The 57671-nt window shown below is 40.4% G+C and carries 57 protein-coding genes and 1 other RNA gene (2 of these 58 only partly in view); 30 read left to right on the top strand and 28 right to left on the bottom strand.

The window, feature by feature from the left end; translation table 11 throughout:
* The 3 genes from ACQK2H_RS06205 to ACQK2H_RS06195 all read left to right on the top strand — a co-directional run.
* Positions 1-1061, top strand: partial view of an aminotransferase class V-fold PLP-dependent enzyme gene (locus tag ACQK2H_RS06205; protein ID WP_425390589.1) — the 3' portion only. 130 nt of this gene lie to the left of the window's left edge; the window shows 1061 of its 1191 coding nt (coding positions 131-1191); the start codon falls outside the window, past its left edge; the stop codon is at positions 1059-1061.
* A gap of 89 nt (positions 1062-1150) precedes the next feature.
* Positions 1151-1849 (top strand): hypothetical protein, encoded by a 699-nt coding sequence (locus ACQK2H_RS06200; RefSeq protein WP_425390588.1) that lies wholly within the window; start codon positions 1151-1153, stop codon positions 1847-1849.
* A gap of 155 nt (positions 1850-2004) precedes the next feature.
* A complete protein-coding gene (locus tag ACQK2H_RS06195) occupies positions 2005-3273 on the top strand; it encodes a hypothetical protein (protein ID WP_425390587.1) in 1269 nt (422 codons plus the stop codon).
* A 5-nt stretch (positions 3274-3278) separates the two neighbouring features.
* On the opposite strand, the gene murA is transcribed toward ACQK2H_RS06195, so the two are convergent.
* Together murA and ACQK2H_RS06185 are read right to left on the bottom strand one after the other, a co-directional pair.
* Positions 3279-4583, bottom strand: a complete 1305-nt coding sequence (gene murA, locus ACQK2H_RS06190; protein ID WP_425390586.1) for a UDP-N-acetylglucosamine 1-carboxyvinyltransferase — start codon at positions 4581-4583, stop codon at positions 3279-3281.
* Positions 4584-4684: 101 nt separating this feature from the next.
* On the bottom strand, positions 4685-5365 hold the full coding sequence (locus ACQK2H_RS06185; RefSeq protein WP_425390585.1) for a DUF4290 domain-containing protein: 681 nt from the start codon (positions 5363-5365) through the stop codon (positions 4685-4687).
* Between the two features lie 76 nt (positions 5366-5441).
* Here ACQK2H_RS06185 and ACQK2H_RS06180 point away from each other — a divergent pair, with 76 nt between their 5' ends.
* Positions 5442-6173 (top strand): hypothetical protein, encoded by a 732-nt coding sequence (locus ACQK2H_RS06180; RefSeq protein WP_425390584.1) that lies wholly within the window; start codon positions 5442-5444, stop codon positions 6171-6173.
* Here the strand turns inward: ACQK2H_RS06180 and ACQK2H_RS06175 are convergent.
* The 3 genes from ACQK2H_RS06175 to ACQK2H_RS06165 all read right to left on the bottom strand — a co-directional run bounded on the left by ACQK2H_RS06175 (position 6170) and on the right by ACQK2H_RS06165 (position 8429).
* Positions 6170-6598 carry a hypothetical protein gene (locus ACQK2H_RS06175; protein WP_425390583.1) on the bottom strand — a complete coding sequence of 143 codons (429 nt, stop codon included), beginning with the start codon at positions 6596-6598 and terminating at the stop codon, positions 6170-6172. The genes ACQK2H_RS06180 and ACQK2H_RS06175 overlap by 4 nt on opposite strands.
* Before the next feature lie 5 nt (positions 6599-6603).
* Positions 6604-7023: a RidA family protein gene (locus ACQK2H_RS06170; RefSeq protein WP_425390582.1), complete on the bottom strand. Its 420-nt coding sequence runs from the start codon at positions 7021-7023 to the stop codon at positions 6604-6606.
* Positions 7024-7139: 116 nt separating this feature from the next.
* Positions 7140-8429, bottom strand: a complete 1290-nt coding sequence (locus tag ACQK2H_RS06165; RefSeq protein WP_425390581.1) for an aminopeptidase P family protein — start codon at positions 8427-8429, stop codon at positions 7140-7142.
* 38 nt (positions 8430-8467) lie between these two features.
* On the opposite strand from ACQK2H_RS06165, the gene ACQK2H_RS06160 reads away from it, so the two are divergent.
* The 3 genes from ACQK2H_RS06160 to ACQK2H_RS06150 are packed head-to-tail and all read left to right on the top strand — an operon-like array spanning position 8468 to position 10306.
* Complete coding sequence (locus ACQK2H_RS06160) at positions 8468-9667, top strand: S8 family serine peptidase (RefSeq protein ID WP_425390580.1); 1200 nt, start codon at positions 8468-8470, stop codon at positions 9665-9667.
* A gap of 52 nt (positions 9668-9719) precedes the next feature.
* Complete coding sequence (locus tag ACQK2H_RS06155) at positions 9720-9956, top strand: DUF433 domain-containing protein (RefSeq protein ID WP_425390579.1); 237 nt, start codon at positions 9720-9722, stop codon at positions 9954-9956.
* Positions 9953-10306: a DUF5615 family PIN-like protein gene (locus ACQK2H_RS06150; protein ID WP_425390578.1), complete on the top strand. Its 354-nt coding sequence runs from the start codon at positions 9953-9955 to the stop codon at positions 10304-10306. The genes ACQK2H_RS06155 and ACQK2H_RS06150 overlap by 4 nt, the downstream gene beginning before the upstream one ends.
* A gap of 185 nt (positions 10307-10491) precedes the next feature.
* On the opposite strand, the gene ACQK2H_RS06145 is transcribed toward ACQK2H_RS06150, so the two are convergent.
* Complete coding sequence (locus ACQK2H_RS06145; protein WP_425390577.1) at positions 10492-11085, bottom strand: DUF2179 domain-containing protein; 594 nt, start codon at positions 11083-11085, stop codon at positions 10492-10494.
* Positions 11086-11217: 132 nt separating this feature from the next.
* On the opposite strand from ACQK2H_RS06145, the gene ACQK2H_RS06140 reads away from it, so the two are divergent.
* The 7 genes from ACQK2H_RS06140 (at position 11218) to ACQK2H_RS06110 (ending at position 18084) form a co-directional block, all read left to right on the top strand.
* On the top strand, positions 11218-11547 hold the full coding sequence (locus ACQK2H_RS06140; protein WP_425390576.1) for a YciI family protein: 330 nt from the start codon (positions 11218-11220) through the stop codon (positions 11545-11547).
* A 211-nt stretch (positions 11548-11758) separates the two neighbouring features.
* Positions 11759-12988 (top strand): RNA polymerase sigma factor, encoded by a 1230-nt coding sequence (locus tag ACQK2H_RS06135; protein WP_425390575.1) that lies wholly within the window; start codon positions 11759-11761, stop codon positions 12986-12988.
* A 273-nt stretch (positions 12989-13261) separates the two neighbouring features.
* Complete coding sequence (locus ACQK2H_RS06130; RefSeq protein ID WP_425390574.1) at positions 13262-13792, top strand: DUF4136 domain-containing protein; 531 nt, start codon at positions 13262-13264, stop codon at positions 13790-13792.
* A 107-nt stretch (positions 13793-13899) separates the two neighbouring features.
* Positions 13900-14364: a hypothetical protein gene (locus tag ACQK2H_RS06125; protein WP_425390573.1), complete on the top strand. Its 465-nt coding sequence runs from the start codon at positions 13900-13902 to the stop codon at positions 14362-14364.
* A gap of 27 nt (positions 14365-14391) precedes the next feature.
* Positions 14392-15630 carry a M16 family metallopeptidase gene (locus tag ACQK2H_RS06120; protein WP_425390572.1) on the top strand — a complete coding sequence of 413 codons (1239 nt, stop codon included), beginning with the start codon at positions 14392-14394 and terminating at the stop codon, positions 15628-15630.
* 16 nt (positions 15631-15646) lie between these two features.
* Positions 15647-16285 (top strand): O-methyltransferase, encoded by a 639-nt coding sequence (locus ACQK2H_RS06115; protein WP_425390571.1) that lies wholly within the window; start codon positions 15647-15649, stop codon positions 16283-16285.
* Entirely contained in the window at positions 16282-18084 is a 1803-nt protein-coding gene (locus ACQK2H_RS06110; protein WP_425390570.1) for a LysM peptidoglycan-binding domain-containing protein, read from the top strand. The genes ACQK2H_RS06115 and ACQK2H_RS06110 overlap by 4 nt, the downstream gene beginning before the upstream one ends.
* A 23-nt stretch (positions 18085-18107) precedes the next feature.
* Here the strand turns inward: ACQK2H_RS06110 and ACQK2H_RS06105 are convergent, their stop codons facing one another.
* The 6 genes from ACQK2H_RS06105 to dnaX all read right to left on the bottom strand — a co-directional run bounded on the left by ACQK2H_RS06105 (position 18108) and on the right by dnaX (position 28907).
* Positions 18108-19127 carry an OmpA family protein gene (locus tag ACQK2H_RS06105; RefSeq protein ID WP_425390569.1) on the bottom strand — a complete coding sequence of 340 codons (1020 nt, stop codon included), beginning with the start codon at positions 19125-19127 and terminating at the stop codon, positions 18108-18110.
* Between the two features lie 12 nt (positions 19128-19139).
* Positions 19140-20048, bottom strand: a complete 909-nt coding sequence (locus ACQK2H_RS06100; RefSeq protein ID WP_425390568.1) for a PorP/SprF family type IX secretion system membrane protein — start codon at positions 20046-20048, stop codon at positions 19140-19142.
* Positions 20049-20070: 22 nt separating this feature from the next.
* Positions 20071-26361, bottom strand: coding sequence for an MBG domain-containing protein (locus ACQK2H_RS06095; RefSeq protein WP_425390567.1), 6291 nt, complete (start codon positions 26359-26361; stop codon positions 20071-20073).
* 312 nt (positions 26362-26673) lie between these two features.
* Positions 26674-27135 carry a hypothetical protein gene (locus tag ACQK2H_RS06090; RefSeq protein WP_425390566.1) on the bottom strand — a complete coding sequence of 154 codons (462 nt, stop codon included), beginning with the start codon at positions 27133-27135 and terminating at the stop codon, positions 26674-26676.
* 3 nt (positions 27136-27138) lie between these two features.
* Positions 27139-27666 (bottom strand): hypothetical protein, encoded by a 528-nt coding sequence (locus ACQK2H_RS06085; protein ID WP_425390565.1) that lies wholly within the window; start codon positions 27664-27666, stop codon positions 27139-27141.
* A 125-nt stretch (positions 27667-27791) separates the two neighbouring features.
* Positions 27792-28907 (bottom strand): DNA polymerase III subunit gamma/tau, encoded by a 1116-nt coding sequence (gene dnaX / locus ACQK2H_RS06080; RefSeq protein ID WP_425390564.1) that lies wholly within the window; start codon positions 28905-28907, stop codon positions 27792-27794.
* A gap of 176 nt (positions 28908-29083) precedes the next feature.
* Between dnaX and ssrA the strand changes: the two genes are divergently transcribed.
* Both ssrA and ACQK2H_RS06070 read left to right on the top strand, forming a co-directional pair.
* Positions 29084-29462: a transfer-messenger RNA gene (ssrA, locus tag ACQK2H_RS06075) on the top strand.
* A 241-nt stretch (positions 29463-29703) separates the two neighbouring features.
* Entirely contained in the window at positions 29704-30096 is a 393-nt protein-coding gene (locus ACQK2H_RS06070) for an LAGLIDADG family homing endonuclease (RefSeq protein ID WP_425390563.1), read from the top strand.
* Between the two features lie 480 nt (positions 30097-30576).
* Here the strand turns inward: ACQK2H_RS06070 and ACQK2H_RS06065 are convergent, their stop codons facing one another.
* Positions 30577-31173 (bottom strand): hypothetical protein, encoded by a 597-nt coding sequence (locus ACQK2H_RS06065; protein WP_425390562.1) that lies wholly within the window; start codon positions 31171-31173, stop codon positions 30577-30579.
* A 58-nt stretch (positions 31174-31231) separates the two neighbouring features.
* Positions 31232-31993 carry an SDR family NAD(P)-dependent oxidoreductase gene (locus ACQK2H_RS06060; RefSeq protein WP_425390561.1) on the bottom strand — a complete coding sequence of 254 codons (762 nt, stop codon included), beginning with the start codon at positions 31991-31993 and terminating at the stop codon, positions 31232-31234.
* A 94-nt stretch (positions 31994-32087) separates the two neighbouring features.
* Here ACQK2H_RS06060 and ACQK2H_RS06055 point away from each other — a divergent pair, with 94 nt between their 5' ends.
* Positions 32088-32861, top strand: coding sequence for an AMP nucleosidase (locus ACQK2H_RS06055; protein ID WP_425390560.1), 774 nt, complete (start codon positions 32088-32090; stop codon positions 32859-32861).
* 63 nt (positions 32862-32924) lie between these two features.
* On the opposite strand, the gene ACQK2H_RS06050 is transcribed toward ACQK2H_RS06055, so the two are convergent.
* Positions 32925-33404 (bottom strand): hypothetical protein, encoded by a 480-nt coding sequence (locus ACQK2H_RS06050; RefSeq protein WP_425390559.1) that lies wholly within the window; start codon positions 33402-33404, stop codon positions 32925-32927.
* 127 nt (positions 33405-33531) lie between these two features.
* On the opposite strand from ACQK2H_RS06050, the gene ACQK2H_RS06045 reads away from it, so the two are divergent.
* Positions 33532-33933, top strand: coding sequence for a hypothetical protein (locus tag ACQK2H_RS06045; RefSeq protein WP_425390558.1), 402 nt, complete (start codon positions 33532-33534; stop codon positions 33931-33933).
* Between the two features lie 121 nt (positions 33934-34054).
* On the opposite strand, the gene ACQK2H_RS06040 is transcribed toward ACQK2H_RS06045, so the two are convergent.
* Together ACQK2H_RS06040 and ACQK2H_RS06035 are read right to left on the bottom strand one after the other, a co-directional pair.
* Entirely contained in the window at positions 34055-34921 is an 867-nt protein-coding gene (locus ACQK2H_RS06040; RefSeq protein ID WP_425390557.1) for a DUF72 domain-containing protein, read from the bottom strand.
* A gap of 29 nt (positions 34922-34950) precedes the next feature.
* On the bottom strand, positions 34951-35811 hold the full coding sequence (locus tag ACQK2H_RS06035; RefSeq protein ID WP_425390556.1) for an SDR family oxidoreductase: 861 nt from the start codon (positions 35809-35811) through the stop codon (positions 34951-34953).
* A 17-nt stretch (positions 35812-35828) separates the two neighbouring features.
* Here ACQK2H_RS06035 and ACQK2H_RS06030 point away from each other — a divergent pair, with 17 nt between their 5' ends.
* From ACQK2H_RS06030 to ACQK2H_RS06020, 3 genes are all read left to right on the top strand, one after another.
* A complete protein-coding gene (locus ACQK2H_RS06030) occupies positions 35829-36392 on the top strand; it encodes a nitroreductase family protein (protein WP_425390555.1) in 564 nt (187 codons plus the stop codon).
* A gap of 110 nt (positions 36393-36502) precedes the next feature.
* Complete coding sequence (locus ACQK2H_RS06025) at positions 36503-37831, top strand: pyridoxal phosphate-dependent decarboxylase family protein (protein ID WP_425390554.1); 1329 nt, start codon at positions 36503-36505, stop codon at positions 37829-37831.
* Positions 37832-37859: 28 nt separating this feature from the next.
* Positions 37860-38573 (top strand): DUF2490 domain-containing protein, encoded by a 714-nt coding sequence (locus ACQK2H_RS06020; RefSeq protein WP_425390553.1) that lies wholly within the window; start codon positions 37860-37862, stop codon positions 38571-38573.
* Positions 38574-38720: 147 nt separating this feature from the next.
* On the opposite strand, the gene ACQK2H_RS06015 is transcribed toward ACQK2H_RS06020, so the two are convergent.
* From ACQK2H_RS06015 to ACQK2H_RS06000, 4 genes are read right to left on the bottom strand one after another with little or no spacing between them, the layout of a single operon-like run.
* Positions 38721-39266, bottom strand: a complete 546-nt coding sequence (locus ACQK2H_RS06015) for a DUF2911 domain-containing protein (protein ID WP_425390552.1) — start codon at positions 39264-39266, stop codon at positions 38721-38723.
* A gap of 11 nt (positions 39267-39277) precedes the next feature.
* Positions 39278-39817: an HD domain-containing protein gene (locus tag ACQK2H_RS06010; RefSeq protein WP_425390551.1), complete on the bottom strand. Its 540-nt coding sequence runs from the start codon at positions 39815-39817 to the stop codon at positions 39278-39280.
* Between the two features lie 28 nt (positions 39818-39845).
* Complete coding sequence (locus ACQK2H_RS06005; protein WP_425390550.1) at positions 39846-40751, bottom strand: Brp/Blh family beta-carotene 15,15'-dioxygenase; 906 nt, start codon at positions 40749-40751, stop codon at positions 39846-39848.
* Positions 40752-40795: 44 nt separating this feature from the next.
* A complete protein-coding gene (locus tag ACQK2H_RS06000; protein ID WP_425390549.1) occupies positions 40796-41524 on the bottom strand; it encodes a bacteriorhodopsin-like in 729 nt (242 codons plus the stop codon).
* A 154-nt stretch (positions 41525-41678) separates the two neighbouring features.
* Here ACQK2H_RS06000 and ACQK2H_RS05995 point away from each other — a divergent pair, with 154 nt between their 5' ends.
* Both ACQK2H_RS05995 and nhaA read left to right on the top strand, forming a co-directional pair.
* Positions 41679-42536 (top strand): formate/nitrite transporter family protein, encoded by an 858-nt coding sequence (locus tag ACQK2H_RS05995; protein WP_425390548.1) that lies wholly within the window; start codon positions 41679-41681, stop codon positions 42534-42536.
* Positions 42533-43849: a Na+/H+ antiporter NhaA gene (gene nhaA, locus ACQK2H_RS05990; RefSeq protein WP_425390547.1), complete on the top strand. Its 1317-nt coding sequence runs from the start codon at positions 42533-42535 to the stop codon at positions 43847-43849. The genes ACQK2H_RS05995 and nhaA overlap by 4 nt, the downstream gene beginning before the upstream one ends.
* 1 nt (position 43850) lies before the next feature.
* Here the strand turns inward: nhaA and ACQK2H_RS05985 are convergent, their stop codons facing one another.
* Positions 43851-46493: an ABC transporter permease gene (locus ACQK2H_RS05985; RefSeq protein WP_425390546.1), complete on the bottom strand. Its 2643-nt coding sequence runs from the start codon at positions 46491-46493 to the stop codon at positions 43851-43853.
* Positions 46490-46825, bottom strand: a complete 336-nt coding sequence (locus ACQK2H_RS05980; RefSeq protein WP_425390545.1) for a PadR family transcriptional regulator — start codon at positions 46823-46825, stop codon at positions 46490-46492. Before ACQK2H_RS05980 ends, ACQK2H_RS05985 begins: the two co-directional genes overlap by 4 nt.
* 144 nt (positions 46826-46969) lie before the next feature.
* On the opposite strand from ACQK2H_RS05980, the gene ACQK2H_RS05975 reads away from it, so the two are divergent.
* The 4 genes from ACQK2H_RS05975 (at position 46970) to ACQK2H_RS05960 (ending at position 49994) form a co-directional block, all read left to right on the top strand.
* Positions 46970-47659, top strand: a complete 690-nt coding sequence (locus tag ACQK2H_RS05975; RefSeq protein ID WP_425390544.1) for a hypothetical protein — start codon at positions 46970-46972, stop codon at positions 47657-47659.
* A 116-nt stretch (positions 47660-47775) separates the two neighbouring features.
* Positions 47776-48189 (top strand): hypothetical protein, encoded by a 414-nt coding sequence (locus ACQK2H_RS05970; protein WP_425390543.1) that lies wholly within the window; start codon positions 47776-47778, stop codon positions 48187-48189.
* Between the two features lie 42 nt (positions 48190-48231).
* Positions 48232-49251 (top strand): sensor histidine kinase, encoded by a 1020-nt coding sequence (locus ACQK2H_RS05965; RefSeq protein ID WP_425390542.1) that lies wholly within the window; start codon positions 48232-48234, stop codon positions 49249-49251.
* The gene (locus ACQK2H_RS05960) at positions 49248-49994 is read left to right on the top strand and encodes a LytR/AlgR family response regulator transcription factor (protein WP_425390541.1); all 747 of its coding nucleotides are present in this window, start codon (positions 49248-49250) and stop codon (positions 49992-49994) included. The genes ACQK2H_RS05965 and ACQK2H_RS05960 overlap by 4 nt, the downstream gene beginning before the upstream one ends.
* On the opposite strand, the gene ACQK2H_RS05955 is transcribed toward ACQK2H_RS05960, so the two are convergent.
* Positions 49991-50392, bottom strand: coding sequence for a DUF4174 domain-containing protein (locus ACQK2H_RS05955; protein WP_425390540.1), 402 nt, complete (start codon positions 50390-50392; stop codon positions 49991-49993). The genes ACQK2H_RS05960 and ACQK2H_RS05955 overlap by 4 nt on opposite strands.
* A 129-nt stretch (positions 50393-50521) precedes the next feature.
* Positions 50522-51232, bottom strand: a complete 711-nt coding sequence (locus ACQK2H_RS05950) for a hypothetical protein (RefSeq protein WP_425390539.1) — start codon at positions 51230-51232, stop codon at positions 50522-50524.
* 188 nt (positions 51233-51420) lie between these two features.
* Between ACQK2H_RS05950 and ACQK2H_RS05945 the strand changes: the two genes are divergently transcribed.
* Positions 51421-52560: a lycopene cyclase family protein gene (locus tag ACQK2H_RS05945; RefSeq protein WP_425390538.1), complete on the top strand. Its 1140-nt coding sequence runs from the start codon at positions 51421-51423 to the stop codon at positions 52558-52560.
* 19 nt (positions 52561-52579) lie between these two features.
* Here the strand turns inward: ACQK2H_RS05945 and ACQK2H_RS05940 are convergent, their stop codons facing one another.
* On the bottom strand, positions 52580-53485 hold the full coding sequence (locus tag ACQK2H_RS05940; RefSeq protein ID WP_425390537.1) for a DUF6268 family outer membrane beta-barrel protein: 906 nt from the start codon (positions 53483-53485) through the stop codon (positions 52580-52582).
* A gap of 100 nt (positions 53486-53585) precedes the next feature.
* Between ACQK2H_RS05940 and ACQK2H_RS05935 the strand changes: the two genes are divergently transcribed.
* Complete coding sequence (locus ACQK2H_RS05935) at positions 53586-53963, top strand: SnoaL-like domain-containing protein (protein WP_425390536.1); 378 nt, start codon at positions 53586-53588, stop codon at positions 53961-53963.
* A gap of 79 nt (positions 53964-54042) precedes the next feature.
* A complete protein-coding gene (locus tag ACQK2H_RS05930; RefSeq protein WP_425390535.1) occupies positions 54043-54453 on the top strand; it encodes a DUF1801 domain-containing protein in 411 nt (136 codons plus the stop codon).
* A gap of 333 nt (positions 54454-54786) precedes the next feature.
* Here the strand turns inward: ACQK2H_RS05930 and lysS are convergent, their stop codons facing one another.
* Both lysS and ACQK2H_RS05920 read right to left on the bottom strand, forming a co-directional pair.
* Positions 54787-56505 carry a lysine--tRNA ligase gene (lysS, locus tag ACQK2H_RS05925; RefSeq protein WP_425390534.1) on the bottom strand — a complete coding sequence of 573 codons (1719 nt, stop codon included), beginning with the start codon at positions 56503-56505 and terminating at the stop codon, positions 54787-54789.
* A gap of 36 nt (positions 56506-56541) precedes the next feature.
* Positions 56542-57671 carry the 3' portion of a proline dehydrogenase family protein gene (locus ACQK2H_RS05920; protein WP_425390533.1) on the bottom strand. Its footprint extends 49 nt past the window's final position, so the window shows 1130 of its 1179 coding nt (coding positions 50-1179); its start codon lies beyond the right edge, outside the window; the stop codon is at positions 56542-56544.

The raw sequence follows: 57671 nt of genomic DNA, 5'->3' as shown, positions 1-57671 counted from the left end.
ATTTAGATCTGGAAGAAAAGGAGGGTGGATACAAAGCTGTAGAGACGATGAACCAGAAAATTGAAGATTTCTATCAGCAGGCTGCTCATTTGTTAGGTTGCAAATCTCACAACATTGCTTTTGCTAATAGCGCCACTGACGCATATGCAAAAGCGTTATCATCCGTTGATTTCAAGCCAAAGGATGTAATCCTAACCACTGATGATGACTATGCTTCCAATTACATTCAATTCATCTCATTAGCCAAACGCTACCAAATTCAGATCATCCGTACCATGAATCATGAGAATGGTGATTTGGACCTCAATGACTTTCGAGAGAAAATTGACACGTATCGTCCCAAACTCGTATCTGTCACCCATGTACCGACTAATTCCGGCCTGATTCAGGATATTAAATCAATCGGTGAGATATGCAATGAAAAAGAAGTCTTGTTTTTAGTGGATGCCTGTCAGTCCACCGGCCAAATCGCTGTGGATGTAAGGGAGATCAAATGTGACTTTTTAGCGACTACCGGGCGAAAGTTTCTTAGAGGACCCAGAGGAACCGGCCTCTTATATGTTTCCAATAAAGCGCTCAGGGATGGCCTGTTTCCGCTGATGATTGATGGAGCAGGAGCTATCTGGGACAAGGAGGCTGATTTTTCTTTAACGCCGGATGCCAAAAGATTTGAATCCTGGGAAAAACCATACGCATTGCTAGTTGGTCTTTCGGAAGCCATTCGTTATTTAAACCAAATCGGGATTGAGCAAATTGAAGCATATAATCGTGAGTTGATGCTGCGATTCAGAGATAATTTACAATCCATTCATGAAGTAAGCTTGTATGACAGAGGCAGTCAAAAAAGTAACATTCTCACTTTTAGGAAAAAGAACAAGTCAATGGAGGAAATCCAGCGAGTGCTAAATGAAAACAATGTCTTTCATAGCATCAGCAGCAAGGAATGGGGATTTATTGATTTTAGCAAAAAGAACATTGAGTGGGCGGTACGATTGTCTCCTCACTATTTCAACTCATTTGAAGAAATTGATAAAACATCGGAAATAATTGAAAAATTATAAGGTCAGCGGTCTGGTAATAAATTAAAAAAATCGTCAAATATCCTGCCTTTAGACATATCTATTTGATCTTCCATTTCGTTCAGCACGTAATGAGCCTTCGTTTCATAACAATCCTCCTTTGCTTAATATCTGTAGCAGCTCTAGGGCAATATGAAGTGCTGGAAGCTAAAAAAGTAAAGAAGCAAAATGGAGAGAAGGTAAAAAAAAGAGATTTCCTCTCTAAAACTGACACCATTTTTATTGCTGAAAAAGGTCACCTTACACTGGATGTAGAGTCAGCTATGCATATGAAGCTTGCACCAGGTATATATCATATCGGGAGTGAAAGCACTCGACACAACGAATGGTACGGCACCCATCTTGAACTCACCAAACAGCTGAAACGAAAAGGGATGATCATGTGCAAATTCAAGTACAAAACGCTTGTAGTGCCGGGAAGCGACAGACACTATGAGATTGATAGAATAGAATTGGATCAAAAAGGATTGGTGAATATACAATCAGACACCTCTGCCTTAACTATCAGTTGGGTTAATCCGGATTATACCTACAAAGGTGGATACCATTTAGTCGTCAGGGATTTTTACAACAACGGCTTCATTGATATTATCGAGATCGGAGAAGAAATTGATTCAATTACTTTCTACCCCGGTATGTATGGACATAAACACATGTACTATAACATCATTGCGGATGACTGTAGAGCAAGTTTGAGGTACAAGATTCAGGTAAACTCACCGAACGCCTATTCTCACCAGAGAACTAATTTTTTAAAGCCGGATAATTAACTCACTCGCTCAATCTTAGCGCCTAACGCGCCTAATAGATCATCGATGAACTGAGAAATCAGATGAACTTTAGGAATATTAGATAACTCTTTTTTATCATCTTCTTAAAGCATTATCATTGCAGCCGTTTGATTAAAATATTTTTGTTGCACATAATGAAACAGCTACAATTATTAGGCTTTCTTTCTATATCCTTCCTTCTCACTACATGTGATAATTCTTCAGAGCCTACTCCGGAACCTGATCCCCCAAGCATTATTTCCTTAACACCCGATTCCGGTATTGAGGGGGATACATTGACACTTCGATTATCAAAGGCTCAAAAAATCAAATACATTAAGTTTGGATTAACTGAAGTATCTGACATTACTACTGAAAATGATTCTGTTTTTCAATTTCCAGTACCATTTTTGGAAGGTGGCAGTCATGATTTGCGAATTGCATTTGACGAATCATCCGGTTTTGACTTACTATTAAAAGAAAATGCATTTAATTACAACGCCTTTACCATAACAGGGCTCTCAACCACTGAAATCGTTGTTGATCCCGGTACACGATCAAGCGATACTATTCAGATCAATGTGGAAAACGCTCCGCAATTGGATGATGCTTTTAGTATTTGGCAAAGAAGAATAGAAGACGGGGTTGACCAAGGCCTTACGGAAAACGGTTCATTTAAAATAACAGAAATTTCTGATCAAACTATTTCATTCTATTATGACGGTTACTTACCTGACCTAGGTGATGAAATAACTTACTTTCTCAAGTATCATGATTCCTATTATGAGTTAGAGGGTCTCATGATATACGGCAAGTATAAAATTTTCACCCCTAGCTATAACAACGTACCTGAAAATGAATTGCTCATCTATCAGGGGAATCAGGTTATTTCTAAAATTTCGTCAGGTGGTTTTGAGTCTTATGTATATTTAAATGGTATAAAACTCAGACAATACTATCATGATCCAATAAATAGTGAAGATGGTTATAATAGCATTAAAGCATTTGAAATTCCTCCTAATATACCAGCGGGCGATTACGAATTGGAGGTTTATGCATTAGATGGTAAAACACGTGTTTTGCCCGACAGTTCCAATATTATTACCATTTCTGATATAGAATTTTGCGCTGAAGAGTCATCGTACAATTATGATGAAGAAATCAGAGTTGATATTGTTCCTTGGCTGTATACCTATAGGTGCTACAGTTGTCCGGAAAAAGTAACTTTCGTGGATTCTTCATTGAGTTTTGAGGGTGAGATTGTAGATAAAGGTTATGAAGACTTTGATTCCTCCTACTTGATTATAAAACCACCTTCAGATATTCCAGCTGGAATATACACACTGGAGTTTACTACCGATGGTGGATATAAGTACTTACCGCTAGATGGTTGTAATGAAGGAGTAATCACGATCACAAGGTAGAATAGCTACACCCGCTCGATCTTAGCGCCTAGTGCGTTTAATCGATCATCGATGAATTGATAGCCTCTATCAATTTGGTCAATGTTGTGGATGGTGCTCACACCCTCGGCAGACATTGCTGCAATAAGTAATGAAACCCCAGCTCGAATATCCGGAGAAGTCATGGTGATTCCTCTTAATGGATATGCTCTATCCAAGCCGATGACAGTAGCTCTGTGTGGATCACAAAGAATAATCTGTGCTCCCATATCTATGAGTTTATCCACGAAGAATAAGCGGCTTTCGAACATTTTCTGATGAATCAAAACCGTCCCTTTTGCCTGTGTGGCTGTTACCAGGATTACACTTAGCAAATCAGGTGTTAACCCCGGCCAAATGGCATCTGCAATGGTCATGATGGAGCCATCAATGTAAGATTCAATTTCGTATGAATCCTGAGCAGGAATATGGATATCATCTCCCTTGAATTCCATTTTAATCCCCAGTCGCTTGAATGTATCGGGTATAATCCCTAACTCCTTGATCTGAGCATCCTTGATAGTAAGGTCAGACTTGGTCATGGCAGCCATACCTATAAATGAACCCACTTCAATCATATCAGGCAGTAATGTGTGCTCTGTTCCGTTCAGGGATTTTACCCCTTCTATTCTTAGCAAGTTTGAACCGACTCCCTCAATATTGGCACCCATCCGAATCAACATTTTGCATAATTGCTGAATGTAGGGTTCGCAAGCTGCATTGTAAATGGTTGTTAATCCTTCAGCCATAACGGCAGCCATAATGATGTTGGCGGTACCTGTTACAGAAGCCTCATCCAGAAGCATGTAGGCACCTTTGAGATTCCTTCCATCTACTGAGTAAAATGAAGTTTTAGGATCGTAATTGAATTTTGCTCCGAGGTTCTGGAAACCCACAAAGTGGGTGTCTAATCGCCTTCTCCCAATCTTATCTCCTCCGGGTTTTGGCATTTTTCCTATCCCAAAACGCGCGAGAAGCGGACCCAGGATCATAATGGAACCTCTAAGAGAAGAAGCTTTGTCTTTAAAATCTTCTGTATCTAGAAAATCAAGATTTACATTGGCGGCTTTAAAGGTGCAGGATTCACCTCCGTTCCTTGAAACCTCCACTCCCATATCCTCAAGGAGATCAATGAGTTTTAACACATCTCTGATCTGAGGAATTTTATGAATGACGACTTCCTGATCAGTCAGCAATACAGCGGAAATGATCTGAAGTGCTTCGTTTTTGGCTCCTTGAGGGATGATTTCGCCATTGAGGCGATGACCGCCTTCTACCCGAAAAGATGACATACTTTCGTGATTAGTTAATTAGTGGATTCGTGTCAACAAATAAAAGACTTGCGTACTAATTCACACAATCAACTGATCACTATTTAAAAAGTAAAATGAAATTAATTTCGTCTTCGGTTGTTTCCTCTGCCGCCTTGATTGTTGTTTCGGCGACCTTTTCCTCCCTGATTATTGCGACGACCCTTGTTGTTATTATTGCTTCGACGATTTGAATGCTTTCTGTCCGAATCAAAAAGACCAAGCTCTTTCACAGTTTCAATGTTGATATCAAGCTGATCATTGGATAACCGCTTGATGTTTTTAAGGATTTGCTCATCCTCGATGCTTTCCTTGTTCCAGGTCTGGAAAAAGCTTTTCATTAATCGACCAATGGCAACAACGGCTCCCTCTTTTTCTTTGGGGTCATCCATAGCCACTGCCTGATCGATTAGAATCTCTACACCTCTACCGTAGTGTCTGTACTTGATTTCATTTGAATAGTACTGCAACCGCTCCGGCTTTCGATCTAGCACAGAAGCATCAGGCTTGGGGAAAGGACCCTCAATGTCTAATTCAAAATTTGAAATGATGTGTAAATCATCCCATACTTTTTGATCGCTTTCATTGTCCTTACCCAGATCAGGGTTGATCAACTTCATCAATTCCACCAATGTGGCTGCCTTCTTATTGCGCTCCTCTTTATCGTCGATTGTTTTAAGGTGTGCTACAAGATTTTGAACGTTTCTGCCGTACTCCCTCAATTTCAATTGTACGCGCTGTGTATTGTATTCCAGTGTCTCCATAATTATCGTGCTTCAAAAATAGTGATTTTGATCTTCTAAAAACTAGGGATACGCTCCTTTAACTTTTTATAAGGTCATGCAGATTAAACAATTCGCCATGATGACGGTCTTTTTATTGACCAGTGCCTTGCTCTGTGCTCAAGAGTTTAACGGACAACCCACCAGGAAAAGTATCAAAAAAATTGTGCTTGACCCTGGTTACAAAACGATTTCTGTTTCGCTTACCAGTGGTGAAAAGTGGCCAATGAAACTTTCTGTACCTAGTAAAGTAAGAGCTGAAAAGGTGCCCATGGTAGTTGCACTACATTGGGGTGTGTCAGGTAATGAAAATAAGGAATTCATAAACTGCCTCATGATTCCCGGTATTGATACTTCACAATACATCATCATCTCACCACTATCTCAAAATCAATTTTGGTGGGAAAACCCAAAAGAAAAACAACTTGTACGGTTGATTGAATTAATCATGGAATACTGGCCTGTAAATAAGGTGATCATGGCTGGATATAGTGATGGAGCGACTGGAGCCGTTCACTTTGCTTCTAAACATCATGACATGATTGATGGGGCCATTGCAATGGCCGGATATTATAAACCTGCAAGCTATAAAGTTCCCACTTATGTTATTCATGGAGTCAAAGATCAACTATTTAGCTACAGTCGGGCTAGAGCAATTCTTGAGAGAAATCAACAAAATAGCGAGCAAGTAGTATTTATTTCCAGCGAGACACTATCGCATTATGAAGCATGTAATTATGTTGAGCTACTTAAGGAAGCGTTTAGATGGATAGAGCAAAACACTGATTAGAGCATTCCACCCATTACACCTCCCATAATTACAAACAATATGGCCAGGGCATAAAGTGCTAATACAATGATTGTCATTACACCCATAAAGACAAATAGCTTTTTTAGGTTCAAATAGGCAGACGAGCAGCTCTCCTGATCCATCGATTTAATGCCCTGATTCAGTCTAACTGAAAAGCGATAGAGGTACAATGACGGAAAAATGTATAACAACGCTACTGGAAAATACAGAAACCCTATACCACTCTCCCAGCCCGGATTAAACGATCCGTCCATGGATGACAGGCCCACGATCATAAAAATTGCAATTAATAGAACAAGTCCACTCATAATAAAACCAACGATACCAAGGAATTTGCCCCATCTGGCGGTTTCAAGGAGGTTAGATTTATCAGCTCCGGTTATAACTAAATTATTTTCTTCCATAATGTTTACTTAATTGTGGCAATGCATTTTAACTCAATTGCAATAGGTGTGGGAAGCGAACTGATCTCCACAGTTGTTCTACACGGCTGATTATCTTTAAAATACTCGGCGTAAATCTTATTGTACGTTTTGAAATCGTCTTTCATGTTGGTCAGAAAAACCGTCACATCTACCAGATCTTCCCAGCTCGCACCAGAAGCTTCCAAAATCAGTCGAACGTTCTTAAAAACAGAATGGCACTGCTCAGCAATATCATAGTTGACAATCTCTCCATTTTCATCCAGGTCTACACCCGGGATTTTCTTGGTTCCTCTTTCTCTTGGACCCACTCCGGATAAGAACAGTAAGTTTCCTACTTGCCTTGCATGAGGGTACAATCCTACCGGCTCTGGCGCTTTATCTGAATCAAATTTTGTACTAGTCATATGCTTTAATGTTTCAATACACCCCTGTAGTCCCCCTGCCTTTGCCGCAGGCAGGCTCAAGGGGGCAATTATCAAATAACATATCTGTCGACTAAAAAACTATTGACTGTCGACTGTTATTTATTCATTATCTCTTCAATCTCTTCCGCCTCAATTGGAATATTCCTCATCAAATTATGATGACCATCCTCGGTAATCACAATATCATCCTCAATTCGTACTCCAATGTTTTCCTCCGGGATATAAATACCCGGCTCGACGGTAAATACCATGCCCGGCTCAAACACTTTATAAATAGATGCCACATCGTGCACATCCAAACCAATGTGATGCGAGGTGCCATGCATAAAGTACTTTTTGTATGCAGGCCAGTCCGGATTTTCATTTTTGATATCGGTTTTGTCAATCAACCCTAAATCCAGCAATTCCTTCTCCATTAACTTACCTACCTCAGCATGGTACTCAGGGATTCGATTTCCGGGTTTCAATAATTCCGTAGCTGCATTTTTCACACGCAAAACCGCATCATACACTTTTCGTTGACGATCTGTGTATCTTCCATTGACAGGAATAGTCCGCGTCATATCCGAATTATAATTTCCATACTCAGCACCAACGTCCATCAGCAAAATATCTCCATCTTTCAACTCCTGATTATTATCAAGATAGTGCAGCACGCACGAGTTGCCACCTCCGCCAATGATTGGTTCATAAGCAAACCCTTTTGAGCGATTTCTCACAAATTCATGTAGATATTCTGCCTCTACCTCATACTCCATCACGCCAGGCTTAACGAACTCCAATATCCTTCGGAATCCTTTTTCAGTGATGTTGCAGGCTTGCTGCATCACATCAATTTCAAACTGAGACTTGATACACCTTAAATCCTGAAGAATCGGAAATAATCGCTCATATTCATACAATGGATACTTTTCCTTGCATTCTTTGATGAATCTGGAATTGCGAGTTTCTACCTCGCTGGCATTCCGAATGTGTTCATTGCTGTCCAGATAAATGTGATCACACTCCGCAAGGATCGTATAAAAAGTCTTTTCAAATTCAGCAGTCCACTTGATGTTTTTGATGCCGGAGGTTTGTGTTCCCTCATCCTTTGTCAGCTTATGTCCTTCCCAAACTGCTATTTCTGCATTTGTCTCCCTAAGGAAAAGAATCTCTCTCATTTTTTTATCCGGAAAATCAGGTGCGATCAACACTATGGATTCCTCCTGATCTACTCCTGTAAGCCAAAAAAGATTGCTATTCTGCATAAACTTCATGGTGCCATCTGCGTTCGTAGGCATAATGTCGTTGGCATGCACAATTGCCACTGACTGGGGCTTCATTCGTTTGGCAAGCTTTTCCCGATTCTGAATAAATAACTGATTATCAATTGGATCGTATCTCATAGATTATCTTCGTTCTGATTTATAAAATCGATTAGGCGATGAGGTGGCTAAAATTAGCATTTCTTTTTCTCTCTGCTCCGTTATTTGGACAGCAATTAGGCTTTGCCCTGGAGCAAATCAATGGACATGCGATCATTGATGCCGGGCTGTCCGGTAAGGGTGTGAAAGTGGGTATCATTGATGGCGGATTTCTGAAAGCGAATAAATCAACATCACTTGAGCATGTGTTTGAAAACAACCTAGTGGCAGGCTACAAAGATTACCTATATCCGGATGCTAAGCCTTATTCCGGCAGTGCAGGATTTGATGATGCTCACGGCACAGAAGTGTGGGAACTGGTTGCCGGACATAGTAAGGAGAAAAAAGTACAATATGGTCTGGCTACAGGTGCAACCTTTTACCTCGCTCGCACGGATCATGGCGGTTATGAAAAACGACAGGAGGAAGAATACGCCATTGAAGCGATGGAATGGATGGCGAAAGAGGGTGTGAATATTATTAATATTTCGCTGGGGTATAACTATGGGTTTTCTGATAAAAGAGAAAATTATCATCCTTACCAAATGGATGGGAAAAGTACGATTCTCACTCAAGCTGTGGATCGCATTTCCACCGAATATGGAATACTTGTGATTGTAGCTGCCGGAAATGACGGTAATCATAAATGGAAAATCATCGGCTCACCTGGAGATGCCGTAAGCGCCCTGACCGTGGGAGCGACAAAATTCAAAGTATGGGACGAAATGAAATACACTTCGAAAGGGCCGAAATGGCTTGAGTATGTAAAGCCTGAAATTGCTGCATATGCTTCATTAGGTACCTCATTTTCAGCCCCAGTGATTACAGGACTGGCTGCATGTCTGCTGGAGGCAAAACCTTCATTAGATGGTCAAGAATTAAAGGATATACTCATAGCATCCTCAAGCCTGGCGTGTCCCAACAATTATATTGGCTATGGTGTGCCTGACGCAGAGAAAGCTTTAGCACTGCTGAATGGTGACTCGCTTTCTTTTGCGTCCAGATTGATCAAAGTGGATAAAAACAGTTACACCCTGGAAATGGAAAAGCCATCCATCTATACTGCTGTTTATCATAAAGACGACTGGAGGATTCTCAAAAAAGAAATGCTCAGAAATAAAAAAGCACGAATCAAAATCAAGCGTAAGGAAGATGCTACTTCCAGCACGGTGATTTGGGAAGGGGGAAGTTTGGAAGTGGTGTGGGAGGAAAGTCATTAGAATACACAAACAACTACTAACAAATTAGCAAGACATTTTGTAACTTTCTTTCATGGATCATTCACTTTTAAATAGAATTACGGTCAATCCAGAAATATGTCATGGCAAGCCTACTATTAGGAACAAAAGATATACTGTGGATTTAATACTTGATCTTCTTTCAGCAGGATCAAGCCATCAAGAAATATTACAAGACTACCCAAGTCTTACTGAAGAGGATATTTTGGCTTGTCTAGCCTACGCCACTAAATTGACTAAATATACAAGCTACAGCAAGATTGCAATATGAAGCAAATTGTTGATGCTCAACTTCCAACAAAGCTCAGCGAAATATTGAATGGACTTGGGTTTGATTCGATGCATGTAGAATCCTTACCAAAAGGAGACGAAACTACAGACAAAGAAATCACCCAATTTGCAGATGATCAAAACCTAACGATCGTCACCAAAGATTTCGATTTCTATCATTCCTTCATGGCTTTAAAAAGACCTAAAAGTCTTTTTCTAATTACTACTGGGAATCTCAAAAACCGTCAACTTTTTGACTTGATTAGAAATAATGCTTCGATCATTAAGCAGGCTCTACAAAGAAGTAGCTTTGTCGAATTGACGAATGAAGGTATTATTGAACACGAATAATCCCAAATTACGCGATAGGCGTAATTTGCCCGAAGGGACGGACGAAGTAAACTTGTCTGTCTGTGACCGTAAGCGTCATCAGCAGACGAAAGCTCTGCTTTGTCAGGGTTATCCCGTGACGTTAAGTCAGGGTGTGACCGCAAGCGTCATCACCTGACAAAAATTTCCGGGATAATATAAAGGACTTATCTACTCCCTCTCAACCTAAACAACCTTCTCGAAAAACCCCGATCATCCACTATCTCTCCATCACCTACTTTTTTCACACCCTCCACCGTATACAGGGCTTGTGGATTATATTTTTTAATCGCTTCAATGATCACCGGCAATCGCTCACGTTTCATGACTGTGAACAGCACATTCACCGGTCCATCACCTGACTTCCCTTCCAGGCTTGTAAATCTCATTTGTTTCTCTTTGAAGAATGTAATTAGCTCATCGGCTGGTTTAGCAGTTATTACTCTGACAACTACATTTCCAATCGCTAAACGCTCTTCAATCATCATTCCCACAAAAATTCCCATGGCATAGCCACCAGCATAGGCCAAAAATGTCTGCCAACTTCCCATATTTTGGAAAATCTGACTAATTGCCAACAACCAAATAGCCGCCTCAAAAAAGCCAAGGATAGTGGCCACATACTTACGGCTATGAAGCATGAAAATAATCCGGAGGGTATTGATGGATACATCGCAGATACGGGCAAAAAAGATCAGTAAAGGAATGACCACATAATTCAATAATTCAGGGTCAATGTCAAGCACTTCTGAAAGGTTCATAAAGCAAATGTATGTCCTCCCACTAACCCCCTCCAAAGGAGAAAATGAAATTATCAATTATTCATTGTCCATTTTCAATGGTACTCCTCGTCTAAAGGGAAATATTTATCTTAACTAAAACTCTACAACACAATGAAAAAGTATTTGTACGTATTCCGGGGTGGTGATGAAGGCTATGCAGATCAGTCGCCTGAAGAAATGCAGGCCCACATGCAGCGATGGGGCGAATGGATGTCCAAAGTAAAAGCTGAAGGTTATCCACTACAATCTGAAGGAAAAGTGGTAGGTCCGGGAGGAAAAATTGTAACTGATGGGCCGTTTACAGAAGGAAAAGAAATTGTGGGCGGTTATGTCCATCTGGACGCTAAGGATATGGATCATGCGGTAGAACTTTCTAAGGACTGCCCAATTTTTGAATTTGGGGGGACTACAGAGGTGAGAGAGATTATTACCGATTTTTAAATCAACCCCCTCAATAGTGAGTGTCATCCTGAACGCAGTGAAGGATCTCCTCTTGAAAAATGAAGATCCTTCGTTTCACCTGCCTGACGGTAGGCAGGCTCAGGGTGACAGTTTTTAAAAAATCAGACCATCATCACGAACGAAGTGAAGTGATCTTAAAATTGTGATTGCTTCGCTTCGCTCGCAATGGACATTCATTTAGGTTCATCTCATGCAAACCTCTCAACTCGTCGATCACTTTTTCCGAACGGAATACGGTAAGGCAGTATCTCACCTCACCAGTAAATTTGGTGCGTCCAACCTGGAGCTGGCAGAGGATAGCGTGCAGGAGGCATTGATCAAAGCCATGCAGACCTGGCCCTACTCACAGATTCCTGATAATCCAACTGGTTGGATCTTTAAAGTGGCACGAAACAAGATGATCGATCACCTACGGAGGGATCAAAAAATAAATCATCAGGAGGTACCGGAACGTGTTGAAGAAATGAATGAAGAGCTATCCTTAGAGTCCATCAATGATGACATGGTACGTATGATGTTTGCCTGCTGCCATCCTACATTAAGTCAGGAGTATCAAATCATTTTAACACTGAAGATTCTTGGTGGTCTGTCGGTTCGTGAGATTTCCAGTTCGCTTCTGAAAAAAGAAGAAACAGTAGCTAAAGCCTATACCCGAGCTAAAAAGAAATTTAAGCAAGAAGAAATCAAACTGATTTTGCCTCCGGCACATGAGATTGAAAAAAGACTCGAGATCGTTCTCAAAATCGTTTATCTCCTTTTCAATGAAGGGTATAAGTCGGCTGAGGGTGAAAATTTGATTCGAAAGGACTTATGCGAAGACGCGATTCGATTAAATACAGTTTTACTTGAAAGTGAAATTTGCAATACTCCGTCAGCGAACGCTTTAATGGCACTGATGTTTTTCCATTCCTCCAGATTTGATGCCAGAGTCGATCAAAAAGGGAATGTTGTTTCACTGGAGGATCAGGATCGATCCAAATGGAGTCAGGAGCTAATCCAACGAGGCTTACGATTTTTGGAAGCAGCATCAGAAGATGGAGCCATGAATGAATACCTCATTCAGGCAGCTATTAGCGCAACACATTGTAGTGCGGCTAACTTTGAACAAACCGATTGGAAAAACATACTCAGTCTTTATGATTTACAACTTCAGCTTACGCCTACTCCTATTGTGGAATTGAATCGGGTGGTAGCTCTCGAAAAAGTACACGGACCATTATTAGGATTAAAGGAGGTGGAGCGTTTGGAGGCTACTCAGTTTTTTGAGGAATATTATCTTTTCTATGCCATTAAAAGTGAAATACTTCACAAAATGGGGGGTATAGAGGAAGCCAAGTTAGCTTTAGAAAAATCGATTGAGCTTTGTAAAAACAAGCGGGAGAAAAACTATCTTTACTTAAAGATGAATCGAATATCTTAATCACATGAAGAACCAACTGGTGATATCAATTTTTCATTTAGTGCTTATTCTAGGGGTTGCCTGCTACCTATTTTACCTAATGTATTCCAATTCTGTTGAGTTGGCGATAATTATTGCAATAATTTCATGCCTTATCCCCGACCTCAGCAAGACACTTAAGAAATTGGTAAAAGCGATATAACACCCTCCGGTTGACAAAATTCACATCTTGGTGTGACACCAGTCAGGCACATTAAACCTTCAATCATCGACCTTACATGAAAATTAAAGGTCATGAAAAAGGTCATTTTTCTCGCACTCGTTTTCACGTTAACATCCTGTGCAGTAACAGTCAAAACCTATCAAAAACCGAATCAGTCGTTCACTGATTTTGAGACCTGGTGCTGGCTGGAAGGCTGTGAGGTCACTTACCAGGGACCTGACTACCTGTATGATCAAAAAGTAGTCGATGAGATTGCCAACGCCATCGCTTTTAACATGTATGAAAAAGGGTATCAGCAAGGTGACGATCAGTCTGACCTGATGGTCAACTTTTTCATGGTCATTGAGGAAGATTCAGCCGAGGTTAGAGAGTTGTATGATGGTACTTACCAAGGTGAGCGTGAATGGCTAACCATGCTCTATCCTGAGTATCAAAAATTCTTAAAAGGCAGCCTGGTAATAGATGTTATTGATCGGGAAAATTCTGAGTTGGTATGGCGCTCCAATGCTGTAAAATATATGGAACTTAACCCGATTTACGATAAGAAAGAGATTTGGAACGGGGTTGCTAAGGCGATGAAGAAGCTGCCTGATAAGGAGTAATTTTTAATTAACCTCCCTTTATCCCTCCTTGCAAGGATGGGAAGCTGAAGTTCGAGCGAATAGTCTCAAGTAAACTGATTTTTTTCAATTACTTTTTATTTTTAATTATGGATACGTCAAAAAAAGAACATGAAAGAATCAATCAAATTGAAATCCATAAGGAGATCTATAAAAAACTAGATGAAGCAGCGATGGACGATGCTAAAAGGTTAGACGTAGTTTTGATTTTAGTTTCATTGGGTTTTCTCTACAACTTAACTAACTACTCTATTTCAGAAACCTACGAGGTTATGTTAATTGCTATTGCTTACTCATCCTTCATCGGAACAATAATTCTGAATATTATTTTACTTTCTAAATCCTCAATCAAATTATCAAAATCTTCCGCTCAGCATTTCGTTGCGTTTAACCATCTGCTATCTAAAAAAGATGATGAGTATTTTAAAATACAAGAGGAAATAGCTAATAGAAATAAAAAAAGAATCAACAAGTTTACATACAGGTTTCAAATCTGGCTAGTAATTCAAGGTCTTATGTCAACCACCCTTTTACATTTTGTAAGTGTGTTCTGACATTATAAGTTCTACCTTTGCACCCCCATGAGCAAGAAGGAATACGAGCTGATAGAATTGTCGAACGGCATACGGGTGATTCATAAAGAGGTGCCACAAACCAAAATCGCCCATGTGGGCATCATGTTGGATATTGGCAGCAGGGATGAAACACCAGATGAGCAAGGTCTTGCCCATTTTCTGGAGCATATGGCTTTTAAGGGCACTGCTAAAAGAAGTTCCTACCACATCATCAACCGATTGGAATCGCTAGGTGGAGAATTGAATGCCTACACCACCAAAGAGAAAATTTGCTTCTACGCCACATTGCTGGATATTCACTTAGAAAAAGCGGTAGACCTGCTGGTTGACATTACCTTCAACTCTACTTTTCCTGAGAAGCAAATCGAAAAAGAGCGCTCGGTCATTCTGGAAGAAATGAGCATGTATCGGGATACGCCTGAGGATGCCATTCAGGACGAATTTGATGAGCTGATTTTTCCTAATCACTCCCTGGGGAAAAATATTCTCGGAACCGAAGAAACCGTCAACGCTTTCCATCAGGGAGACTTTAGGTCATTTCTGGATCGAAACCTGAATACTGAAAAGATCATTTTGTCAAGCGTTGGCAATTATTCAGCAAAAAAAGTTGAAAAGCTGGCCAATAAATACCTGAAAGAAATACCTCACAAGAACCATACGCCTTCCAGAAACTGGTTTTCCGGTTATCAACCATCCAGAAAAGAAGTAAGAAAGCCAATTACCCAGGCACATTTCGCTATGGGTATGCCTTCATTGAGCATCAAAGACAAAAACCGCATTCCATTTTTCTTTTTGGTCAACCTCCTGGGAGGACCAAGCATGAGTTCCAGGTTAAATCTATCACTCAGAGAAAAGCATGGATTGGTCTATGGAGTCGATGCAAGCTATGCCCCCTACCTGGAGACCGGACAATTTGCAGTTTATTTTGCAACGGATCCAAAAAATCTCAAAAAGAGCCAGCGCATCATTTTAAAAGAAATTGAAGCCCTTAAGAAAAAGCCACTTGGCACTATGCAATTGCAGAAGGCTAAGAACCAAATCAAAGGACAAATGGCATTATCTGAAGAAAACAGGAATGCCATGATGCTGATGATGGCTAAGAGCCAGTTGGATCTGAACAAGATTCCTGACATCAACAGTGTGTTTGATAAAATAGATAACATTACTGCAAGTGATATACAGGAATTAGCCATTCAATATCTACCTACGGATCAGATGAGTGCATTGACATATCTGCCGGAATAATCCTATCTTTACATACATGGAATTTTTACCTGAAGATCTTCAGAAATATGTAGAAGATCACTCCGAACCTGAATCTGATTTGCTTCAGCAGATCAATAGGGACACTCACCTCCATGTTTTAAAGCCACGTATGCTTTCCGGTCACCTTCAAGGGCGTGTATTGTCCATGCTTTCGCACATGATTCAGCCTAAAAACATCCTGGAGATTGGTACCTACACGGGTTATGCTGCGCTATGTATGGCAGAAGGCATGCAATCCGATGGACGGCTGATAACCATTGACAATAATGAGGAGCTGGCTGTGCGAACAAAGGAGTATTTCAGTCAATCTAAATGGGCTGATCAAGTTGATTTACGTATAGGAAATGCTTCAGACATCATCCCGACATTAAAAGAAAACTGGGACCTTGTTTTCATAGATGCGGATAAAGAAAACTACTCAAATTATTTTGATCAGGTAATAGATAAGGTGAACACCGGAGGATTTATTATTGCTGATAATGTGCTATGGAGCGGCAAAGTGTTTGATCCGTCAAAAAACGATAAAGACACAGAAGCCATACGAACGTTCAATCAAAAAGTGCATACTGATTCACGTGTACAAAACGTTCTATTTCCCATCCGTGATGGTTTGATGATATTGAGAAAAATATGAAAAGAGTTTCGAGTTTCGAGTTTCGAGTTTTGAGTTGGATAACGCTCCTGTTTATCACGTTCAGCAGTGTTGCTCAAACAGTGCCAAGTGAGATGATGCTCGGTGACCTTCGTCTTACTATCAACGAGTCTACTCGCAGGCAAATTCAAAAAGATGTGGATCGACTCACTCAAAGTCAGACCTACTTCAACATTTTGGTTGATCGTATGAATCTCTACTTCCCTATCATTGAACGAGAGCATAGAGAAGCAGGCATTCCCGATGAAATCAAATTCCTTGCCATCCAGGAAAGTGCATTGATCTCAGACGCAGTTTCATCTGCCAATGCTGTTGGCTTCTGGCAATTCAAGGATTTTACCGCACGGGAAGTAGGCCTCCGTGTTGACCGTCAGGTAGATGAACGACTAAACATAGTATCTGCCTCAAGAGGCTCTGCCAAATATCTAAACAGTCACAATTACTTCTTGAAAAACTGGGTGTATTCAGTGATGGCATACAATACCGGTCGTGGTGGGGCTCAGAAGTATGTAGATAACTCCAACCTTGGAGTCCGTCGCATGACCATCAATAGCAAGACTCACTGGTATGTTAAAAAATTCATCGCCCATGTAGTAGCCTTCACCCCCGCTGTTGGACTCCCTCACTCAGAGGGGATTTGGCTGGATGAAATCACAAATGCCGGGGGCAAAAGCCTTTCCCAAATTGCAAAAGAGCAAAAAGTAGAATTGGAAGAATTGGAGAAATATAATAAGTGGCTGAAACGTGGAGACGTTCCAAAAGACAAGACCTATTCCGTACTAATCCCAAGAATGGGTACTCCACCGAAACGAGCGATAGCACAAAATTCAAACAAGCGTAGCAAAATCTCAGAGCCAGAGAAAAAAATCTACCCGTCAGAACTAAAGCCAGGAATCACAGAAGCGAACAAGTCTACCATCATACCTTTAAATGGTATCCCTTCAATCCTTGCAAGGGAAAGTGACAATGTTCATGCTCTGTCTGCACGAGCAGGTATTTCCGAAAAGCGATTCAGAAAATATAACGATATGAGCGAGGAAGATACCATCATTCCTAATGAGTTCTATTACATCAAAAAGAAGAAAGGTAGAGCAAAGATTGGCTTCCATGTGGCTAAGCGCAGTGAGTCACTCTGGGAGATATCGCAGCAGTATGGCATCCGTCTATCAAAGCTTGCAAAACGAAACCGCATGAGCGTCATCGATGAATTGAAACCAGGGCGAGTACTGTGGATGGATAAGACACGTCCTTCCAGTGAGCCTATTGCCTATCATGAGCTAAGCAAACCAACTATTACCAAGCCTGCTGCTCGCCCAACTGCCTCCACAAGAGAAGTGGAAGACGAGGTAATAACTAAAAAATCGGTAGATGAACCTATATATGAAGAGGTCATCGAGGAAGAAGTTCCAGATATAATTGTACCCGTGGTAGACACGAAGGAAGAACGATTGAATAAGGTTAAAATCCATACCATCGCAGCTGGCGAAACCCTGTGGAGCATATCGCAACTTTATGAGGTGGAGATGGATGACTTGCTCAGATGGAATCATCTTCCCGACCCGAATTCCATTAGCATTGGTCAAAACATTCAGGTGAAAGCTCCTATTGAAGAAGCATCGGCTGGAAAGAAAATCATTAATCATACCGTGGAGCCAGGCGAAACCGTTTATGGCATTTCCAGAAAGTACGGCATGACAGTCGATGAGGTAGTAGACCTCAACAGCCTAAACAGCTTTGATCTGAATGTAGGTCAGGAGTTGAAGGTCTATGATGAAGAATAATAACCACCATAGACCTTTAAAGCTTATTCATTCAACATAGAAAGCTGCCTGTGATTTTGCAGATCTGAACGCAAAACAAAATCAACTCGTCTGTTCTTCGCATGCTCAGACTCTGTACACTGTGTTGCTTGGCAAGAAACCAATTGCTCCTCTCCTAATGGAACAAGAGTTAACCTTTGTCTGGAGACATCCATGGCAACTAGCTCTGAAACGACGGATTCAATTCTGCTTTCTGAAAGTGCTTTATTGTAATCATTTCTTCCCCTGCTGTCTGTAAACCCTCGAATCTCAAGTTTCAAGTGATCATATTTTTTCATCAAAGCAGCCAGGGATGACAAATCAGTACTTTCAGATACATCTGCCTTATCGAAATCGAAGTAGATAGACTGGATCAAGTAGTCTGCAGAATCTTTTATCAACTGCGTTCGTTCAAAAAAATCTTCGTGAGATAATTCAAAGTTGTAGGTATTTAAGCCTGCCTGCACTTTAACTATTTCAAATTTTTGAATTTTACTGGTAGCAAGAAAAAGCGCTTGTTTTTCTCCTCCACCTTCGGTTTCCAAAGCAAATACCACATCATAATAGCCGTCTTTTTCTGCGTGCACATTGTACTCTTCGCCCTTCGTTAAATTATAGACCCCATCGGAATTAGCTGTTAAGACCTCACCGGTTCGATTATTCTTCAAACGTATATCACCTTTCAGCGTATTCAGTGTTTCCAAATCCAAAAGCTCAAGCTTCATTGCAACCATCAACTGGTTTTCAACTTGGTTGCTCTGATCAATTTCATCTGTGGCCACAACAAGTGCTTCCTGTTGCAAAAGTGTTTGCACTGCAGCAATCCGCTCCAGATAAACCAACGAATCCTCAGGTCTTTTCTTTAATCCCTTTTCATAAACACTCAAGGCTTTTAGGTATGAACTATCCTTTAGGTGAAAGTCACCCTTTTTCAAATAGTCTAATTTCCCAGACATGTATGGAATATCCTGGGCACTAACTAAGAATCCACCCAGCATTAGAATTATTGCAAAATATTTTTTCATCATCATAGCGGTTTAAAAAATTTGAAGATTTGAAGTGCCGTTTTTGTTCCATGGAATGCGGTAACCCAATAAAATTTCCTGGGATGCTCCGGCAAAGTCACTTAGCGTTTCATCGATCACATAGTCGTATGCAAAACCGACTCTTAGCTTGTTAGTGACATTGATTTCTGTTAAGAAGCTTATAGATTCAGGCGGTCGAACTGATATTCCAACCCATATAATTTCATTAAACAATACATTCAGGTTATAATCGATTGATAATGGTGCACCATCTACCATTTTAACCAATACATTTGGTTTCAATAGCACGTTTCTAGATGCAGATATGGCCATCCCGGCTGTGTAGAAATAATGCCTTTTCTGTGTGTACATGTCATTTCCTTCTACCTCCACTTTATTATTTAGTAACATAGGAACAGAAGCACCTACATACCATACCGGATTGTAGTAAAAAAGACCTGTACCAAAGTTTGGCATCATTGAAGTATAGTTTTGCTGAAAGGTCGGATCTAAGCCCATGGTATATACTTCAGAGTATCTGTTTTGAATGTTTTGAAAACCTCCCTGTAGTCCCATTGAAAGGTATCCGTTAATCCCAACCTGCATTCGGTAGGAAAATCCGGCCATCACACTTGTAGTATTCGTGATGGCGATTTGGTCATTCATTACCTGAAGTCCTACACCGGCATTTTTACCAGGTATCGGCGAATGAGCCGCAAAAGTTTTGGTACTTGGCGCTCCCTCAACACCTGCCCATTGCCAGCGGCTAAGAGCAGTCAGGCTCAATGCCTCATGTGTCCCAATGTACCCGGGATTGATAGACATCCCATTGAACATGTATTGTGTGAAGGATGCCTGCTGCTGCCCAAATGATAGAGCAGCGCAGGACATAAAAAAGAGTATTATTATTGAACGTTTCATTATTATGTGTTTTTTGATGTGGTTATTTTTTTATGATTACATATCCTGATTCCGATTTTCTACCTGAGTTAGGGAACTCCAGTATGTAGAAGTAAGTACCGTCAGGTAAATTATTCGAGCCTATTACTCCAGATGCATTCGATGTGCTTGCCCAAGAGCGGCTCGTGTTGTTGTACCCTTCGATGCTCCATACTTTTTTGCCATACCTGTTGTAGATGGTTACTCTATTTTCCGGATAATCCTCAATTCCGGGGATGATCCAATTATCATCGATACCATCGCCATTGGGGCTGAAACCTTGTGGAATATTCACTTCGGTATCCTTAGTGATCTTATCAGATACAGGCTCTCCTTTATTTCCTGAGACATCAGTTAGTGTTACTGTTAGTGTTATATCACCGTCTGATAGTCCACTTACATCTACACCAGAAACAGTAGTGGATGCTTCAACCATGCTTCCATATCCAGTCACCACTTTAGTCCCATTGGAAGAGCTAAATTGATACTCGTAAGATGCTCCAGCTTCTCCATTTTCTATTTTGAATGAAACTGAGGTTTCATTGAGTGTACTTATGGCGTCTGTTAGTATTTCGGTTTGATAATTAATTGGTTTTGAGAAATCTGCTTCCCAACTAAAGGATGCATTAGTATTTCCATTTCCTGCTTCATCCTGAACTTTACCCGATTCAATTTGCACTTCGACTATTCCATCAATTATTGGTGCCAGAGTCATCGTATATACTCCAAAGTCTCCACCAAAATCAACGATTTCAGCATTAGAAACGGTAAAACTTTCCGCTGAAACTGACTCGATTATTTCTGAAAAAGAAACCGTCACCTCAACATCAGATTTATTCGATACACCTGAAATATCGCTCGTAAATGTTGCCTCCGGAGAGGTTGCATCATAAAAGAATGAAAGCAAGTTGGATTGGCCACTTGGGTTTCCGGAAGCGTCCCTTACAGAACCTCTTCCAAGAATTACCTCTACCACTCCATCGTCAAAAGGTAAAAGATCAAACGTATATAAATCCGGACCCAGACGCTTCAAATTTGAAGCACGTGCATTATTTGGACGAATATCTCTTGGAGAGAAGCCGGTGATTGCTTCTGAAAACTTAGCAGTAACCTGAATAGGTGCTGTATTCGTTATGGTGCCAATTTCTACAGAAAGTACTGCTTGTGGCGCCTCTGAATCTTCAAGAGATATTAATATTGTTTCTTCTAGTGAAGTATTCAAACCATCATTTACCTGAACTGATATTGTGTAACCAGACTTTACATTTTTGTCTAGCTTAGACCGATCATTAACAGTTAGTTCGCCTGACTCACTATCCAGGCTAAAAGCGTTACTATCATCACCACTCTTAATCGTCCAACCGCTTAAAGTTGTACCTGAATCAGCATCCGTAGCGCTTATTGTTCCAACCGTAGATCCATTTTGCGCCCGATCATCTACCAAAAATGACTGACTTGAAGTTATTACCGGCGCATTGTCATTGACGTCAACCACTGTGACTTTCACCAACATGCTTACAGAATTTGCTCCATCAGAAACGCTTACTTCTACCTCATACACTGCGTTTTCGTCAGCATCCTGAAGGTTTTCAAAATCTGGTGTAGTGGCAAATGAAAGGACACCTGTTGCGGACTCAATCTCAAATAATGACTTGTCCGAACCTCCGGTTAAGGAGTAATTCAGTGCAGCACTTGTATTTTCATCCGTTGCTGTTAATGTAGCGATAGCTTCTTCATTTTCATTAATGGTAAACTCATTCGAAGAAGTGAATGCAGGAGCAAAATCCTGCTCGATCACTCCATTTGCAATACTATAATCTTCAGGTGCTAAATAGTTTCTTGCATCAGTTCCGGAAATTGAATAGGTAACCGTAATAGTTTTATCAGTACCTACATTTTTATCATCATATAGTGCTTCACCATTGACTGAAACATCATCACCAGATTCAGCATTCTGAAGCGTTCCTATTTGAACGTTTGCTACTCTGGTTCCGTCATACACTTTCAATGGATCTATTAACGGATTCGAAACGGTAAGCTGCTTTTGAGTGACGCTCAGTTCGCCTGCTTCAAAGATGATATCATAATTCAAAGAAGTTAGCCCACTTGGAGTGATCGCATATGTACCAACATCTTCTCCTGATTCTCTATTAAAGCTTAGTGTCCCACTCAATTCTGATTCATCTTCTCCATCAACAAACCCTGCAAAGCTTACTGAGTTAGTCGGGTCTTCTGAACCGTAGGTTTTGCTTTGATTCTGAGCAGTAACTGTCAGTGCTTTTTGACCGATGTTCAGTTCTCCTGCTTCAAAAGTGATCGCATAGTTAGCGGAGGTTAGCCCACTCGGAGTGATTGCATACGTGCCAACATCTTCTCCTGACTCTCTGCTGTAGCTCAGTTCGCCACTTAGATTGGAAGCATCTTCTCCGTCAACAAATCCTTCGTATGCTACTGCATTCGTAGGGTCTGCCGAACCGTAGGTTTTGCTTTGATTTTGGGCAGCAACTGTCAGTGCTTTTTGACCGATGTTCAGTTCTCCTGCTTCAAAAGTGATCGCATAGTTAGCGGAGGTTAGCCCACTCGGAGTGATCGCATACGTACCAACATCTTCTCCTGACTCTCTGCTGTAACTCAGTTCGCCACTTAGATCGGAAGCATCTTCTCCGTCAACAAAACCTTCATAAGCGACTGCATTCGTAGGGTCTGCTGAACCGTAGGTTTTGCTTTGGTTCTGAGCAGTAACTGTCAGTGCTTTCTGACCAATGCTCAACTCACCTGCTTCAAAAGAAATTGCATAGTTCGCTGAGGTCAGTCCACTCGGAGTGATCGCATACGTGCCAACATCTTCTCCTGATTCTCTGCTGTAGCTCAGTTCGCCACTTAGATCGTCAACATCTTCTCCGTCAACAAATCCTTCATAAGCTACTGCATTCGCAGGATCGGCTGAACCGTAGGTTTTGCTTTGATTCTGAGCAGTAACTGTCAGTGCTTTCTGACCAATGCTCAACTCACCTGCTTCAAAAGTGATCGCATAGTTAGCGGAGATCAGCCCACTTGGAGTGATCGCATACGTACCAACATCTTCTCCTGATTCCCTGCTGTAGCTCAGTTCGCCGCTTAGATCAGCTACATCTTCTCCGTCAACAAATCCTTCAAAGCTTACTGCATTTGTAGGGTCTGAAGAACCGTATGCTTTGTTTTGATTTTGTGCAGTAACTGTCAGTGCTTTTTGACCGATGTTCAACTCACCTGCTTCAAAAGTGATCGCATAGTTCGCTGAGGTTAGCCCACCTGGAGTGATCGCATACGTGCCAACATCTTCTCCTGACTCTCTGCTGTAGCTCAGTTCGCCACTTAGATCGGAAGCATCTTCTCCGTCAACAAAACTTTCATAAGCAACTGCATTCGCAGGATCGGCTGAACCGTATGTTTTGCTTTGATTCTGAGCAGTAATTGTCAGTGCTTTCTGACCGATGTTCAACTCACCTGCTTCAAAAGTGATCGCATAGTTCGCGGAGGTCAGTCCGCTCGGAGTGATCGCATACGTGCCAACATCTTCTCCAGATTCTCTGCTGTAGCTCAGTTCGCCACTTAGATCGGAAGCATCTTCTCCGTCAACAAAACCTTCATAAGCGACTGCATTCGTAGGATCGGCTGAACCGTATTCTTTACTTTGATTTTGTGCAGTGACTGTCAGTGCTTTCTGACCGATGTTCAACTCACCTGCTTCAAAAGTGATCGCATAGTTCGCGGAGGTCAGTCCACTTGGAGTGATTGCATACGTACCAACATCTTCTCCTGACTCTCTGCTATAGCTCAGTTCACCACTTAGATCTCCAGCATCTTCTCCGTCAATAAATCCTTCAAAGCTTACTGCATTCGTAGGATCGGCTGAACCGTAGGTTTTGCTTTGATTCTGAGCAGTAACTGTCAGTGTTTTCTGAAGGATGTTCAGTTCGCCTGTTTCAAAAGTGATCGCATAGTTCGCGGAGGTCAGTCCACTCGGAGTGATCGCATACGTGCCAACATCTTCTCCAGATTCTCTGCTGTAGCTCAGTTCGCCACTTAGATCGGAAGCATCTTCTCCGTCAACAAAACCTTCATAAGCTACTGCATTCGCAGGATCGGCTGAACCGTATTCTTTACTTTGATTTTGTGCAGTGACTGTCAGTGCTTTCTGACCAATGTTCAACTCTCCTGCTTCAAAAGTGATCGCATAGTTCGCGGAGGTTAGCCCACCCGGAGTGATCGCATACGTGCCAACATCTTCTCCTGACTCTCTGCTGTAACTCAGTTCGCCACTTACATCGGAAGCATCTTCTCCGTCAACAAAACCTTCATATGCTACTGCATTCGTAGGGTCTGCTGTACCGTAGGTTTTGCTTTGATTTTGGGCAGCAACTGTCAGTGTTTTTTTATTAACTACCAATGTTTGGTCAACCGGAGTAGCCGCATCTGTGTCATCATCGCCTGCTTGAGTGGCGTTGATTGTCGTAGTGCCTGCTTTTAATATAGTTGCCTGGTTGCCCGAAATACTAACAATCGAATTATCATCGGCTGAATAAACGACAGTCAGGCCTTGATCTGTTGTTGCATTGCCCAGACTGAAAGTATCATCTCCGTACGTTTTTTCTGGAATTGCATTAAAGGTTATTGTTTGGCTTTGCTTGCTAAGGGTAGTGAACGATTTAACGGCCCCATAGCTTGTTCCAAATTCATTGATTGCAAAGGCCTTCACATTGTAAGTAGTTTCTGCTGACAACTCACCTACCTCTTGTGAATATGCTCCAACTCCATTCCCAACATCTACTCGAATAGATCGTCCATCACCAATTACCGGATCAGGGCTGGTGCCATAAACAAATCCACGGTATGAAACTGTGCCTCCACCGTCTGAGGTAACTTCTCCATTTAATGTTGCTCCATCATTTGTAATGGACTCAGCATCCGCAGTTGTTAGTTCCGGTGCAGATGTTGATGGACCGCCTACATCACTCTGCCTTAGCAACCATATATTGTAGTCAAAAGACCCCTCGGTATCATTCATCATTATACCAATCGACCCGTCTACATCAGCAAAAACTTGAGCTTCACCATACTCCCCTTCGAAAGAAGGAAGGCATGAAGACATATCTTGTGTGTAGCTTCCTGAATTTGTGAAGTACTCTAAATAGGGAATAGTGTAAAGGCCAGGGCCATATCCAAGGTCATTGTAGGTATAGGTCAGGATGAATCCGTCATTGGTAATTATTGGCTCCCCGATGTACCCCCATGAATAGACCTGTCTTCTGATGACTTCATTAACAGCGACTGTACCATCATCATTGTAAACTTTATAGGCAATGCTTCTTGTGCTGGTACCACCACCATCTTGAACCTGATATACCAGCAAAAATTGTCCGGTAGAAAGTGTACTGACATGGGTCACTTTATCACCGTGTCCAGAAGAAGTTACTTGTCCTGTAATAAATGAGTTCTGCCCTCCAACTTGTATGGGAGTACTGGCATCATTCTCGAAGATCATTCCATAGTAATAAGAACTATAGTTTTCAATAAACACCATAAAACGGCCATTATCATTAGCCGCAACATTGTAAGCATATTGTGAAGTGCCTGTAAGCCCTGCTAGACTTGTGAGTGATATTTGATTGGCATCAACCGCCACACCAGACGAAGTAAACCTTCGCATGGCGTAATTGCCACCATCTGTTGCCCAGGTAAATAGGATGTTTCCATTGGACAGTTGTTCTGCTTTAGTGAATCTATTGAGCGAGCCTGCCAGGGTATTAATTTTCGTCGCAGCTTTTACTTCACTCCCTGATTCATCAATAATTTTAAAATAGGTGTCAGTTAGTCCTTTACTACTTGAAGATGAATACCAAATGACGACAATATTTCCATTTTCTAATCCGTGGTAGATAATTGTTTCTGAACCATCATTCGCTCTCGGTGAAACACTCGGAGCAACCATATCAGTAACTACGCCATCTGTATCTACTTTTTTGGTATAGGTAGACCAATCATTGTAATCGTAATAAGAAATTAAAAGGTCATCACCCATTTTGGATACTAAAGCGTAACCGGCATCAATAGATGGGCTATTTTCAACGGTAGTTTTGGTATCACCTATATCCTCACAGGGATCTGATTCACCACCACAAGGATCTATTTCTGAAAGAATTCCTCCCCCACTAGTTGAAGCATTAGAAATGGTTGTTATAAATAAACTTAGAAAAAGTAGAGCTAACCTTCCACTGTGAAACATTGAGCCCGGTAATTTGGTAGTCGTCTTCATTAGCGAATTTTTTGTAAAATTCACCAGCAGGAGCTCAGTATTGTTTAGTAAAAGACTGATTGTAGAAATTACGGGAATCACTTAGTTGGCGTAAGTGAATTTCAGAATGGAAAGTTTTTCAGCAGCGTCCATATAAGGAAACTGTGCACAAAATAAACTTTGTTTTTTACTTTCTTTTCCGAATGTATGCTTTCAAATCGGGTTCAGAAAACCCTAATTCAGGAATTTCTATTTTATCAGAGACTGGTTTTTCCAATAAAATTTGGGAGTTTGAAGGTGACCCGGGAGAGAAAATAAGCAAAAAATCATTCTCTAGAATAGTCTGAAAATCATTGTAAACTCCATTATTTTTAATTTTTCCTCATAAACCTCTCCACCGACTTTATATCGATAATAAACCTTTGTTGATGGCACCCAGAAATAAGGAATTTTGAATGATTCATCGACTTTATAGACAGTTGCTTTTGTATATCTATAATCCTCAGAGAGCTTATTTGATAAGTAAAAAGAATAGCCCCAATAGATAATTGCAATCACAAACGGCACAAGCCAAAAAGTCCAGCTTAAATGACTGACTGATTGTTGGACGACTGACCTATTTTCAACATCAATCAATCTATCCACTTCTTTTTCGTCTTCTTCAAACTGACTACAATCTCCTACCAAAAAATAAGGCGTTTCATCTAATTTACATGCCACACCATCGGTAGTCATCGCTCTATTGTGACAAACTCTGCAATAAGTTAGCCGTATCTTCTCAGGAGGCTTAATCATTTATCAATAATCAAAATCCAACCCCAGCCGATCTTTTAAATCCTTCAAATCCGGATTTTCCTTCACCATATAGTCAAAAATATCAGTACTGGTATAGAGTTTCTTTTCGTCTTTGATTTCAGCTATCTCAGTGCGAATGACAATATGATCGTTTTGAAGCTCTGACCGAAGAAATTGCACAACTTCGGTATCAAACTTTTCAAGGAAACTAACCTCCAACTGACTACCCAACATCAAAATCACACTATGATTCTCTCCTTTTTTTACTGATTTGCTGAGCACTAGCCTTTCAGTATCTCCAGCATCTGTTTTTTGAGTCGCAAAAGCTTTCCAAGCGGTTTGTAGATCATCATTGGAAAAATCATTTTCCTTTTTATCAATAACAGGTGAAGCCTCCTCTTCTGATACTTTCTTTTTCTTCTTACCAAAAATGCTTGGTGTTTCCTTCGGTTTATCAGAAGTAGAAGGCTTTATAATTGGGCTCGGTTTTGGTTTTGGAGCTTGAGATTCTTCCTGCGTGGCACTCGCCAAAGGTGGTTCCTCTGTTGGAGGTGGAGGTGTTTCGCGAGTAGATTGGGCGTCTTCTTTTACAGAAAGTTCACTCGCTCCGTTAGAGGGTTGATCCGAATCGCTCGGTTTCGTCTCTTCAGCTTGATTTACGCTACTTTGTGGCCTTTTTTTTTTGCCCCATTTTCAGTGGAGCTAAGAGTTAGCGCACTGGAAAGATGCGATAGTTTCATCAGGCAAAGCTCAACATGTAACCGTTGATTTTTGCTCTGTTTGAAATTAAGCTCAAACTGATTGGAAATATTTAGTGCAGAAAGCAAGAACGAAGGACTACATTTAGCTGCCTGCTCTGCATATTTCGCTTTCAAATTATCCGTTACCTCCAGAAGCTTTAGCGTCTGATTGTCTTTTGATACCAGTAGATTTCTTAGGTGCTGCTGGAATCCATTTAGAAAATTATTCCCATCAAAACCATTTCTTAATATCTCATCAAAAAGCATGAGTGCTCCCGACATGTTCTGCGAAAGAAAATCATCTACCAACTTGAAATAGTAGTCATAATCAAGAATATGCAAGTTCTTGATTGTATCCTGGTAAGTAATCTTGCCATCGGATGAAAACGTGGTGATCAGGTCAAAAATGGAGAGCGCATCTCTCAAGGCACCATCGGCCTTCTGAGCTATCAAGTGAAGTGCCTCTTTTTCAGCTTCTACTTTTTCGCTTTCAGCAATCTTTTCCAGTTGCTTCACGATATCTGTGACTTCTATCCGATTGAAATCGTATATCTGACATCTTGAAAGTATCGTTGGTATTACTTTGTGCTTTTCTGTAGTTGCCAGGATGAAGATGGCATATTCAGGTGGCTCTTCCAATGTCTTCAAAAAAGCATTGAATGCCTGAGTGGAAAGCATATGAACCTCATCAATGATGTATACTTTATACTTTCCTGTCTGAGGTGGGTACCTCACCTGATCAATCAGGTTTCGGATATCTTCTACTGAATTATTGGAGGCTGCATCTAATTCGAAGATGTTGAAGTTATTGTTGCCTTCACCTGAATCACTTTCAAAGTCATTAATGGTTTTAGCAAGGATTCTGGCGCATGTTGTTTTCCCTACTCCTCTGGGTCCACAAAACAACAAAGCCTGTCCCAGATGATTGGATTTGATGGCATTCTCCAATGTAGTGGTAATATGCTCCTGCCCCACTACCTCCTCGAAACCAAGAGGCCTGTACTTACGCGCCGATACCACAAAATTTTCCATCTGCTGGCAAGTTAATGATGTGGGGGTTTCTATTGAAAAAATCTTATAAAAAAGGATCGAACTATTTTAGTTTTTTCATTGTCTTACTCTCCCACCAAGGAATGTTACCTTTGTGTTTGTCAAGGCACTTTGGAATTTGTTCCTTGGCGCTTGTTCTTTGATATTAAATGGGGTCGACTGGAATCGACAGGAAGTGCAAAGCATATGCTAGCATGCCAGGTGGCGAGTGTACATCTGTGATAAATGCGCTCACAATTGTAATTGGCGAGTCTAACTACGCTATGGCAGCCTAATCAGAACTTAGATGTTTTGATTAATCAGGGTTGAGCCAAATAGGTTCCCCCTGCCACATCCCACCACTCTTTGTCCTTGAGAGAGGAATTTGGGGTGTCATAATAAGGAATAGTTCAGGGTAGTGTTGTGGATCCTGAATGAAATTAAGCAACTGGTATTTGCAGTAGGTTGTTGTTCACCAGCTGTAGATACGAGATAAACCAAGAACGACTAAGCATGTAGAGTGCCTATGGTTTCCTTAGCTGGACGAGGGTTTGATAATTCGGACCCACTTACCGGGGACGGTGAGTAATAAAATTGGGTGAATTGCAAGAAGCCTGTGTATGAAAAGACATATATGGTAATTTGCAGCCAAGCTTCAGGGAAGACTGAAGAAGGTTCAGAGACTAGGGACACTACGGTGAGCCCACAGCGCCCGACACCTAGAACAGGTGATGACATAGTCCAATCCCAGAAGAAATTCTGGAAGATGACTTTCAATGAGATCTGTTATATTTCACTCATGAATTGGGGATATATATCAGGATTTTTTGATGCTGATGGTTCGATTCAACTGAATAAAATTCATAAGAATCAACTACCCAGTCCCGTTATAACTTTTCATAATAATGAAAAGATAATTTTAGAACGGATTGAAAGGTTCATCAACGAAAAGCTTAGTGTAAAAGGAGCAATTGTTACAAAAAAGAAAAAAGGGTTTAAAGATCAATATGAACTTAGATACTCTTATTTCTCAAAAGTATTATTGCTTGTTGACAAGCTTGATTTTCAACATCCTAAAAAGATGAAACGAATCAAGTTTGTTCGGAATTACAAACTGTTGAGTAAACGAAACGGAAAATACTCCGAAGTAGACCTACTTAACATTGAATCTTTACTTAAGCAATGGGAATAGCGAATCCCTCCGACTCCACTAAAAACAAAAAAATGGCTGACCAATAGGTTGGCCTTTTTTGTTTTAAATGACTCGTCCTGAAATGAGACCGAAGAATGAGGTCGAATTCACGAGGGGCTGAGCGCATGCCGTGTGTGTACGAGTAATCCCGTCTCCGGGCCTCCCCTGCAACCTGGCTAGGCGCCCCCGTTCCCTCACTAAAATGATCCACTGGATCAATTCTTTACGTTCGGTCCTCTACGACTCCACTTTAAAAGCTGCCTCGTGCAGCTTTATTCTGAAAGTCTCATTTTGATCATAATACGATCCTTTTCAAATCTGAACAAACCTGACAGGGTTTAAAACCCTGTCAGGTTTACTTTCTTTCTTGCCTCTTGATGTTCCCTAGATCATAAATGTTTCGTTTAAAATGATTTGGAATAGTATCTGCTGCCTTCGGTTTTTAAAACGAATGAAGAGATTCTCAGGACGGTGTAGGGTTTAATCCCTCACAAAAAAGTAATCCAATTCATCATCCTGTAGCACCTTATTCAGAGTATTGTAAAAATGCTTGTAAATGATTCCCTGATTGGGTGAATTTGAAAGCGATTTTTCCCCGGAGCGAATCACCGATTTTAATTCATTAAGGGAAATCCAATAGAAATCTTTCTTTTCATTAAAAATGTCAAACTTTTCATTTACCGGAATTAGCGCTTGCCTGATCTCCTCACGCGGTTTATAAGGAATCTTAACAACATAGCTACGATAAACACCATTGACAGCCGTGATGTAAGCTTCGGGTCTGAAATTGAGATTGATTTCTTCTTTTTCATATACCATTCGGCATTCCTCAAAAAACTCCCTAACAGCAATTTCACGTGGAGTTTCCAGACGCTGTTCGTTATCCAGGGTTCCTACCATTTCTCTACTCCCTCCAAAATCCGTCCATCCGGGTTTATCCGCATCATAGCCTAGTAATAAGTAAACAGTGTCATTTTTCACTGTGTAAGGTAGTACACCTGCAGCCACTAGTTTATCATCCTGACTAAAGCCTGACAGGGTAAGTACTCCGAATAAAAATGCAATAATCCCTTTCATAATATTGATTTTGAATCAATGAATTTTGTTTGACCGTCACTAATCAAAGCCCTAAGGTTTACAGCGAAATCCCCCCATCTATCTTTAGTGTTTCTCCGGTAATAAAAGCTGCCTGATCTGAACATAACCAATAAATGGTATCAGCTATTTCATCCACACTGGCAAATCGACCTAAAGGTGTAGCTTTTAAAAGCCGTTCTTTGAGCTGAGGCTTTGTGGCATGTAATTGATCCAGATATTGTGTTTCAGCATATCCGGGGCAAACAGCATTTATTCTAATGTTACTTCGTCCGTATTCTAAAGCAGTAGTTTTCGTCATCCCAACTACAGCATGCTTGCTTGCAGCAAATGAAATGTTATTTGGTGCCGACTTCAATCCTGCTAATGATGCTACATTTACAATGATACCCCCTCCTTGTTCCAGCATATACGGAATGGCATATTTCATCCCGTAATAAACACCACTTTGATTTACGCCAACGACCCGGTTCCAATCATCTAAATCCGTATCAGCTGTCTTTGCCAATTTTTTGGGCCCTACACCTGCATTATTTATCAAAATGTCCAGCCGATCAAATCGGTCATAGGCTGCTCGCATCAATTGTGACATCTGTTTGGGATCAGAAACATCCGTACCAAGTGCGATGCAAGATCGAGGGCGCGCAGTGTTTAATTGATGCATTAGCGCATCCGCACCTTCTTTATCCTGATCCGAAAGAACCAGGTTCATCCCACTACGAATACTCATTAAGTGAGCTGTGGCAGCTCCTATTCCGTGTGCTGCGCCGGTAATGACACAGACTTTAGGCGGTGAATCCATTCATTCAAGTTAAAAACTTTTAATGAGTAATGGAAGTATGCAATTTGAAAGTTTCGGATCGCCTCAATACGATAAGTATGTAACTTTGCCGCCAATGAAATCAAAAGAAGAAATAGTAGACGATTGGTTACCCAGGTACACGGGTACAGAATTAGATGAATTTGGCAGGTATATCCTCCTAACGAACTTCCAGAATTATGTTGACCTTTTTGCTGAAAAGTTCAATGTAAAAGTGAAAGGCAGGAAGCGTGCAATGCAGACGGCCACCCATGATGATATCACGATTATCAATTTTGGGATGGGAAGCGCAATGGCTGCAACCGTCATGGACTTGCTTTCGGCAATTATGCCTAAAGCGGTGCTTTTTCTTGGAAAGTGCGGTGGATTGAAAAAACAGAATAAGTTAGGTGATCTGATCCTTCCAATCGCAGCAATACGAGGCGAAGGAGCTTCTGATGATTACATGCCGCAAGAAATTCCTGCACTGCCTTCTTTCCGATTGCAGCGTTCCGTTTCTCACGTCATTAAAGCTAAAGGATTCGATTACTGGACAGGTACGGTATTCACGACCAACCGCAGGGTATGGGAACATGATGAGGATTTCAAAAACTACCTGAAAGAAATTCGAGCGTCAGCCATTGACATGGAGACGGCTACACTATTCACCGTAGGGTTTGCAAACAAAATTCCAAGGGGAGCCTTACTGCTTGTTTCAGATAACCCGATGACACCTGAGGGTGTAAAAACTTCAAAAAGCGATCAAAAAGTAACCGCTCAATTTGTTGAGAATCACCTAGACATTGGAATCGATTCCCTGATGGAACTAAGTAACTCAGGTGAGTCAGTGAAGCACTTGAAATTTGAGTAACCATCAAAATGAAAAGTCTCAAATGAACTATATCATTTGAGACTTTTCATTTTTATAAATTATCTAGTCTAAAAGAGGCTCATCCCACAAAAACAAAATCTCTGAAGAGATATTATCGAATCTAATTCTATAGTTTTTGATAGGTCCGGTGGAGGTCTGACCGACAGAAAAGTCCCAGCTTAGAACGGCACCCTCATCCCCCTCATCATCTCTTAAGGTTACCGAAAGTTGACCACACTCCCATGTTCCATTTTGATTCACCGTTACATCTTTTGAATCGCCGGAAACTGTCTGAGTACTTCGAACAGTGCTTCTCCATGTACCATCACTTTTTACGTTTAATGTGATTGATTCATAGGTGAGTGAATTACCAACTCCAAAGGACTCAGTATACGGTAATCTATTTCCGTCTATCGAATATGCATCTAATTCAATATTGGAGAATGGCGGCTCACAGGCTTCAATTCCTTCTTCCTCTTCACAGCTTAGAAATAATAAGGTGATAATAAAAAGTGCTAGTAAGTTTTTAACTCTGTTTTTCATAAATGTTTTTTCTCAAAGAACTAAAGCCTTTCATTAACCTTCAAGACCCGAATTCGGGGTTTTTTTACTTTACCAATTAAACCTTTTCTGGCAAACGTCATCTAAGTAGAAACTAAAATTTTAGATGATGCAAAAATTAAGATTGATTATTGGACTGCTAGTGGCCGCTAACATTCTTTTCGCCCAGGGCAAAAGAGAGGAAATGAGGGAAAAGGCCGAAGTTAAAATCGAAGAATACAAAGAGCGTTTGAACTTGTCAGATGAACAGGTAAATGACCTGAAGGACCTTCGCGAAGAGATGAAGCCTGAATTTGAGGCACTAAGGAAAAACGAATCAAAATCACGTAGTGATAAGATGCGAGCGCATGCAGATCTATTGGATGAAAGAGAAGCTAAAGTAGCTGAGATACTTTCAGAGGATCAGTTCGCCGAATTACAAATCATTAAGGAAGAGGTGAATCAGAAGCGTATGAATATGCGAGAGAAGCGAAAAGAGCGTAAACAAGAACGTCGCGGGGATGGTGGCTGAAAAGGTTAACTATTCTAGTTAATTATGATAGACACCTAGAGGCGAGATTCTGAAATAAATTCAGAATGACCGCCTCTTAGTATTTTAAACAGTTGTCTTACTTATTCAATGCTTTTATCTTTTATTCCTGCCCTACAGGAATCGTAAGATCTAACCCTAACTCTTTATTCAACTTCTCGATGAAATAAGCTGAGAGTACAGGAGACTCCTTTTCTAGGTTTTGATGTACGAAAAAGTACAGATTCTCCATTCCCTGATCAGCCCATTTTTTAACCCTGTCCAACCAAATATCCAGGCGCGAATAGTCGCTCTCATGGTTGGCTCCAACATAGCGTATAAATACGGAAGGTGTGGTCAATCTCATGTGTAGGAGATCCCTTCTTCCGGCGGTATCTGTCACTATGTTTGAGACATTGTACTTTTCAAAAAGCGCATACACTTCATTAGCAACTTCCGCATCGTTAAACCACTCCGTATTTCTCAATTCAATTGCCAATGGAACATCTTCAGGCCAGTACTTCACAGCAGTAATCAAACGATCCATATTCTTAGGCTTGAAATTGTCATGAAGCTGTAGAAAGCACATGCCCAACTTATCTCCGAAAGCGCGAATGTTTGTGGTATAACGCTTGATCGGCTCTTCTACTTCATTCAGTCGCTTAATGTGACTGACCATCTGATGGACCTTGGGAAAGAACTTGAAATCTTCAGGAGTTTTTTCCACCCATTTTTCAATCTGTTCGGTTCGAAAATGATTGTAAAACGTAGCGTTGAGTTCTATTGAATTGAACTGAGTAGAGTAGTATTCTAATTCATCTTTGGTGCCTCGGGGGTAGAATTTTTTCAGGTCTTGACGGTTCCATTTAGCACACCCTACAAAGACACTTTGGAGCCCTTTGCCCTTAGCCAACACTTTTTCGGTATCGTGATGATCGTCCGGTAGGGTAAAGTCAATTTCTTCGGGGTTTTCTACGCTTCCAAATTTCATAACTTAAAGCTAAGATGTTTTACAAAAAGCTATTTTATAAGCCCGAGGGCTTTTCCGAGAAATTTATCAACAGTCCGTGTAGGTAATAGTCTCGGAAGTGTCCAGTTTTTGAATTTCTGAGCAATAATCACCTTGCGCGTACTTGATCTTTTCTTTTCAAATTCTTTAAAAATAATCCCGGCGGCTTTTTCTGCAGATAAGGCATTTTCGATCGACGGCCCCATGAATTTTTCATGTGATTTTTTCATTACTGGTAGGTAAACGGAATTCTTAAATTTGTCAAAAAGCGGATCCATTGACTTTTCCCAAATAGGTGTTTTGATAGGTCCTGGCTCTATTAATACTACATCAATTCCGTACATAAGCAGTTCCTTCCTCAAGCTTTCGGTAATACCCTCTACTGCATGCTTTGACCCTACATAAGGCGAAACAAAAGGCATCCCCATTCGTCCGGACACAGAAGAAATCTGCATGATCTTTCCAGGAGCGGTAGGATGATTTTCTCTTGCACCTAATAATGGCAAAAATGCCTGCGTGACTTTTATCAAACCAAAAACATTGACTTCAAATTGCTGCCTGAAGTCCTCCATCTTTAGATCTACAAAAGGTCCTCCTACGGCAATCCCTGCATTGTTCACCAGACATCCTAACCCCTCATCACCAATTTCACCTTCCATCCTTTTCGCTGCTTTCTCAACTGCTTTATAATCAGTCACATCAAAAATCAAAGGACTGAAGTCCTGTCCCAACTCCTCAAGTAATCGATCTGCATCGGCTTGCTTTCTGACACTACCAAATACTTGATAACCATTCCTAACAAATATCTTTGCCAGGTCATATCCGATTCCCGTAGATGCTCCGGTGATTAGGATGTTGTTAGATTTAGTCATTTAAATAGTTTTCTATAGTGAGTAATGTAAATGAAATCATTCGCAAGCGCCGATCAGTCTATCCCTTGCAATATATTGATAAGCCCATCCCGAAAGAAATTCTGAAAGAACTCCTGCTCAATGCCAACCATGCCCCTACTCACAGACTTACGGAACCGTGGCGGTTTAAGGTTTTCACAGGAGAAGCAAAAAAGAAATTGGGTCAATTCCTAGCACAGAAATACCAGGATATTACACCGAATGCGGATCCTTCTAAAATCAAAAAGATCCAATTAAAGCCGGAACAGGCAGGAGCTATTTTAGCAATAATTCTTCACCGCGATCCTGCCGAACGGGTACCTGAATGGGAAGAGATTGCCTCAGTAGCATGTGCTGTGCAAAATATATGGATCTCATTGGACCAATATGACTTGGGTGGGTACTGGAGTAGCCCGGCTCTTTGCAAGTTTTTAGGCGAACATGTAGAGATGAAGGAAAACGAGACGTGTATTGGTTTTTTCTATATGGGATATTGCGAACCTTCTGATCGGGTTGTCCAAAAGAAACCTATTGAAGATAAAGTGGAGTGGATTGAGGGGTAATTTACATTGTCATTGTGAATGAGCCTGCCTGCCGACAAAGGCAAGGACGAATGAAGTAATCTTGTCTTTGAGATCGCTTCGCAAGCTTGCGATGACGCAAATTTTGACGAATGAAACTAGAAAAAGAATCAATACAGCTGCTTTCCAAAGCAATCGAAAAGTTAGAATCCGGATTTGATTTGCCTGATTTAGATCAATCATATGATTCAAAAAAGATGGAAGAAGTCATTCTGCAAGCAGCAGAAAAAATGCAGAATAACTACCCTTATTTTCATCCACTTTTTGCCGGGCAAATGCTGAAACCACCCCATCCGATTGCCAAAGCTGCATACATGATGGCCATGTGGATCAATCCAAACAATCACGCCATGGACGGGAGCAAAGCCAGCTCGCCATTGGAAAAAGAGGTAGTTGCTGATCTTGCTAACATGTTTGGATGGAATGAGCACCTGGGACATCTAACAGGAGGTGGAACCATGGCCAACCTGGAAGCACTCTGGGCATCTGGCAAGATTCATCCGGACAAAAAAATCATCGCTTCTGACCAGGCACATTATACGCATGAACGCATTTCAGAAGTACTGCAACTCAACTTTGACAAAGTTGCCACTGACCATCAAGGGAGAATTGATGTTGAAGCGCTTGAGGAAAAATTGAAAAAAGGTGATGTGGGAACGGTTGTCTGCACCATGGGTACCACCGGGCTAGGATCTGTCGATCCTTTAGATAAAATTTTAGAACTACAGAAAACATACGATTTCAGAATTCATGCAGATGCTGCTTACGGTGGTTATTTCAAGCTATTATCTAATCTCACAGAGCAAACCAAAAACAAATATTCAGTCATTGACCGGGTGGATAGCATTGTAATAGACCCACACAAACAGGGGCTTCAACCTTACGGTTGTGGATGTGTGATTTTCAAAAATCCGGAAGTAGCTAAGTACTATATTCATGATTCGCCCTATACCTACTTCACATCTGAAGAATTGCATTTAGGAGAAATAAGTCTGGAGTGTTCGCGTGCTGGTGCCTCTGCCGTAGCACTGTGGGCTACTCATCAGCTGATGCCACCTGTAGAAAATGGGGAGTTTGCCAAAGATCTGGAAAAGTCAAGGAGTGCAGCACTGAAATTATATGAGAAACTGGACTCAAATGAATATTTTTTCCCGATTGTTCAACCGGAAACAGATATCGTGACTTGGGCGATAAAAGGGGAAAGCACGAGCAAAATGTCAGAACTGACTCATGCATTTTTTAAAAAAGCTGAGGATAAAAATCTTTATTTATCGCTTTACAAGTATCCTACCTCTAAGCTCGATGATCCTGAATTTGATGTTGATTCCGAATATTTGGTATGCTTAAGGTCGTCTTTGATGAAGCCTGAGCACGAAGATTGGTTGGAAGAGATTTGGGAAAGGATGATAGCTAGTCTTTAATTTTTAGATTTGCGCCAAAATTGAATGTATGAAACAAATTTCTCTACTACTAATACTTACTTTCATTACTTGTTTTGATTCGAAAGCCCAGGACGACATTCATGGTGACCCGGAGTTTTGGTTCCTTTTGTTGAATCATTATGAAATCAACGAGAAATGGACGGTGGGTAATGAAGTTCATATACGGAGAACAGATTGGTTTAGTGATCAAAAGCAATTCATCCTTCGTCCATTCGTAAATTTCAAGCCGGGTGAAAGTGTTATTTATACTGCTGGTTACTCTTACATCAGTACTGAACCCTATGGCAAATACCCACTATTGGCTACACTTCCAGAACACAATTTCTGGGAACAAGTGACTGTAAATCAATCACTCGGGAAAACGACTCTCTCACATCGCTACCGAATGGAACATCGATTCCAGCAGAATCAAGCACAAAATCTTTCTACCGGGGAGATTACAAAAGACGGATATAATTTCAGCAACCGTTTCAGGTATCGGTTGACTCTGAGAAAACCGATCAACGAAGACTACTTCATCCATATTTTTGATGAGCTGTGGGTATCTACCGACAGTAACTTCAGACAAGCAACTTACAATCAAAACTGGATTTACCTAGGTGTCGGAAAAAATGTAGGAAACGGAAACATTCAACTGGCTTACCTTCACCAACATGCAAGCGCCGGTGGAATAGTGGAACGTCATCCAAGTTTACAGGTGACGATTCAATATGATTTTTAAATAAAAAGCCTGTCTCAAAGGTCTCTCATCCTGAATTAGTGAAGGATCCCTCGTTCTTTAATGCCTTTAAGCACAAATTATAAGGAGATTCTTCCTTCGTCAGAATGACATTCTAATTTAAAGACCTTTGAGACAGTATCTTTTAAATTATTGTCTTTCCAAAGGAAGCTCCCATTGATATGTACCCCAGTTAAATATCAATGTAGCTCCTAATGAACCTGATTCAGCTGTAATGGTAAACTGCTCGGTATGATCGCTCTGAGTCAGAGGAACGACAGCCGTGGCTAAATCTTGAGAATAGTCTGGTTCTGTATATCCCCAAAACCTTAAATCTGAATTAAGTCTAAGTTCCATTTCTCCTTTGCGAGGGAATGCATAAATCACATATTGACCTGCTTCAATTTCAGTATCGCCAAACATGAAGTCGTAGCTCACAGTTATATCGGTAGGTTCATTGGCACCCAGCCTCCAATAAAAGCCGTAGGGTTGTAAAGCACCTTCCTCTTCCTCTCCAAAAATGAGTCTATCACGAACAGATGGTCGAGAATAATTCACCACGACCGTATCACCATTGTAGATAAGCTCGGCTTGCCCGGGAGGACTCAATGTCCGGTTGCGATTATTCATAAAAGCATAAAGCGCAATAAGTACAACTATTAGTATTCCCAGGCCAATTAAAAGCTTCTTTTTCATGATTGTGTATTTTAAATGTTGAGTTCTTCCTTGTGTTTTTTAAGAACCTCTATAATAAAGGTAATGTGTTCGGTCATATCCACACCCAACATTTCCACCCCTGCTGCTATTTCATCACGCTCCACCTTCGCCGCGAAGCTCTTTTGCTTAAGTTTTTTCTTGACAGACTTTGCCGTGAGCGTTTCGATTCCTTCCGGTCGTACCTGACAGCAAGCCACGATAAATCCGGTCAATTCATCACATGCAAGGAGGGCTTTATCCAACGTTGTTTCATAAGGGACATTCCATTTGGTATAGTGCGCCGAAATAGCATGAGCAATCTTTTCTTCCCCTTTTTCACGTAAAAGCGCCACGATTCGATTGGGGTGTTCATCAGGATATTTTTCATAGTCCGCATCATGCAACATGCCTGTAACGGCCCACTCCTCTGCATCTTCGCCAAACTTTTCCGCATAAGCTTCCATTACCAATTCGACGGTTCGGGCATGCCGTAATAGGCTATCTCCCTCCGTCATTGAGGTCAAAATCTCTTTTGCTTCTTCTCTGTTCATAACAGAAAAGTAAAAAATGGAAAGGACATTATTTCAATCCACCTGATAATCGAGGCTGACTCCTAAATCTATAAAACTGATCCAGGGTAATAGCGTGAGGAAGTGTGATCAACGAAATGAGTATGAAAAAATATGTAATCAGAGTAGTTTGACTTTCAGGTTTTAAAAACCATAATAGACTGAGTATTCCCAAAATGGCCAATAAGCTAAATCCAACCAGATCTCCTGCAAAACGACTTATGTCGTAATTAGATTTTTTGGACTTCAGCCACTTGTATTGATGCTTGAATGCATTTAAAGAATGGAAGAGCACAAAATATAAAGTGAAAGCTAGCACGAATGGGAGCAGCACATGAATGATTATGATGAATCCAAGAAATGCTGATAGCTGATGAATACTCTTCTTTTCAATCCCTCTGCGCTTAAATAGTAGGATACTGCCAATAGCAAATAAAATTATTGCCGAGGGAACTATATATCGCCAGAAACCAAAGTCCGGCAATTCACCTTGAGTAACCACATTCAGATAACCTGAGATACTTTCTATGTGGTAAATCATTGGAGCAACAAGGATCATTAATCCCCAGATCATTCGCATCCATACATCTGAATTTTTGATTTTATTATCCTCAAGTAGCTCTTGACCGAAATGGTAAGCAGATAATAAGATAAATATGAATAATGCCTTAGTAGGATCAAGGAGCCACCAAAGAATATATCCAGCGGCAATTAGGACATACCTCAATATGTATTTCAGTACGCTTGTGTCTTTTGAGGTCGAAAGGTGAATTCGGTGATCAACTGCACCGTGCGGAATGCCGAAAAGTAGGATGAGGATTAAACAAAAAGAATTAACCAATTGTGAATTAACGTCTATTGTCAGGTATGCAAACCCAAGTGTAATAGCTATTCCATATTGAATAATTCTAATCATATCAAAAAGAGCGGAATGCACTCACACTCCGCTCATATTTGCTTTTAAGCTGTTGCCCTTTTTGAAGACTGGCTTACAGCAAGACTATATATGACTAAACCGAATCCTATTTTATTGATTGCGTCACCAATATTGTAGATGATATCTAAAGAACCGGAAGAAAGCACACCACTCAATAATCCATCAGTCTCGATGGTCATATATCCAATTGGATAGATCGCCCAGCCAACTAAGATGAACCATGCAAGCGTATTGAAAGCTTTTTGTAAAATCGGATCGTTAGAACTTTTAGATAACTGTTTTGCCGATCCAAACCATACTTCATAAAAGATTCCAAGATATCCTAATGTTGATATTGCACCCCATAGAGCACTATTATCTCTAAAAACAGTTTCTCCCAGATATCCTGTCACTAACATGAATAATGAGTAAAAAATCATCTTCCATAACAGGCCTATTTTAGCCCCAAAAGCTTTTAAGATGAGATAGAATTCCACACACATCAGAGGAACAGTTAAGATCCAGTCGATGTAACGAAATTCAGTGGGTGAGGTGCCATTTTGAACCCAATAATCCCTCATGTAGTAATAATGCACTGCTGCTATAAAAGTTATGAGACCCGACACTAAAAGTGAAGTTCTCCATTTACCGTCTACACTTTTCATTTCTAAAAAGAAGAAAACGGTTGCTGCTAACATGGCCATACTGCCAATAAAGAATGTAAACCCTACATAATCACCTGATTGAAGGGTTGCGGCTAATGTTGTATTCATAGTTTCTCAACTTTTAAATTATAGCCTAGTAACTTCTTGTTATTTTATTTTGTTTAATCTTTTTAATTAATAATTAAACAAAATAAGATTCCTAACTTTAAATTCTCACAATTGAGCACTGTGGTCGTTGACTTAAAGAATAAACAAATAGTAAATGAATAGCACGATTGACAAAATCAAGAAAATCATCTATCGGCCAAAGCGTGTAAGAGATGTAAGCAATGAGCCAAAACCCATTGGTGATATTTTACAAGAGCAGATAAAAATTGGACTGGAAGAATACAATCGATCCAGCCGAAACATGTTCTTTTCCGCACTTGCAGCGGGTATGGAAATCGGTTTTAGTCTTTATGTCATAGCTATCATTTACAGTTATCTGGGGGATGGAGATCCCACTACACTTCATTTCGCACTTGCCTTAGGTTATCCCATTGGTTTTGTGCTGGTGGTGCTTGGACGATCTGAATTATTTACAGAGCAAACCACACTTGCGGTTCTCCCAGTACTTAACGGACATAAGCGAATCCCCCAGTTACTAAAATTATTTGGCATCATCTATTTTGGAAACCTGGTAGGTGGATACATTATTGGTGGATTGCTTGTAGTGCTAACACCTCCAATTGAGGTAATCGAACTGGAATCGTATTATCACATAGCACATAAAATGATTAAATACGATTCTTGGGTGATTTTTGGAAGTGCATTACTTGCAGGGTGGTTAATGGGGCTATTGTCATGGTTGGTAACTTCTTCTCAAGAAACCATTAGTCGCATATTCATTGTAATTCTAATCACCTTCATCATTGGTTTGGGTAATCTGCATCACTCAATAGTTGGATCCATTGAGGTGTTTGCCGGGTTGATTTCATCTCCAGATATTTCCATAGGAGATTACATCCATTTTCAATGGTACACAACAATTGGTAATATTATAGGTGGCGTTTTATTTGTTTCCATCATTAAATACGCCTCTATCAATTATTTTAAAAGCTCAAAAGAGGATGAAGAATGAAAAAAGAACCAGTTGATCGATTAGTTAAGCCTATCAGAAGGCTTTTTAAAAGTGAAACTGCCACTGGTGTTCTGCTCATCATTATGGTGATAATTGCTATGATATGGGCCAACTCTCCATGGTCGCACAGCTACCATGCACTTTGGAAAAGTCACCTGATCATTGGATTTGAAGACTTCAACGTCGATAAAAGTGTTCATCATTGGATCAATGATGGTCTTATGGCCATTTTCTTCTTTGTTATAGGACTTGAAATAAAGCGGGAAATCATCAGCGGAGACCTGTCTTCCTGGAAAAAAGCATCACTTCCGGCTGCTGCTGCATTGGGTGGAATGCTGGTACCTGCAGCAGTCTATTTGATTTTTAATTATGATGCTCCGGGAGAAAACGGATGGGGCATTCCGATGGCAACAGATATTGCTTTTACCCTTGGACTGGTGGCTATCGTGAGTTCCAGAGTCCCTCTGGCATTGAAAGTCTTTCTCACAGCCCTGGCTATTGTCGATGACATTGGAGCCATTTTGGTAATCGCAATTTTTTATACCCCTGATATTTCAGTGGTCAACCTTGTATATGCATCCATATTTCTTGGGCTTATGATTGCCGGTAACTTAATCGGTATTAGAAATCGATGGTTTTATTTCATCGTGGGGGCTTTTGGTTTGTGGACTTCCATACTCTTTTCCGGTATTCATGCAACAATCGCTGGCGTACTGGCTGCCTTTGCCATTCCTGCAAGGGTTAAAGTAGAACGCGACCAATTTAAAGAGAAGCTAACCTATTGGTTTAATAAGTATCCTGAAACGGAAGTAAAAGATGGGCCTTTCATTTCTGAAGAGAAGCACACAATGATGCTGGATATTGAAAAAGGGATCAGACATGCAATGACCCCTCTTCAATATTTGGAAAGTAAGCTTGAACCTCTGGTTTCCTATTTCATCATTCCGCTATTCGCCCTTGCCAATGCAGGCGTTACGATCGATGGAGAAATAAATATTCTGACCAACCCTATTACCATGGGTATTATCCTTGGATTGTTGGTTGGTAAGATTGTTGGAATTACCGTTTTAAGCCAGCTCATGATAAAGCTAGGAATCAGTGATCCTCCGAAAAACAGTAGCCTAAAATCCATTGGTGGAGTGTCTGTTATGGCCGGAATCGGGTTCACCATGTCACTTTTTCTTGCAGATCTGGCATTTGATGATCAGCAATTGATAAATAGCGCCAAAATCGGAATTCTAATTGCCTCTTTTCTGGCTTCTGTCATCGGTATTCTTTGGTTTAAATTCTTTATTCCGAAACATGGTGAATGATTCATTCATCCCGTAGCATATCTGCAGGGTTGGTCTTTGCAGCCTTCATGGTCTGCCAACTAATGGTTAAAAATCCTATTAAGAAAATAAGTACTACCCCAGGCAACAGTTCCATTGGACCAATGTCAATGCGTTTCTTAAACTCACCTAAAATGTATTCGGTGAAAAAGAAGTAAGTAAATGGAACCGCTATTAACGCAGAAATGAATAGCATAATCATGAAACTCTTGGATAAAATCATGATTAGGTTTTGCTCGGTCGCTCCCAGCACCTTGCGAATACTGACCTCTTTTATTCGAGTCTCTGTGGTAAAAACAGCCATTCCTAGCAATCCCATCGTCGAGATCGCAATAGCTAGTATGGCCAGAAAGGTGAATATCCTAAACATCACTTTATAGTGAGCATACGATGACTGTATTTGCTCATCCAGAAACTCCGCTGTGAAGGGATGTACCTTCTCTACATCTGTCCATATTTCTTCCATTTTATCCATCAGGCCTATAATATCGGTTGAACTTACGATCATGTTGATGTGATACAGGTCATCTTTTCCTCCTTGAATAAGGGCTGTGGGCTCAGGATCACTTGCTAAATTTTGATATTGATAGTTTTCAATCACTCCGGAAACCTGAACAGGTACATCGTCTTCATTTCTTCTTTGAAGATAAAGCACCTCTCCCAGTGCCTCCTCCGGCTTGTCAAATCCAAAGCGTTCACTTAGGGACCGATCTATGATGATGAATTTAGGATCCTTATCACCCTCTTTCATATCATACGGGAACGTGCCGCCTGCCAGAAATTTCATGCCATGGACACCCGGATAATTTTTATCAACCCGATTGAAATAGATGGATACGGAATCCATCGGATCCTTATACTTCAACTCATCTCCCCATATCTCTCCCGTACTCGGGATCATACCGGAACGAGACATCTCTTTTATCTCAGGTAGTTTGGCGAGCTCTGTCATTAGTAGCTCAGAATCATTCCTGAACAACTCCATATTCAGGATATTCTCTGTATTAAAACCGAGATCGTAGTTAATAGAGAAATTGTATTGTCGGTAAGTGATGGTAGCTCCAATGATCAATGCCATTGAAATAGCGAACTGAAAGACGATCAGGACTTTACGTAAATTGACTCCTTTAAACATTCGCAGCTTAGTCGCATCGGTTAAAATAGAAATAGCCTTAAGTTTGGAAAGTACCAGTGATGGTAGAATTCCTGAAACAAATCCAATAGCAATAGCGAAAAGTAGAAAGTAAAAAAGGTTCATCCATTTAAACTGCATACCTATGTTTTCCTCATCCACAACGGACGAGACAAACTCCGGCTTAATAAGTAGATAAAGACCACCAGCTATTACCAGAGCGAAAATGGCTATAAGAATTGCCTCGAATACAAACTGAGCCAATACTTGTGATCTGGAGGCCCCAACTACTTTTCTGATACCTACTTCCTTGGCACGTCTCAAAGCACGGGCGATAGACAAGTTCGTATAATTGAAACACGCTGACAGAATGATGATCAACGTCAGCCCAAGAAGCTGGTAGATGCTTTCCCAATTGATACTCGGACCGATTTGATTGGACAAATCTCTGCCAGGAACAATATCCATGAGACTTTCCAACTCATGTGTAATCGTGTATCTATCCGTTTTGGCATTTTCCTGAGAAGCAATTTCTGCAAGACTGCTATTGATCTGATTTGGTGTGGCTCCTTCTTCTAAGACCAGGTAAACATAGTTCATCCAGATACTGCGCCAGGTAAAGAAAGATGAATTCTCATCGTCTCTGTGCTCATTTGCAATGGTGGAAAAAGAAGCCAGCGCTTCAAATTGAATGTGAGAGTTTTGTGGTACCTCTTGCATTAAACCTGTAACTGTGTAGCTGTCTTCACCTGCCGTAACTATCTGACCAACCGGATCCTCATCTTTAAAAAGTTTTCTGGCAGCTTTTTCCGTTAGCACAATTGAATTAGGTTCAACCAATGCTGTGGAGGGATCCCCAGACTTCAATTCAAATGAGAAGACATCAAAAAACTCCCGTGTGGAATAATGCCCTCTTACATTGATAATATTTTCCCCTTTGGCAATATCAGCGCTGAAGTTACGCCTCATAATGAGCACTTTTTCAAAGCCTGTGTACGCTTCCTTCAATTTTTCTCCGATAAATATCGAAGTAGATGCTAAATCAAATGGGTCTTCGTTGGATACACTTTGGTAGGTCGATGTTACCCTATAAATCCGATCCTTTTTTTCATGAAATTCATCAAAGGTGAGTGTCTCTCCGATATAGGTGATCATCAGTAGTCCTACCGACATGGAAACAGCCAATCCGATGATATTAATAGAGGAAAAAAGTTTATTTCTGGCAATGCTTCGCACACTGGTCTTAAAGTAGTTAGCCATTAGATTTAAGAATGTCATCTGTCCTAGTATTTTGGGTTTTTGAATGGTGTATGGTCTGCAGAATTTGAGCACATCCAGAAAGAAAATCAGATTGGCTTTTTGCCTGCTCTTCTCCTGGTTTCGGAAATAGTATTCATGTAAGTCACCCTGAAGATCCTCCAGTAGATCTTTCCGACAGTAGAATTCAATAATTCTATCCATCCATCGTGGTGGCCCTTTAAACTGCTTGCTCATTTGATTTCTTGAAAAACAAGTTCAGGAATCTTACTCCACAGTTTATCGCGCTGTTCTTTAGCTTTCATCAATGCCACTTTTCCGGTATGTGAAACCGTAAAAAATCGCTTTCGACGACCGCCTCTCTCTTTGGTAGGCTCTCCTAGTTCTGAGTTAATTAGTCCTTTATCCTCCAATCGCTTGAGCACTGCATGTACCACTCCCAACTTTGTTTTTCTTCCGGTCACACTGGCTATTTCATCCACGATGTTTACGCTATATGCTTCATCCATAAGTGAAGCAATGGTTAAAAGCACAACCTCCTCAAACTCGCCAAGATTTGTTCCTTTCATTTCACTGAATTTTATTAATTCATTAAATGTATGAAAAATACAAACGGGGAAAAGCCAAGTTGGTTTTATTTTTTCATGTTTTGTATTAAAAATCTATTCTTTGTTACAATTTGATTTGAAATATCTTAGCCAAAAAAATACAACATGAAGTTTTTCGTCTATTTTCTATTCTTGTTTTCAACAATGGTCTCAATGGCTCAGGAGGACTATTTAATTACACTTAAAGGCGATACAATAAAAGGTGATATTGATATCTATCAAAGTACTTTTTACGATGAGGTTCAGCTTAAAAATGATAATGGAAAAACTACATTTAAAGCCTATCAGGTGAAATTAGTCAGAATGGATGATCAAGCCTATGAGCCAATTGCTTATTCCAACCGAAAGGTGATGGCACAGGTAGTGACAAAAGGTTCCCTGAGTCTTTATCTGACCAGACAGGAAAAGGAAATAAATTTCGAAACACGCGTACTCTACAAAGATGATGAGGCTTTGGAAATTGGGAATATTGGATTCAGAAATATCTTGACTGAATACTTAAATGACTGTCCAATTTTAACACGCCAACTTGAAAACAAAGAGATCAATCCTAACGAGCTTGACTATATCGTGACAACTTATAACACAAAATGCGCCAATGATTCAGTAGACAAAACAACCACAACTGATTTTTCAGAATTGAAAGAACTATCGCAATTACTAGCTGATATTATCACCCGAATTGATCAAAATGAAGAAGTACCTTCCTATATGATCAATGCTCTAAAACAGTACTCTGAAATTTCAACAGATTCCAAAATACAGTCGTTGATCGATTTCCTGGATAATAAGTAGTACAGTTCAATAAGGTAATTCTACGATTCAATAACTTTTCAATCAACTCAGCAAAAAGCATCATTCATTGCTCATAGCATTTCGTGTCATTTGTATAACAAAAAAAACTCACGATTATGAAAAAGTTTATTGCTGTTCTCTCATTTATAGTCCTTACGACATTCGCTTTTGGGCAAAATTTTGAAGCACCTAAAAAAGGAGCTAAAATTTATGCTCAAGAGTATGTAATCAACATTGATCAAGACGGAGAGGCATCTTTTGACCTCTGGATTGTGCGATCAAAAATCTCTAAAAGAACCAAATTTGAGGCTCCCAGACTATTAACTAGTTCAGGACTAAGCTTCAATGTTCAGCAAGATGAGGAAAACAGAGATCATTACGTTGTAACTGCCTCTGCTTCTGATGTGAACATCGGTCAATACACTATTACGGTATCATCACGAGGAGTTGGCCCACATAAAGTAACAGGAACCACACTTTCTTTCAATGTAAATGCAGCAAAAGCTGTAGCATCGAAAGATGGAGAGTAAATTAGCCTAAAGATGGGTTAGTTACTTTTCAATCCAAAACTGATGAAATATTGGTATAGGTCCACAATCGCAATTTTCGTTTTCTTGTTCTTTAAGTTGACAAGAGATGATTTCAGGGACGAGTTGTTCCATTGGGATAAGGGAACATGGATTTCCCTTGCCTATACTGTCATTGTCATTCTAGCGCTATGGGAAATAGTGGCTCGCTATATTTATGCAACCAGCAATAAAACCAGCATAAATTCAAATAAAGGACTATATATCCTTTCTACAAAGGCAACACTTCTGATGTTGCCTTTGGTGTTTTTATTCGCTTACATTTATGACAATATCCTCCAATTCATTAGCTGCTGTCCGGAACACTATTATGGTAGTTTCCTAATCAATGCTGCTCAAGGTTTCGTTATTTCACTTTTAATTATTGCTTACGAAATCATTAATCTCTACGTAAGAAATGCAATCAAAAATGCACGTGAGAAAGAACAGATCCAAAAAGAACTGGCTGCTGCCAAGCTAGAGAGCCTAAAGAATCAAGTAAATCCACATTTCCTTTTCAATAGCTTCAGTGTGCTTACATCCTTAGTGGAAGAAGACTCTAAAGCGGCTATTAAATTCATATCTAAGCTCTCCGATATGTACCGATACATCCTCGAAAACGATGAAAAAACAGTAGTTACATTGGAGGAAGAACTTGCTTTTATTGACAGCTACATTTTCTTACTATCCATGCGTCATCAATCCGCAATAGTGATAGATAAGCAACTGGATTTACCAATGAAAGAAATCCTGGTCCCCCCTATGTCCATCCAGGTGCTTATAGAAAATGCAGTGAAACACAATTCATTTTCAATGGATGAGCCACTAAGAATCATTGTGAAAAATGATGGTGAAAATGCAATCATCGTCGAAAATGAGAAGCGTAAAAAAGATCACTTAACGACCAGCACACAAATTGGGCTCAAAAACCTTTCTAAACGGCTTTTACTTTCAGCGGGTAAAGCGTTAGAAATATTAGATAATGATCAGATTTTTCAGGTTCGATTACCTTTAGCAAGAGCATGAATGCCATTATCATAGAGGATGAACAGCTATCAGCCAACAGACTAAAAAAGTTGGTTGATGAGCATAGCACAATTGACTTATTGGGTACTTTCCACTCTGTCAAGTCAGCCTCAAAATGGTTAAAAGAAAACGAAACACCCGATCTGCTTTTTCTTGATATCCAACTAGGTGACGGTACGGGGTTCGATATCCTGAATGGTTTAAACGCGTATCCGAAAGTCATTTTCACAACTGCATTTGATAAGTACGTGCTAGATGCTTTTAAATACAACAGCGTGGATTACCTGCTTAAGCCGGTCAAGCCTGAAGACTTGGTAGCCGCAATTGATAAACTTAAAAAGGTACACGGGCAGGCTGATTTTGATGTAATGATCGACTCATTGAAAGATCATCTAAAAACAAGCTTTAAGAAAAAATTTCTCATCAAGATCGGTCATAAATTTCAATCCATTTCCGTAGAAGATGTGGCTTACTTCTACAGTGAATCAAGTACCACCTACTTAAAGACTGTAAATGGTGAGGGTATGATCACCGATCACTCGCTTGATGAATTACAAACATTGTTAGATCCTGAAAATTTCTTTCGTATCAATCGGCATATGATTGTATGCGACCAACATATTACCTCTATAGACTCATACTTTAACAACCGGCTCATATTGAAATTAAAACCTGAATTTGAGGATCATGTAATTGTAAGTAGGGAAAAAGTAAAAGCCTTTAAGGAATGGCTGGACAGCTAAAATTCAAGTCCATTATCCTTGATCCTCTTCTGCTCCCTCATCTCCTGCTTTCTCATGGGCATGCTATCGATCAGTGCAAAAATCTCCCGTGTAGACATAATATCATCCTTTCGCATTTTTACTCCGCCATCTTTCCCGATCAACAGCACCATGAATTGTCCCTCCGGAATGTCATATTCCTTTCTGATTGCAACTGCCTGCTCTTTTGAGAGGATTTTATCCTTATGATCGATCCAATGATCATCATATAGTTTATAAACAATCAAATCCCTTTCTTTCATGCCCTTCTTTCCCTTTGACATAAGCTGCTCCTGCCGCTTGTATCCGATGTTGGTTGGTGAAGTAGCTGAGAAAATTAAGACTCGTTTTTCCCATTGATGTTCCTTTATCGGATTCACATTTAACTGCATTATTACCGTTAGAAAAAATAAAATAATCATATCATCTAAACCGATTAATGAGAAAATTGATTAGAATCTTTTGAATCTGTTTTTTGAATTAGCCGTCTAATCTTAGGTCTGTGACTGCTATTTAATTACACCTGCATTAATGAGCACAGCAATAAACAGTGAAATAGCGAATACATATAAAACATTCCCTACAACAAAAGCCAATAATGCTTTAATGAAAAAAGCAAGACTTCTGGATTGAAGGAATTGACTAAACAAATAGAAGTAATAAAGAGCACTCAGTATGATGGTAATTAAAAATGCTGTGCTCAAATTAAGAATTAAGATCAGCGGAAGAATTAGACAGTAAATAATGTTTATCCCGGATAAGTAGAAGCAATTAGCTACCATATGCTCCGCATAATTGTAGGCTGATTTACGAAAGAAAAGAAATGTCATTAGCCCGTAACATGGAATTGAAATCCACAGAAATAAATTATAATAGTCTGAAAAGAGCTGCTGAAATGATTGACTTGAAAATTCTTTGTCAGAAATACCTTCATTAAACCCTCGTGTAAACTCACTCACCATTGAGTCAACTCCACTTAAATACAGTACCAGCAAGCTCAATGCAGTTGTTAAAATCAATAATCTAAAAGCATTTACAATCTTGAACCTGCCATCAGCAAGGTAAATTCGAATAAGTTCGCCAGGATTTGAAAAGAGTAATTTGAATGTATATATCAATCCCCTTTCTACATTGAAAGCATTAAGGAAATCTGCAATTGTCTGCTTGAATGTGATACGATTGATGGTTCTTTTCTCCTCTACCTCAATTGGATATTTCATGATGTGAATATAATCTACATTATAATTTTCAGCCCCAATCAAAAGTTTAACAGCTTCCTTTTTTATTTATTAATGCATAGAATTAAATCACTAAAACAAAATCTGAAATAAACGATTTAATAGTCGATTAGTAATAGTTTGGTGATTAGGGAGTCTTGCTTTTGCAAGGCTCTTTATCTTTAAACCTCATGGATCAAAAACAATACGATTATGCAATTATTGGTGCGGGAGCGGCAGGCCTCCAGCTCATCTTAAAAATGATCCATGAGCCATTTTTTAAAGAACGAACAATTCTAGTCCTTGACAGGGATGACAAGCGTGCCAATGATCGAACCTGGTGCTTTTGGGAACCCGGTAAAACCAAATGGGACGGACTTGCTACTCACATCTGGTCACAGGGTAAATTCATAAACAATAAAGAAACCGTCGATTTTGATCTGAGGCCCTACCGTTACAAGATGGTACGCTCTGAAAGTTTTTATCGATTCGGGAAAGAGGAAGTGCAAAAAGCAGGGAACATCACCTGGATCAAAGATGAAATCGTTTCCATTGAGAAACAGGATGTGATTGGAGAAAAGCAGACCTATCGGGCAACTCATATTTTTGATAGCCGCATTCCGCAGGAATTCCATGAAAAGCAAGATAATTATCATTCCCTGATCCAGCACTTCAAAGGCTGGTTTATCAAAACAAAATCGCCTGCTTTTGATCCCGGCACTTTCACCATGATGGATTATCGGTTAAAATGGAAAGACAGCACCAGCTTTACATATGTGCTACCCATTTCAGAAACTGAAGCCCTGGTAGAGTTCACGCTTTTCAATGATCAGCTACTAATGACAGACGAGTATGATCAATACCTTCGGCAATACATCTATAAATACCTGGATATTGATTCCTATGAAATCACTGAAGTAGAGCAAGGATTAATTCCAATGTCGGATTATCCCTTTCATACACATCACTCGAAATTTGTGACATTGATAGGGACAGCCGGTGGCTGGGTACGTCCTTCGTCCGGATACTCCTTCAAAAATGCGGATAGATACTCTACAATGATGGTGGAAAATATCATAAAAGGAAAGCGGCCTGAAAAAGGTATAGGAACCTCCCGGTTTAGGATGTACGACTCCATATTCCTCAATGTGCTCTCAGCAAGAAATGACCTGGGAGAAGATATCTTCACAAGATTATATACCAAGCCGGATATACAATCTGTGTTCCGATTTCTGGATGAGGAAAGTAGTTTAGCAGAGGATATTAAAGTGATGTTTTCCTTGAACAAACCTCAATTTTGGAAGGCATTTCTACAAACCTTTGTTCGTTAATTAGCAATTGCAATACGAACTAGATCTTACACCTAATACCAACCCGATAGAGCATCGCATCGTCAATAGCAGGAATAAACACATTTTCTTTTCCATCCCTGAGTTGAACATCAGAAAACACTGTCCTGGTGATATTTACATAAGATTCAATGTGCTCTGAAAAATTATATTCATACCTGAAACCAGCAAGGATCAAAAACATGCGCAAGCGATTTGCAAGTATGTTATCATTGATAACTACACTGTTTTGCAGACTGGTATTAAATCCATCACCTTCAGCATAGATTTTAAAACGATTCTTTTCACTCAGATGATACTGAAGATTTGAATAGGGTGCACCTATGGTATAAGACCATTTTGGCCGAAATTTTCTGTAATAGCTAATAAATGGTATTGGGAATGGTATGCGCGTATTCGTGTTATAAAACAATCCGGTAATGATCCGAAAAGGCTTTCCCACATTCGCCGAGTCTTTTTTATCTTTCACAAAAACAATAAGGCCGGATACAAGCAGGTCTTCACGCTGCAATCCACCTTCCAGATTACTATTAAACGATGGTGTAAGCTGAGCTCCAAAAATCCAGTCTTTATTAAGCTGGATCGTATAAGAAAGGGCCAGGTCTAGCGATTTGAAATTCTCAGCATTTGATTTATCGTAAGAATCTTCTTCCTCCTTGAACTTAAATTGAATGTTGCTGTAATCCAGGCCAACGAAAACATATGAATTCTTTTTGAGCTTAAAGGGAATATTAAATAAAACTCGCTGACGTTGATATTCAAAATTGGCATTATCGCCGGGCAAATAGGTGTATTCAACTTTAGCCAGATCAAGGTACTGCCCGAAAGCGCAATTCAGACAACAAAAAGCGATGATTACAAACAAGAAACGCATAGAATCCGCCAAGATCGGAAAATTTCTTTCCACGTGAATGAAGATTTTTTTTATTTCGACCAATATCAGTGACATAGGGCTGTCACTCCTACTCATTTCTTTGAACCATGTTTAAATAATAAATCTAAAAATCATGACTACACAAGAAGTGGCAAATGAGCTAGTGAAGCTTTGCAGGGAAGGTAAATGGGACGAATGTATTTCAAAATTATATTCAGCTGATATTGTAAGCATTGAACCAGAAGGTGGTGCATGGGGAAAAGTTCAAGGACTTGAGGCAATAGCTAAAAAAGGAAAGGAATGGAATGAAATGGTTGCTGAATTTCACTCAGGTGAGATATCAGATCCGATTGTCGCAGAGAATTTCTTTTCCATCACCATGAAGTCAAAAGTGACCATGAAAGGAATGGATCATCCCATCAACATGGACGAGATATGCGTGTATGAAGTGAATAATGGCAAGGTGGTAAAGGAGCAATTCTTCTATACACCTATGCCTGCGTTTGCATAATCTCACAGCGAAAGAATCATAAGACATGAACCGTCAGGGGTGGCGGTTTTTGTTTTTCTCTAAATACCTTTGGTTAGCGATGAATTCTAATATCCAATCCGTCTTCTCCTCCTACCCTCCTCAGGCCAGGGAAAAAGTGTCTTACCTCCGTAAACTCATCCTGGAAACATCAAAAGAAATAGGTATCACTGACCTGAAAGAAACGCTGAAATGGGGAGAGCCCAGTTACCTCACCAAACACGGCAGCACCATCCGCATCGATTGGAAAGAAAAGAAACCTGATCAGTATGCGATGTACTTTAAATGCACCAGTAAACTTGTTCCTTCTTTTCAGCTTGCTTTCGGTGACTTATTCAACTATGAGACTACAAGAGCCATTATTTTCAAGCTGGATGAGGATGTGCCGAAAAAGGAATTGAAGCAGTGCATTAAAGCTGCCTTGAGGTATCATAAGGTGAAGCAGCTGCCTTTACTTGGGTTGGGAAAGTGAGAGAATTACATCCCCCTCCCAAGCTCAGGCTATACACACTCCCCCTTCAAAGGGGGATTTACTTCGAATCTATATCCAAATTTTCAACAAGAATGAGTCCCCTCCTTGAAGGGGTAGGGGTGGGTTCTGGTAAACCATTTTCACAATCTTTACTTCCCCCTTATTCCCTTGCGAGTGAGGCACGAACGAGACTTGGGAATCTTCAGCCTCGGTTCGTGTCCCCACGAACCGGAATTCTTCTCAAGTTTTGTAGAGACACAAACCATGGCAGAGGGAATTCTAAAATGAATGATAGATGCTGAAACAAGTTCAGCATGACTTTAAACCGAATTTTTAAACCACCTCCACAAACAAGCCCTCATCCGTCTTGTTCACTTTGGCAAACCCTCCCTGAGTAAGCTTCTTGATTGCTTTGTCCCACTTTTTGTTCGAAAGACCAGATTGCTCCTTGAGTGCATTCAATTCTATCTTTCCTTCTTTCTCCAGCATCTCGAAAACAGCTTTTGAGTCACCCTCAAGTTCTGCTGCTCTGGATTTCACCTCCGGCCGCATTTGAGGAAAGAAAAGCACATCCTGAATGGAATTGGAGTTCGTCATGATCATAGTCAATCGATCGATACCAAGCCCTACACCAGCAGTAGGTGGCATTCCAAACTCAAGTGCTCGTAGGAAATCTTCATCTAAGGTCATTGCCTCATCATCGCCACGTTTACCTAGCTCCAGTTGTTCCTCAAATCGCTCCCGCTGATCCACAGGGTCATTTAACTCAGAGTAAGAATTCATAATTTCCTTTCCATTACAGATCGCCTCGAATCGCTCCACAAGCCCCTCTTTGGATCGGTGCTTCTTTGTTAGTGGAGACATCTCCACCGGATAGTCCGTAATAAAAGTCGGCTGGATCAATAATGGCTCACACTTCTCACCAAATATCTCATCGATGATCTTTCCTTTACCCATGGTCTCATCCAAAGGCACTTCCAATTTCTTAGCGGTTTCTCTTAATTCTTTCTCATCCATTTCCGAAATATCAATTCCGGTGAAATGTTCAATCGCTTCAAACATGGTAAAGCGCTTCCATGGACGCTGGAAATTGATCACATTTTCTCCTACCTGCACTTTGGTATCACCGTGCAGGTCCATCGCCACTTTCTCAATCATGGCTTCCATCAGGTCCATCATCCAGTTGTAGTCCTTATAGGCCACATAAAGCTCTACCTGAGTGAATTCCGGATTGTGGAATCGGCTCATTCCCTCATTACGGAAATCTTTGGCAAACTCAAACACCCCATCGTATCCACCTACAATCAATCTTTTCAGATACAGTTCATTCGCAATTCGCAAATAGAGCGTCATATCCAGCGTGTTATGGTGTGTCTTAAATGGACGTGCAGCCGCACCACCGTAAAGTGGCTGAAGTATCGGAGTTTCAACTTCCAGATAGCCTTTATTAGCAAGAAATTCCCGTATGGAATTTACCAGCTTAGTCCGTTGAATGAAGGTGTCTTTCACCTCCGGATTAACAATCAAATCCAGGTATCGCTGACGGTATCGCTGCTCGGGATCCTTGAAAGCATCATACGTCTTTTTATTCCCCTCTTCATCCGTCGTTTCTTTCACTATAGGAAGCGGACGAAGGGATTTAGTCAACAGTTTCAGTTCAGTTACATGAACAGAAATCTCTCCTACCTCTGTTTTAAAGACATAGCCTTGGATTCCAATAATATCACCGATATCCAGCTTCTTTTTGAACACATCATTGTAAAGTGATTTATCCTCATCCGGACAGATATCATCCCTGCGTAAATAGATCTGAATACGGCCGCTTGAATCCTGCAATTCAGCAAAAGATGCAGATCCCATGATCCTCCTGCTCATGATTCTTCCAGCGAGCGAGACATTTGTGTAATCACCGGGACGGCTATCAAAATTTTTCTTGATGTGTTTGGCAGTCATATTCACATCAAATGATTCGGCCGGGTATGGGTTTACCCCCATTGCCATCAGTTCTTCTCTGGATTTTCTTCTTTGGATTTCCTGTTCGCTTAACTGCATTTCTTATTGCTGTATTCGTTTTTCTTAAATTTTAAATTAAGCCGAATTTCTTCTTTTCAGCTCTTTTTTCACAAGGGTATATTCTCGTCCACTTTGTCCGGCTATGGATGTATTTTCCTCTGCCCTTCTAAACAAATATGGAAGTACCTTTTCAACCGGGCCGTAAGGAACGTACTTGGCTACATTGTAACCTAAATCTGCCAATTTGAATGAAATATTATCACTCATTCCCAACAACTGTGCAAAAAAGATACGATTGTCTTTCCTGGCAATTTCCTGCTCCTCCATCAACTCGGCTAACAACTTGCTGGAATCTTCATTGTGCGTCCCTGCACAGAGTCCCATACGATCAATGTGCAGCATGCAAAATTTTAACGCTTCGTCGTAATCCTTGTCCACAGCTTCTTTGTTTGCGTGGATAGGAGATTCGTATCCCAATTCTTCGGCACGCTCTCTTTCTTTTTCCATGTAAGCACCTCTTACCAACTTCGCGCCCAGGTAGTAGCCATTCACCTCCGCTTCGATTTGTGCTCTTGTAAGCCTATCCAACATATCATGGCGATACATTTGATAGGTATTGTAGACGATCGGTCGCTCTTTGTTGTATTTTGCCATCATCCGATAGGCTACCCCATCAATGAAGCTTTGGAACCATGATTCCTCAGCGTCAATCATCACCATCAAACCTTTACCACTTGCTTTGTGCACGATTTCATCTACACGCTGCTCACAGTTGTAGAGTTTTGTTTTTTCAATCTCAGTAAGCTGCTCCTTATTCTGCGCTTTTGTCATTAGATCGGTAGACCCCAATCCGGAAAGCTTCAACACACAAAAAGGAATGTGATCATTGGTAGATGCAAAATCGATGACTCTCAAGGCCTCTTCCTTTGTATCATCATAGCCATCTTCATTTTTCAGCCCCTCGACCGAATAATCAAGAATCGTCTGAACGTTATGATCTCCTAATCGATTAATGGTATCGCTGCAATCTTTGATGGATTCCCCTCCACAAAACTGATTGAAGATTGTTTTCTTAATAATCCCCTTTACAGGTAATTTCAGCTTCAAAGCCAGATTAGTCATCACAGTACCTGTTTTCACCATCCATGGCTTACTCATGGTGGTAAACACAAAATGTGAGTTCTTCAGCTCCGACGTTGATCGAT

This window comes from Ekhidna sp., assembly GCF_965228795.1.
Lineage (GTDB): Bacteria > Bacteroidota > Bacteroidia > Cytophagales > Cyclobacteriaceae > Ekhidna.
Note: the sequence above shows the minus strand (reverse complement) of the source record. Positions and strands in the feature narration are given on the sequence as shown.

Bases quoted from the DNA above. Each gene is read 5' to 3' on its own strand.
- ACQK2H_RS06020 (WP_425390553.1), top strand. From the start codon at position 37,860: ATGAAACAAATTTCTCTACTACTAATACTTACTTTCATTACTTGTTTT.
- ACQK2H_RS06130 (WP_425390574.1), top strand. From the start codon at position 13,262: ATGAAAAAGGTCATTTTTCTCGCACTCGTTTTCACGTTAACATCCTGT.
- ACQK2H_RS06200 (WP_425390588.1), top strand. From the start codon at position 1,151: ATGAGCCTTCGTTTCATAACAATCCTCCTTTGCTTAATATCTGTAGCA.
- ACQK2H_RS05930 (WP_425390535.1), top strand. From the start codon at position 54,043: ATGAATTCTAATATCCAATCCGTCTTCTCCTCCTACCCTCCTCAGGCC.
- ACQK2H_RS06120 (WP_425390572.1), top strand. From the start codon at position 14,392: ATGAGCAAGAAGGAATACGAGCTGATAGAATTGTCGAACGGCATACGG.
- ACQK2H_RS06155 (WP_425390579.1), top strand. From the start codon at position 9,720: ATGGATCATTCACTTTTAAATAGAATTACGGTCAATCCAGAAATATGT.
- ACQK2H_RS06060 (WP_425390561.1), bottom strand. From the start codon at position 31,993: ATGGATTCACCGCCTAAAGTCTGTGTCATTACCGGCGCAGCACACGGA.
- ACQK2H_RS06045 (WP_425390558.1), top strand. From the start codon at position 33,532: ATGCAAAAATTAAGATTGATTATTGGACTGCTAGTGGCCGCTAACATT.
- ACQK2H_RS06050 (WP_425390559.1), bottom strand. From the start codon at position 33,404: ATGAAAAACAGAGTTAAAAACTTACTAGCACTTTTTATTATCACCTTA.
- ACQK2H_RS06065 (WP_425390562.1), bottom strand. From the start codon at position 31,173: ATGAAAGGGATTATTGCATTTTTATTCGGAGTACTTACCCTGTCAGGC.
- ACQK2H_RS06185 (WP_425390585.1), bottom strand. From the start codon at position 5,365: ATGGAGACACTGGAATACAATACACAGCGCGTACAATTGAAATTGAGG.
- ACQK2H_RS06195 (WP_425390587.1), top strand. From the start codon at position 2,005: ATGAAACAGCTACAATTATTAGGCTTTCTTTCTATATCCTTCCTTCTC.
- ACQK2H_RS05965 (WP_425390542.1), top strand. From the start codon at position 48,232: ATGAAATATTGGTATAGGTCCACAATCGCAATTTTCGTTTTCTTGTTC.
- ACQK2H_RS06110 (WP_425390570.1), top strand. From the start codon at position 16,282: ATGAAAAGAGTTTCGAGTTTCGAGTTTCGAGTTTTGAGTTGGATAACG.
- ACQK2H_RS06055 (WP_425390560.1), top strand. From the start codon at position 32,088: ATGAAATCAAAAGAAGAAATAGTAGACGATTGGTTACCCAGGTACACG.
- ACQK2H_RS05975 (WP_425390544.1), top strand. From the start codon at position 46,970: ATGAAGTTTTTCGTCTATTTTCTATTCTTGTTTTCAACAATGGTCTCA.
- ACQK2H_RS05935 (WP_425390536.1), top strand. From the start codon at position 53,586: ATGACTACACAAGAAGTGGCAAATGAGCTAGTGAAGCTTTGCAGGGAA.
- ACQK2H_RS06150 (WP_425390578.1), top strand. From the start codon at position 9,953: ATGAAGCAAATTGTTGATGCTCAACTTCCAACAAAGCTCAGCGAAATA.
- ACQK2H_RS06105 (WP_425390569.1), bottom strand. From the start codon at position 19,127: ATGAAAAAATATTTTGCAATAATTCTAATGCTGGGTGGATTCTTAGTT.
- ACQK2H_RS06175 (WP_425390583.1), bottom strand. From the start codon at position 6,598: ATGGAAGAAAATAATTTAGTTATAACCGGAGCTGATAAATCTAACCTC.
- ACQK2H_RS06140 (WP_425390576.1), top strand. From the start codon at position 11,218: ATGAAAAAGTATTTGTACGTATTCCGGGGTGGTGATGAAGGCTATGCA.
- murA (WP_425390586.1), bottom strand. From the start codon at position 4,583: ATGTCATCTTTTCGGGTAGAAGGCGGTCATCGCCTCAATGGCGAAATC.
- ACQK2H_RS05980 (WP_425390545.1), bottom strand. From the start codon at position 46,825: ATGAAAGGAACAAATCTTGGCGAGTTTGAGGAGGTTGTGCTTTTAACC.
- ACQK2H_RS05945 (WP_425390538.1), top strand. From the start codon at position 51,421: ATGGATCAAAAACAATACGATTATGCAATTATTGGTGCGGGAGCGGCA.
- ACQK2H_RS05960 (WP_425390541.1), top strand. From the start codon at position 49,248: ATGAATGCCATTATCATAGAGGATGAACAGCTATCAGCCAACAGACTA.
- ACQK2H_RS06115 (WP_425390571.1), top strand. From the start codon at position 15,647: ATGGAATTTTTACCTGAAGATCTTCAGAAATATGTAGAAGATCACTCC.
- ACQK2H_RS06160 (WP_425390580.1), top strand. From the start codon at position 8,468: ATGAGGTGGCTAAAATTAGCATTTCTTTTTCTCTCTGCTCCGTTATTT.
- ACQK2H_RS06010 (WP_425390551.1), bottom strand. From the start codon at position 39,817: ATGAACAGAGAAGAAGCAAAAGAGATTTTGACCTCAATGACGGAGGGA.
- ACQK2H_RS06180 (WP_425390584.1), top strand. From the start codon at position 5,442: ATGCAGATTAAACAATTCGCCATGATGACGGTCTTTTTATTGACCAGT.
- ACQK2H_RS06170 (WP_425390582.1), bottom strand. From the start codon at position 7,023: ATGACTAGTACAAAATTTGATTCAGATAAAGCGCCAGAGCCGGTAGGA.
- ACQK2H_RS06000 (WP_425390549.1), bottom strand. From the start codon at position 41,524: ATGAATACAACATTAGCCGCAACCCTTCAATCAGGTGATTATGTAGGG.
- ACQK2H_RS06100 (WP_425390568.1), bottom strand. From the start codon at position 20,048: ATGAAACGTTCAATAATAATACTCTTTTTTATGTCCTGCGCTGCTCTA.
- ACQK2H_RS06040 (WP_425390557.1), bottom strand. From the start codon at position 34,921: ATGAAATTTGGAAGCGTAGAAAACCCCGAAGAAATTGACTTTACCCTA.
- ACQK2H_RS06070 (WP_425390563.1), top strand. From the start codon at position 29,704: ATGAATTGGGGATATATATCAGGATTTTTTGATGCTGATGGTTCGATT.
- ACQK2H_RS06015 (WP_425390552.1), bottom strand. From the start codon at position 39,266: ATGAAAAAGAAGCTTTTAATTGGCCTGGGAATACTAATAGTTGTACTT.
- ACQK2H_RS06145 (WP_425390577.1), bottom strand. From the start codon at position 11,085: ATGAACCTTTCAGAAGTGCTTGACATTGACCCTGAATTATTGAATTAT.
- ACQK2H_RS06025 (WP_425390554.1), top strand. From the start codon at position 36,503: ATGAAACTAGAAAAAGAATCAATACAGCTGCTTTCCAAAGCAATCGAA.
- ACQK2H_RS05985 (WP_425390546.1), bottom strand. From the start codon at position 46,493: ATGAGCAAGCAGTTTAAAGGGCCACCACGATGGATGGATAGAATTATT.
- ACQK2H_RS06135 (WP_425390575.1), top strand. From the start codon at position 11,759: ATGCAAACCTCTCAACTCGTCGATCACTTTTTCCGAACGGAATACGGT.
- ACQK2H_RS06035 (WP_425390556.1), bottom strand. From the start codon at position 35,811: ATGACTAAATCTAACAACATCCTAATCACCGGAGCATCTACGGGAATC.
- ACQK2H_RS06090 (WP_425390566.1), bottom strand. From the start codon at position 27,135: ATGATTAAGCCTCCTGAGAAGATACGGCTAACTTATTGCAGAGTTTGT.
- ACQK2H_RS05970 (WP_425390543.1), top strand. From the start codon at position 47,776: ATGAAAAAGTTTATTGCTGTTCTCTCATTTATAGTCCTTACGACATTC.
- ACQK2H_RS06005 (WP_425390550.1), bottom strand. From the start codon at position 40,751: ATGATTAGAATTATTCAATATGGAATAGCTATTACACTTGGGTTTGCA.
- ACQK2H_RS05995 (WP_425390548.1), top strand. From the start codon at position 41,679: ATGAATAGCACGATTGACAAAATCAAGAAAATCATCTATCGGCCAAAG.
- ACQK2H_RS06095 (WP_425390567.1), bottom strand. From the start codon at position 26,361: ATGAAGACGACTACCAAATTACCGGGCTCAATGTTTCACAGTGGAAGG.
- lysS (WP_425390534.1), bottom strand. From the start codon at position 56,505: ATGCAGTTAAGCGAACAGGAAATCCAAAGAAGAAAATCCAGAGAAGAA.
- ACQK2H_RS06125 (WP_425390573.1), top strand. From the start codon at position 13,900: ATGGATACGTCAAAAAAAGAACATGAAAGAATCAATCAAATTGAAATC.
- nhaA (WP_425390547.1), top strand. From the start codon at position 42,533: ATGAAAAAAGAACCAGTTGATCGATTAGTTAAGCCTATCAGAAGGCTT.
- ACQK2H_RS06165 (WP_425390581.1), bottom strand. From the start codon at position 8,429: ATGAGATACGATCCAATTGATAATCAGTTATTTATTCAGAATCGGGAA.
- ACQK2H_RS05950 (WP_425390539.1), bottom strand. From the start codon at position 51,232: ATGAAATATCCAATTGAGGTAGAGGAGAAAAGAACCATCAATCGTATC.
- dnaX (WP_425390564.1), bottom strand. From the start codon at position 28,907: ATGGAAAATTTTGTGGTATCGGCGCGTAAGTACAGGCCTCTTGGTTTC.